Source organism: Veillonella sp. CHU110 (genome assembly GCF_003992255.1).
Taxonomy (GTDB): domain Bacteria; phylum Bacillota; class Negativicutes; order Veillonellales; family Veillonellaceae; genus F0422.
Genome location: NZ_RQVA01000001.1, coordinates 57,672 through 115,342, shown reverse-complemented (window position 1 = coordinate 115,342; position 57,671 = coordinate 57,672). Strand labels below are relative to the sequence as shown.

Sequence of the window (57,671 nt, the reverse complement as noted above, 5' to 3'; positions counted from 1 at the left end):
ACATTCCGAGGTCTACGCAAGAAGAGTGAACCTACAAAAAAAGAGGTGAGTCCACAATCCTACAAAGGAGCTACAAAAGTGTTAGATACATCTGTTGTGATTGATGGTCGGATTATGGATATTGTAAAAACTGGATTTCTGGAAGGACCTTTTGCAGTGCCTGTATTTGTACTAGAAGAGTTACAAAAGCTTTCAGATTCTTCTGATACATTAAAGCGGAATCGTGGTAGAAGAGGATTAGATTTGTTGCAATCCATGCGGGAAGAGTTAGAAAACTCGATGGAGATAGTGGACTTCGATTATGATGACATGCAAGAAGTAGATTTAAAGTTAATCCGATTAAGTATAGATAAAGGTTGGAAACTGATTACGAATGACTTTAATTTGAATAAAATAGCTACTTTGCAAGGCGTATCTGTATTGAATTTAAATGATCTTGCCAATGCCATAAAACCTAGAATGATGTCGGGTGAAACATTATCCGTCCATATAATTAAAGCAGGTAAAGAGCCACATCAGGGGATTGCTTACTTAGACGATGGTACTATGATTGTAGTAGAAAATGGTGTGGACTATGTGGATCAAGTCGTAGATGCTACTGTTACATCTGTACTACAAACGAGTGCTGGGCGGATGATCTTTGCTCGTGTAGAGGAACCAGAAGAATAGAGAGGGTCAAAATGATTAGTTGTATCTTATTGGCTGCAGGTGCAGGCCGTAGAATGGGATATACAGACAATAAAGTAAGTATGCCTTTGGGACACTACACCGTGTTACAATGGAACTTACATCATATGAAACGCTGGAATGGTTTAGATGAAGTGATTGTGGTTGTATCGAAGGATGAAATGACACATATTCGTGAACAAGTAGAAGCGATGGATGCTCCATGGACAGTACGCTATATCCTAGGCGGTGCTGAGCGTCAAGATTCTGTAGCTTCTGGACTTTCACAAGTGTCGCCTGCAGCAGATATTGTTCTTGTACATGATGGAGCTAGACCATTGGCGAACACAGCATTAGCACATCGGGTGATTGAAGGAACTAAGAAACATGGTGCTGTGGTACCAGCTGTTCCAGTAGTCGATACGATTAAGCGCGTGGATACGAAGGGAATTGTACAAGAAACATTGATCCGATCTGAATTATATGCGATGCAAACGCCCCAAGGGTTTCAAAAAAAGATTTTAGTTGAAGCGCATGCATATGCGAAGGAACATGGCTACCAAGGTACTGATGATGTATCTTTGGTTGAGTTTCAAGGAAAGAAAGTTCACATTGTAGAAGGAGAACGGAGAAATATTAAACTGACTGTTCCAGAAGATGTGATGATAGCAAAAAAATATTTAGGAGTAGAACCGATGATGCGAATTGGTTATGGCTATGATATTCACCGTTTTAAAGAGGGACGTCCTTGTGTGCTAGGTGGTGTCTCTATCGATAGTCCTATCGGTCCTGATGGGCATTCTGATGCAGATGTGTTGATTCATGCCCTTATGGATGCTATGTTGGGAGCAGCAGGATTCCGAGATATTGGATACTATTTCCCACCAGAAGATGATGCTTTCAAAGGGATTTCTAGTAGGCTATTATTAGAAAAAGTGGTACAATTATTAAAGGACTCAAATTTTGGAATCTACAATGCAGATATCATGGTCATTGCAGAGGCCCCAAAATTGAAGCCTCATATTGAACAAATGAAAGAAAATTTAAGCGTGGATTTAGGTATCCCCGTTACTAGAATTAGTATTAAAGCAACGACAAATGAAGGGTTAGGTGCCTTGGGAAGAACAGAAGGTATAGCCGCACAAGCTGTTGTTTCAATGTATGAAAGAGAGGAGTTATAACTCATGAAAGTTCGTTTTGCACCGAGTCCAACCGGTCCATTTCATATTGGTGGCGCTCGCTCCGCATTATTTAACTATTTATTAGCTCGTAAGGAGCAAGGTACATTCTTATTGCGTGTGGAAGATACGGACCAAGCTCGTTCCACTCGTGAAAGTGAAGAAAACATCAAAGCTGCTCTTAAATGGCTTGGTATGGATTGGGATGAAGGTGTTGACGTAGGTGGTGAAGCAGGGCCATACCGCCAAACAGAACGCTTAGATATTTATGAAAAAGTGACACAACAATTATTAGAATCTGGTCATGCTTATGAATGCTATTGTTCCCAAGAAGAACTAGATGCAGTTCGTGAAGAGCAATTAGGTCGTGGTGAAACTCCAAAGTATAATGGTCATTGCCATCACTTAACAGAAGAACAAAAAGCTGCCTACAAAGCAGAAGGTCGTAAACCGACTATTCGTTTACGTGTTCCATTGCATGAAACAGTAGCTTTTGACGATATGGTTCGTGGTCATGTATCCTTTGAATCAAATGGTATTGGTGACTTCGTTATCGTTAAATCTGATGGGATTCCAGTCTATAACTATGCCGTTGTGGTGGACGATCACACAATGGGTATTTCTCACGTAATCCGTGCAGAAGAACATTTATCGAATACACCGCGCCAAATCGTGATCTATAAAGCCTTAGGTTGGGACGTGCCAACATTTGGTCATATTTCCTTAATCATGGGCAAAGATGGCAAAAAAATGAGTAAACGTCATGGTGCTACCTCTGTAGAACAATACCGTGAATTGGGATACTTGCCAGAAGCAATTGTGAACTTCTTGGCCTTATTGGGTTGGGCTCCTGAAGGTGAGGAAGAACTATTCACTAAGGAAGAGTTATGTCAAAAATTCTCTATGGATCGCGTAGCGAAAAACCCTGCTGTTTTTGACATTGATAAATTGAACTACATCAACTTTAACTATATGAAACAATTGACACCAGAAGCATTGTATGAATTATGCTTGCCTCATTTGATGAAAGCTGGTTATGCCAGTGAAAGTCCATCTGCAGAAGAACAAGCATGGCTCACAATGCTTTGTACTTGCGTGAAAGACCACATTAGTTATGGTGCGCAAATCGTAGATGAAGTAGGTATGTTCTTCCAAGATGATATCTTAGAAGATGCGGAACATGCAGAAGAGATTGCAGCTGTGAAAGCAGAAGAATCCTATCCAATAGTAATTGGGGCTTTCAAAGAAAAAATTGAAGCTATGGATGAGATTACCCCAGATGCTGTAAAAGCAGCCATTAAAGCGATTATGAAAGAAACAGGATTAAAAGGCAAATTTGTATTTATGCCAATTCGTATCGCTACCACAGGTCAAATGCATGGTCCTGATTTGAATTATATTATTACCTTATTTGGCAAAGAAAAGGTACTTCGCCGCTTAGGCTAAGTGCATACAAGGAGGCTATTTCTAATGAGAGAACTGACAGTTTTCAATACGATGACCCGCGAAAAATCAGTGTTTCAACCTGTAAAAGAAGGGGAAGTTAGTATCTACGTATGCGGTGTGACGCCATATAATCATCCTCATATTGGTAATGCACGACCTTTCGTGACTTGGGATACCATTCGTCGCTATTTGAGCCATGTGGGCTACAAAGTGACATATATTCAAAACTTTACAGATGTGGATGATAAAATCATCAATACATCTAATGGTGAAGGTGTGGCATGGAATGTAATTTCCGATCGCTATATTGATGCCTACTATGATGTAATGGATGCTCTGCATGTGCGTCGTGCCGATGTATATCCTCGCGTATCTACGCATATGGAAGAAATTATTTCCATGATTACTACATTAATCGACAATGGCTATGCCTATGCAGTAGATGGCGATGTGTACTATCGTGTAGAAAAATTTGAACATTATGGCAAACTATCTGGACGTACTTTAGATGATATGGAAGCCGGTGCTCGTGTAGATGTAGATGACCGCAAGGAAAATCCTATGGATTTTGCTTTGTGGAAAGCGGCGAAACCAGGGGAACCATTCTGGGAAAGTCCATGGGGACAAGGCCGCCCAGGTTGGCATATTGAATGTTCTGCAATGAGTCAAAAATATTTAGGTGAAGAGTTTGATTTCCATGGTGGTGGATCTGACTTGATCTTCCCACACCATGAAAATGAAATTGCCCAATCTGAAGGATGCTCTGAACACCATCCAGCAGTACGCTATTGGGTACATAATGGTTTTATTACAATCAACCAAGAAAAAATGAGTAAATCTTTGAACAATTTCTTCTTGGTGAAAGATATTTTAGAACAATATAGTGCAGATGCATTGCGTTTCTTCTTGTTGAGCACACACTATCGTAGTCCATTGGACTTCAGTGATGAACGCTTAGATGAAGCAACTAAGGCTATTGAACGATTCCAAACCGTGATTGACAACTTACTGTACTTAGAAAGTCGTCCAGAAGGATTGTGTGAACTGGAAGCAGCAGAATTATTGAAAAATGCTCGTAACTATAAAGAAGAGTTTGAAGCAGCGATGAGCGATGATTTTAATACAGCGCTAGCAACAGCACCAATTTATGGTTTGGCAAAGGAAATTAACATCTATTACCAATCTGTTCAAAGCTGTGATGGCACTGTATGCCATAGCACTATTGGAGAAGTTAAAGAGATCTTTAAAATGATGCTAGATATTCTTGGATTGCTAGAAGATGGCTGGAAAGGTCAAGAAACTAGTAACGAAGAATATAATCAATTGATGGAAGTCATCTTGAATATTCGTCAATGTGCTCGTGAGCAAAAACAATGGGGTATTGCAGACTCCATTCGTGATGAATTAGTAAATATTGGCATCGTCATCGAAGATTCTCCGCAAGGGGCACGGTGGAAAAAACGTGAACTTTAATCGATATAAACAGCTACGATCGATGGCAATTGATAAATTAAAATCTGCTGTAAAAGTAGAAGTAAATGGAGAGGGTCCTTTAGAGGACTCTCTTATGCTTGCTTACATTGGTGACGGTGTCTATACTTTATTTATCAGAAATCGCGTAGTAGAAACGGGCATTACAAAAACACAAATACTTCATGATGTAGTGACATCATTTATTAATGCAAAAGCACAAGCGAAAGTATTACAGGCTTTAGAACCAAGTCTAACAGAGGAAGAGTTGTTAGTGGCAAAACGGGCTCGCAATAGTAATGTGCATGTTCCGAAAAGTGCTAGTGTACAAGAATACCGCATGAGTACGGCCTTTGAGGCCTTGTTAGGGTATACCTATCGCAAGGGAGATGAAGAGAGGCTTAGTACTCTCATGGAATTCGCTTTTGCTGAAACGTTGTCACGTATGTAGTGGGTCAAAAATCGCGACATATTCCGGTTTACTTTGTCACGTTCATAATCGGTCATTTAGAATAAGGGAAGAGCACGACATATTCCTCCACAAACTGATCCTACGGTAGGTTTGCTCCGGAACATGTCGTGCTCTTCTGTATTGTCTTGATTTAGATATAATGAACGTGACTTTCTCTGGAATATGTCGCGCTTTTTTCTATAGATTGGATATGACAACGTTTCAGGATGGCGCTCATGTGGAAAGGGAAGTGTTCGATATATTCCTCCACAAACTGATCCTACGGTAGGTTTGCTCCGGAACATGTGGCGTTCTTTTTGGTCTCTAGCTAATCATCAAAATACCACAGACTTCTTATAACAGATATAAATATATCTTTATGGAAGTTTATGGCGTATGTATCCGAAAGTATATAGGGTGACACCGTTTCAGCGGATGGTGCTCAGGTGGAAAGGGAAGAGCACGGCATACCCCCTCTCAAATGGTATTTCATAATGTTTGTTCGGGGGCACACCGTGCTCTTCTTGTATTTTCTTAATTAACGACAGATGAACGTGACATGGTATAGAATATGTTTTTTCGTTGTACTAGTGGGAGTGACACCGTTTCAGCGGGCTGCGCATGTGTTATATTGGGAGTTGTCTTGTTTTAGTGGTATAATAGTGTAATAGCTTAGTGCTCTCTAAGCTTTGGTATAGGTTTTACTGATATAAAAATATATTCTGTAATATTGATGCTTTGTAGTATTGATATGATTAGTATATGTATCACAATATATTTACTAATAAGTTACTACGTATAGGTAGATTTGCTTTTAAGAAAGTTTGAGGTTTTCATGGATACGTTTATTGTAGGTCGTAATGCTGTGCGTGAGGCGCTGAAGTCGGATCGTGGGATTCATCGTATTTTAGTGGCGGAAGGTAAGCAAGGTGGCTCTCTTTCAGAGATATTGGGTTTGGCAAAGTCTAAGGGTATTGAGGTTCGTCGTGTGAAGGAACGGGATTTACAGAAGTATCCTAGTGATGTGCCGAATCAAGGTGTGGTAGCACTTGTAAATGCTGTGAAGTTCCAAGAGTTACAAGATGTATTGCTGGCATGTACGAAAGAACATCCGTTATTGATTTTAACGGATGGTGTGGAAGATCCTCATAATATGGGAGCTATTATTCGTACAGCTGAGTGTGTAGGTGCTACGGCGGTGCTAATTCCAAAGCGACATAATGCGCCTATTAATGCAACGGTAAGTAAAACATCTGCAGGAGCTGTGGAATCGATTCCATTGGTACAAATTGGCAATGTAGCACAGACTATTGAGCAATTGAAAGCACAAGGCTTCTGGGTGATGGGGGCTCATATGGATGGGACTGTGATGTATGATGTGAATATGACAGGCCCTATTGTATTGGTCATTGGTAATGAGGGAAAAGGTCTAAGTCGGTTGACCAAGGAATTATGTGATGTGTTGGTAACGATTCCGATGTTTGGGACAATTAACTCATTAAATGCTTCTGTAGCGGCAGCGGTCCTTTTATATGAAGCGAGACGTCAACGATAATAGGTATACTATGAAAAAAGATATTTTAATTGTAGATGGGTATAATGTTATTTTTGATTGGGCTGACTTGAAATTACTCAGCAAGGAGTCTTTAGAACATGCCCGATTAGAGTTACGTCATAGATTACTCAATTATGGGACCTATAAGGGATATAAAATTATTCTTGTATTTGACGGTAAGCACGCACCTTTTACAGCAGATGAACAGCGTATATCTGCAGACTTTATTGAAGTTTTTACGGGTACTCATGAGACGGCAGATGCCTATATTGAACGTGAAGTCTTTAGTAAAAAGGGTCAATATAAAACAATCTACGTGGTAACAAGTGATGGGGAAGAACAAAGCCAAATTTTAGGATTTGGTGGTCTTCGTATATCTGCCCGTGAATTGCGTCATCAAATGGAATTGGCAAAACAGGATGAACGTAAACGATATACAGGTTATCATCAACGTGATGCTATGACATTACAACGTAATGAATTAGGTGCTCATATTGATGGGGATGTAGCCGAAAAGCTTGAACGAATGCGACGAGGGGAGCTATGAAAGTAGCTCCTTTTGTTATGCTTTGATAGATCTATAGGGCAGTACCAGAAGCAGTAGATATATGTGTGGTAATTGCCCATAGTAGATCCACATAGTGATACTAAATAAAAAAGAGGGTTAACTAAGAGAAAATACATTTCTCCTTGTTAACCCTCTTTTAGAGTTCATTATAGAGCATTTACTTTAGCTGCTAAATTGGATTTTTTGCGAGCTGCAGTATTTTTATGAAGAACGCCTTTGGAGGCTGCTTTATCAATTACGCTTGTAGCATGAACTAGTGCTTTTTTAGCTTCTTCTACAGCGCCTGCTTGAGCAGCTTCTACAGTCTTACGAGTAGCTGTACGAATTTGAGATTTTACAGCAAAGTTTTTCGCACGACGTTCAGCATCCGTTTTTACGCTTCTAATACTGGATTTAATATTTGGCAATTGAGTCACCTCCTTGTGATTTACTGTATTATTACTAAAGTAGTATATCATAGGGGGGATAGTTTTGCAACTTTTTTTTGTAGGTTCTCTTGTGAAAGTACTGTATGTACCTAGGGTTTGTAAGTTATATGTATAGATTTTATTCCCACGTAGTCAGGGGAAATATGATATAATGAAGGGTACATACATCAGTAAACAGGAGATATATCGATGAAAAAATTAATGATTATAGATGGCAGTAGTTTATTATATCGTGCATTTTTTGCACTACCACCATTGCAAAATGCATTAGGCGTTCCTACGAATGCAGTCTATGGTTTTTTAACTATGCTTACTAAGTTATATGAAGAGATTCAGCCAGATTATATTGCAGTGGCATTTGATAAAGGAAAACAAACATTTCGTATGGATATATACGAGGATTATAAAGGTACACGTCAAAGTGCACCCGATGAATTGCGACCTCAGTTTGCTTTAATCAGAGAAGTATTGGAATCTCTAGGTATTATCGTAATTGAAGAAGAAGGCTTTGAAGGTGATGATATCATTGGATCCTTAAGTAAGAAATGGGGATCTTCTGATGTACAAGTTCATATCATCACTGGAGATAGAGATAATTTACAATTAGTCGATCAGTATACAAGTGTATTCTTAACAAAAAAAGGCATTACAGATATGCTCCATGTAACGATGGATAATATGGAAGAACTCTATGGCTATGGTCCTCAAATGGTGATCGAAATGAAATCCTTGATGGGTGATTCTTCTGATAATATTCCGGGAGTGCCAGGTGTAGGTGAAAAAACAGCGCTTAAACTATTAAACCAGTATGGTACTTTAGTAGGTGTATACGAACATATTGAAGAGCAAAAGGGTAAGTTGAAAGAACGATTAGTCGACAATAAAGACTTAGCGTTTATTTCACATCAACTGGCTACCATCAAAACAGATATGGATATGCCTTACGCCTTAGAACAGTTTGTACCAGTAGTCCACCGTAGTGAAGTTACACCATTATTTGAGAAACTGGGCTTTCACGCAGTGACGCCACGATTATTGAAAGCTATGGGTGTGGAAGAAGAAGGTACTTTATTTGACCAATTTTTAGCACCACCAGCAGAAGAAATAGAATTAGAACATGTCGTTGAGGTACCCTTAGATTACTATCAAGATAAAACCCTTAGTGTTGTCGTAAAAGAGGCGGGCAAACATCCTTTTAGAACGATAGAAGCAATCTATATGTACAATGGTGAGAAGCAACTCGTTATTAATGGATTTGCAGATATTTCGCATATTGAACGTGTATTAGATGGAGCTAAAGAAGTTGTTACTGACAATGCAAAACTTTTATTTGAAGTGTTAGGAACAGAAAAAACAGGGCATATTTCTATCAAAAAGAATGGAGCCGTTCATATTAAAGATATTACTTTATTAGCCTATCTATTAGATCCTACACGAGCAAATTATGGTATGACTTATTTATGTGAACGATTTGGTCAACCATCGATTCCGGCTACAGAAAATGAAGCAGAATGGGCCTTGCAAAGTAAAGCATTGTGGAATATGAATGAAAATGCGGAAAAAGAAGCGCATGTAGCAGGTATTTGGGAGCTATATACAGAGATTGAATTGCCACTGCTCCGGACCTTATGTATATTGGAGAAGCATGGTATCTATATGGATGTAGCACAATTGCATTCCACGTTAGAACGCTTTAAAGTAGAAGTGGCAACATTGCAAAGTAATATCTATGATTTAGCAGGTGAAACATTTAATATTAACTCTCCTAAGCAATTAGGTGTGATTTTGTTTGAGAAATTACAATTACCGGTTATTAAAAAGACGAAGACCGGCTATTCTACTGATGCAGAAGTGTTAGATATGCTGCGCAATGAGCATGAAATTGTAGAGCAAATTTTAGCTTACCGGTCTATCGTTAAATTAGTGTCTACCTATTTAGAAGGTTTTGAAGGATTGGTGAATCCACATACGAATCGGATTCATACATCTTTCAATCAAATGGTTACTGCTACAGGACGTTTAAGTAGTTCTGATCCGAATTTACAAAATATTCCAGTGCGTAGTGAAAAAGGACGAGAAATTCGTGCCTTGTTTAAACCAAGTGATGGATATGATATGTTTGTGAGTGCCGATTACTCTCAAATTGAATTGCGGATTTTAGCACATTTATCCGAAGATCCAGCTTTGATTCAGGCTTTTAAAAATGGAGAGGATATTCATCGGTTTACAGCAGCCGAAGTATTGGATAAATCCTTAGAAGAGGTGACTCCATTGGAACGGTCTCATGCAAAAGCTATCAATTTTGGTATTATTTACGGGATTAGCGATTTTGGATTATCTCGTGATTTAGGAATTACTCGGGCAGAGGCAAAAGAATACATCGAGTTGTATTTCAGCCGGTATCCACAAATTAAATCCTATATGGATCGCATGGTACAAGAAGCTCATGAAACAGGTATGGTTCGTACTATGTTCGGACGGGTACGCCCATTGCCGGATATTAATAGTCGTAATTTTAACCGCCGGTCTTTTGCGGAACGTACAGCTATGAATACGCCAATTCAGGGGACTGCTGCTGATATCATCAAGAAAGCTATGAATGAGGTAGAGCGTGCATTGGAAACTCAAGGATTACAATCTCGCATTTTATTGCAAGTTCATGATGAGCTAGTATTGGAAGTTATCGAATCAGAGCAAGAAGTAGTGGAAACAATTTTGCGTGATTGCATGGAGCAAGTAGTAGTACTGCAGGTGCCACTACAAGTAGATGTACATAGTGCAAAGAACTGGGCAGATGTAAAATAATAGAATTTACATAGAATGTATATATTCTATATATGAAATATGATGTGTATGACTAGAATCAATTATGGGGAGTAGCTATGTATAAAATTGGACTCACAGGTGGCATTGCTTCTGGTAAAAGTACAGTGCTGCGATGGTTACAAAAAAAAGGTGTTCCTTTTATTGATGCCGATGTGGTAGCTAGAGAAGTAGTGGAGCCAGGGACACCTGGTTTGCAAGATTTAGTAAGGGCCTTTGGTCAAGATGTATTATTGCCAGATGGTACATTGAATCGCCCCTACGTAGGGTCTCTAGTGTTTTCAGATGCCACAGCACTAGAAACGATTAATAGCATTTTACAACCGCATATTCGACATCGTATGCAGGTATTAGAAGAAGAATGGCAGGCCAAAGGGGCTACAGCGATTATATATGACATTCCATTGTTGTTTGAAACTGATTGGTATACAAAAATGGATGAAATATGGCTTGTGTATGTCAATCAAGCGACTCAGTTAGAACGGTTGATGAAACGGAATACATACTCAGAAGAAGAAGCATTAGACCGGATCCACAGCCAAATGAGTTTAGATGAGAAACGTAGCCGTAGTCATGAAATTATCGATAATTCTGGTACTATGAAACAGTTAGAAAAACAGTTGCGAAAACTGTGGAAAGTTAAGAAGGAGTACTTTCATAAGGAGGAAGCATGAGAGTATCCACCGCATTTGCGTGGTTAGTAGTTATATTGACAGCCTATTATGTACAATATGGGCAGCCTTATTTAGCAAGACAATATGCATATCCTATTGCCTATGAAGATGCCTTGCGTAAAAATGCAGACACATATCATGTACGTGCTTCATTAGTAGCAGCTGTTATCTATACAGAAAGTAAATTTGATACGAATGCTAAGTCCTTGCCGGGGGCATTAGGTTTAATGCAGTTAATGCCAGAAACGGCACATTGGATTGGTGAAGAGTTAAATCAGCCAACTATGTCCGATCAAGATATTAAAGAGCCACAGGTAAATATACAGTTGGGCACCTGGTATTTATCCTATTTATTAGAAGAATTTAAAGGTAATGAAATCTTGGCTTTGGCTGCCTATAATGCAGGTCGTGGTCATGTGGAAGAATGGATGACAACCTATGGATGGAAGGATGATTTTTCAGATATTGATGCCATTCCATTTCAAGAAACAAGAGATTATGTAAAACGAGTGATGGCGAATGAAAAACAATATAGATCGCTATATAGTCAATTACGATAAGTGAGGACATTATGGAATCGATTATAAATGCCTGTCAAGCACTTGATATATCTTGGTTGAAACCATGTATAGGGAATTTTCGTTTGGTAGTAGACCAAGAGCTAATATCTTCTACGGTGTATAGAATATTCCATTATGAGAATGATAAGGGTTGGCATTGGTCTGCCTTATATGACAAAGAAGTAGAAGATTATATGGTTCGTATCTCAATCCCCTTGGTGGACTTTGTAGATATTGCATTCATACGTGAATCGTTAGAACCATTTATAGAAAACTTAAAAGAAACCTATGAACAATCTATTGAAAAACGATTTATACAGCCAGAGGCAGGGTTCTTATATGAGTATCGTAAAAAAGGGATTCCACAGTGGAAGTATGACCGAGTTTTGCCATCAAAGATAGGTGCGTTCCATAGAGATTTAACTCCTGATATGGGTCTTGCCATGATCAATGGGTCGTATCTTATTGGAACTTATGTGAAAGAAGCACAAGAAACTGGTGTGGTGCTATTTTATAATACATTTCGGGATGAGTTTTTTGGAGAAACACGTCAACAAGGGTATCCAGGCATCACTCATAAGTTAGATGCGACGACGATAGAACAGTTTGAACATGCCTTGGAAGAACATTTAGAAGAGGTTTTAGACAATTTATAATACGATGATGAGTACAGATAATAAGTAGGAGTAGAGTTTTGGAACAAATCCGAATAGAAAAATTAGGAAAGTCTTTTGGTGTGCGTGAAATCTTCTCCAATGTATCCTTTACGATTCGACAAGGGGAACGTCTTGCCCTCGTAGGACCCAATGGGGCGGGTAAGTCAACATTGATGAAGTGCATATTAGGAATCGAAGAGCACGATGAAGGTATTATTGTGAAAGACAGCAGTATCACCATCGGGTACTTGCAACAAGATGTCAATCTAGGAGATGCTAGTTTAGAAGAAGAAATTCAAACAGCTTGGGCTGACGTACAGCACCTAGAAGCACAGTTACATTCTTTATCAAAGGAATTAGAACAACGAGAAGCGACAGAGCAAGATTTGCGACGCTTGTCTTATTTGCAAGACCGATTGGAATGGCTTGGAGGCTATGATTATGAAAAGCAAAGCCAACGTATTGCCTATGGATTAGGGTTTACTGATGAAGATTTAAAAAAGAAAGCTAGTGAATTTTCTGGTGGACAAAAAACACGTATTAATTTAGCAAAGGCTTTGGTGCGTCGCCCAGATTTTCTGTTTTTAGACGAGCCTACCAACCATTTAGATATGCCGATGCTAGAATGGTTAGAAGGGTATTTAAAGTCCTACAAAGGTGGCATTGTCATCATCAGTCATGACCGCTATTTCTTGGATCAGGTTGCTACAGGAGTAGTAGAATTAGCGCATCATAAAGTACATGCCTATAAAGGGAATTATAGTCAATTCTTGAAGCAACGTGAACAACAACGTGTGGCATACCAACGGGCCTATGATAAACAGCAAGAACATATTCGTAAAACAGAAGAATACATTGATAAATACAGAGCTGGTATAAAGTCAAAAATGGCTCGTGGCCGTCAATCGCAGTTAGATCGATTGGAACGGTTAGAAGCACCTGATCAAGATCGAGAGTTTGCGTTTACGTTCCCGAAACCAGAAATGAGTGCTGATCGAGTGCTTATGATGGATGATGTAGCTATAGGTTACGATAGAAACGAGCCAGTAGCTACACATATCACCACAACCTTGCGTCGCGGTGATGTAGTTGGTTTAATTGGAACAAATGGAGCCGGTAAATCTACACTTGTGAAAACAATTATGGGGGAGCTTGATACAATTGATGGTTCTATCGCTACAGGCAATCGTGTGCAGACCGGATACTTTTCGCAAGAACATGAAGAGTTGCATCCTACATGGTCCGTTTTACAAGAAGTGATGTCACCCTATGATATGTCAGAAGAATCTGCTCGTAGCGTACTAGGGGCATTCCAATTTAGAGGTGATGATGTATTTAAGTTGGTAGGGGACTTATCTGGTGGAGAACGTGCTAGGGTAGCTCTTTTAAAGTTATTTTTAGAAGGCCGTAATTTTTTAATCCTTGACGAACCTACAAACCATTTAGATATACCTACAAGAGAAACGGTAGAGCAAGCGTTACAACAATTTGAAGGAACATTGCTGATTATCTCTCATGACCGTTACTTATTAGATGCTGTAGCGAAGCGAATTATTGTATTAGAAGCTGGCGGCATTGAAGAGTTTCATGGAAACTATTCATACTATAAAGAAAAATTGGTGGAACGATCTGTATTGGCGGCGCAGAAGTTAGAAGAGCAGCGAATGAGTGGTGACCCCCAATCTAGAAAATTACAACCTTCAGATACTTACGTAGCATTGGAGAAGGAAAACAATAGATCCACGGGTCAAGCACCATCTTCTGTGGAAACAAATCAGGCTGATGTAGTAGCTACCCCAAAAAAGAAAACCAATGCATATATGTTAGAAAAAGAGCTGGCTAAGGTGGAGTCGGATATTGCGCGGTATGAAGCGACAGTGAAGATGTACACCGTACAATTACAGGATCCATCAATACAAGGCAGTATGTCTGACTATGAACGTCTATCTGAGGAGCTAGCACTTACGACAAACAAATTAGAAGCTTTGTATGAACGTTGGGAAACACTTAGCGAAGAGGCTTAGGAGGCGATTATGAAAGGCCGTTTTGCACCGAGTCCTACGGGACATATGCATGTAGGGAATATATGGGTAGCATTTCTATCCTATTGGTCTGCACGGCGACAAGGTGGGGAATACATCGTTCGCATCGAAGATGTAGATACACAACGATCCAAGCCTATATATGCGGAACATATACTAGAAGACTTAGCCTGGCTAGGGTTCACTTGGGATGAAGAGCCGACGTATCAATCGCAGCGATTACCTGTGTATGAACAATATGTAATGGAATTGCAACAGCAACAACGCTTGTATCCATGCTATTGCAATCGAGCTCGGTTACAAGAAATTAGTAGCGCTCCCCACCAAGGAGAGTCACATCATGTGTATGATGGGTATTGCTTTACGAATACACCAACTGTTGGAGAGAGACCTCCTTCCTGGCGATTTCATATGCCGAATGAAGAAAATAGTTTTATAGATATATACAGAGGTCGTGTCCAGTATGAGGTACAATCCTTAGTCGATGATATTATATTGAAGCGGTGGGATGGCATGATAGCCTATCATTTAGCGGTAGTCATTGATGATTATGATATGGGAGTTACGGAAGTCATTCGAGGCAATGATTTACTACCTGTTACAGGACATCAAATTACTTTGGCTCATGCCTTTGAACTCTCTGGGTTACAATATGGACATGTCCCAATGCTAGTCGATGAAGAAGGATATCGTTTATCCAAACGACAACAAAGTATTACTATACGTGACTTGCAAGGTCAGGGAGCATCTCCTGAGCACATATGGGGGTGGTTGGCGTTATCCACAGGAATTTTAGAGCCTGGTGATGTACCTAGGTGTAGAAAAATATCTCTTGATGAATTACTAGGCATAAAGATTTCTCCCCAAGTGTTAGCTCAAGATATAATTAAATTGACAAATTTCGATATTATGGTATGATAGTACAGTAATGAGGTGATACGTATGTCAATGGAAACAGCGATCCAAGAAAAAACGTGGGCTGTTTTAGGCGCCACAACAAGAACCGATAAGTTCGGATATAAGATTTTCAAACATCTTGTCAATAAAGGGTATACAGTGTATCCAGTGAATCCTAATATTACATCCATCGATGGTGTACCATGTTATCCAAGCTTACAGGACTTGCCTGTAGTGCCTACTGTGGTAGACTTTGTGGTACCAGAAAAAGTGGGTTTAGAAGCCCTCGATAGTTGTAAAGCGTTAGGAGTTAAGACGGTTTGGTTACAACCAGGTGCGGATAAACCAGCAGTAGTCAAAAAAGCAACGGATTTAGGTCTTGAAGTGATTCAAGATTGTGTATTGATTCAAATCTAATAGGAGGCTTTCATGAGCGCAATTATTGATGTAACAACAGCAAATTTTAAAGAAGTAGTGTCAACGAACGACAAAGTAACAGTAGTGGACTTTTGGGCACCATGGTGCGGATACTGTGTTCGCATGATGCCTGTATACGATGAATTAGCGGCTGCTTTGGGTGATAAAGTGACATTGACAAAAGTAAACACTGATGAACAACCTGAATTAGCTCAATTCTTCAAAATCGAAATTTTACCTACATTTGCTATCTTTAAAAATGGTGAAATCGTAGATCGTAAAATTGGTTTCATTCCATTAGAAGAATTAAAAGCAGCTGTAGAAGCTCATCTATAATACATACTATCAAATAAAAAGCATGTATCTCATTGACAGTGCGTCATAAGATACATGCTTTTCTTATGTATATCGTTTATCTAATAAACTTTCTAGTTTTTCCTCTTTTCTAGCATCTAATATTTTGCCAGCTAGAATAGAAGGAATAGCAACGCCTACACCGATGGATATGATGATTAGGATGGCGGTGACTCCACTTTGAATGGCTTCGACTAAGGTTGCAGATGTGAGCGAATTAATATGTAACATGGCATATAAAAATCGATAGATAAATACGCCAGGTACAAGAGGAATCGCTGATGGAATCGCTAGTACTTTGGAAGATGTTTTACCATGACGAGCAGCTTTTAATGAGAATAAACTCACCATAGCGGCAGCGATGAACGTAGCGCCGAATACAGAAAATCCTAAATGAAGTATTAACGTATTTTTCACTAAAATAGCAATAAGGCCACCTATACCAATAAGAGGTAATAAACGCTTCGGTGTGTAAAACATGACAGCATAGCCAGCAGCGCCGACCACGGCAGCTCCTAATAGGACGGGAGAAATACTGTCTGGTACAATGCTCAGATGAGTAAAATCATAGGTATGGTTAAAATATTGTGCCATACTAATCCCTACAGTCATACTGCCCACAATGAGTAACGTATGTACAGCTCGAGATATTCCTGCCAAAATGTAGTTGTTTAGCAAATCATCGACGGTATTAATGAGAGGAATGCCAGGAACCATAAACAATGTGCAAGCAATCATAGCATAGATCACATCGGAGGAATCAAATACACAGCCAGATATAAAGGCGAGTCCAGAGGAAACCATGGCTGCACAAGCAATGCCAATATAGCCATTGATTTGAAAGCGTTTAAATATGAGTTGCACAATGAATCCTAATAAAGCGCAAACGGTTGTAATCCATGCAGAGATAATAGTACCCCCAAATAAGATGGGAAAAGCTCCACAGGCAAATCCTGCAAAGATGGCAGATGTAGCATCCGAATAGAGAGGATCTTTTTTAGCAATCTCTTCCAGTTCTTGGGAAAACTCATCAAGAGTATACTCATTACGTAATGCAGTCCAAGTTAAGACACTAATGGCGGAAATAATATCCATATTAGCTCCTAAATATTGGACTTTTCTAAAGGATGTAAAGCAATCTTCTGGACTATGAATATTAATTAAAATATTAGAGTAGGCAATATGGATATGAAGATAATCTGCTGGAATTCCCATATATGCGGCCGCGCGACGCATATCTCGAACAATTTGGTTCGCATTGGCTCCATTTTCAGATAATAAACAGCCCATACGGAGTAGAATTTTCACCTTTTTTCTGATTTCCACAAAGGGTTTTTCTAAAATATGCAAATCCTTTTCTGTGTATTGAGACATATTAATGCTTCTTCCGTAAGTATTTCGTATCTAAATCTACATCAACTTCCACAGTATCTGCTTCAGGTTCAGCATCTACAAACTCAATAGATTCCAGATGTTGTACCACTTGGGCACGGATAAAACCTAAATACACTTCATATAAATCTTTCTTTTCTGCTAACTCTTCTTCTGTTAAGTTTTGGCCAGATTTTTTTTTCGCTGCCAACGCATTAATGCGTGTTAATGCTTCTTCCATGGTCATTTCTTTTTTTTCTTGTTCTGTCATATATAATCTCCTTATTTGTTACTAGACTTTCTTTATGGTATGATACTCTATATACTAGGTTAGATAAAAGTATATAACCGATGATATTCATTGTAGATTTATATTATAACACAATTTATATAGTTTTTTCATCTTAGAGGAGAAGGCTCCGATGCGAATCACAAAAGCCATTAAGGCAGAGCAAATACGAATATTGGGAGAAGTCTACCATGATGCAAAACCAGCCTTAGAGTACACAACACCTTTTGAATTACTAGTGGCGGTGGCGCTGTCTGCACAATGTACGGACGACCGAGTCAATATTGTAACAAAACGACTCTTTCCTAAATACAGCGACCCAAAAGATATGTATGAATTGGGGATTCCAGGGTTAGAGGCATTAATTAAAGACTGTGGCCTATATCGTTCCAAGGCAAAACATATTCACGAAACATGCAAGATTCTAGTGGAACAATACAATAGTGAGGTACCTCAAGATTTTGATACCTTAGTCACATTGCCAGGGGTAGGGCGTAAGACTGCTAATGTATTAGTGTCTATTCTATTTGATACGCCAGCCATTGCTGTAGATACTCATGTGTTCCGAGTGTCCAATCGGTTAGGTATAGCCAAGGGGAAAACACCAGACGAAGTAGAAAAGAAACTGAAAAAAGCAATTCCTATGGAACACTGGAGTGCCGCACATCATTGGATGATCTGGCATGGCCGAAAGATTTGCAAAGCACGAAAACCATTATGTGACGAATGCCCTTTATATGATGTATGCCAATCGGCGGGGAAGGTATAATATGACAGAACAAATGAGACGTCTCATAGAGACTTTTACAAAAGTAGGTGTTACAGGACCAGCTATTGTACAAGAAATAGCAAGATTTAGAGTATTAGATCAAATCATTACCCAAAGTGGTGAAGTTCGTGAGTGGGGCATTATACCGAAAGAATTATTTGAGCTTGCTCAAACATCTACAGTAGATATGTTTGGACCCTTGCCATATGATGAAGCAGGGTTTAAGGAAATTTACGGCATTTCCTTTAGTGTAGAATTGATGGACTTCATCAGTGCTACTGGCTATTACGAAGGTGTGTCTGCCGGTCGCCAGTGGTCTGTACCGATGCAAGAAGTTATCGACTTCCATAAGAATACAGAGGGAATCATTCTCTTTGCTTATTTTGAGGAATACGCAGCTATCGCAGAAGAAATTATGCAAACCCTTCCAACAGATCGGTTGCTCTTCTATACAGCTTCTGAAAGTTGCTATGATTTATTTCGCAGTTTATACCCACTAGCACCTGTTATCAATGAATGGCCAGAAGATGTTATCTTTGACCACATTGTGGCAGCTACTTCCGGTATGTTTACGGCGCCAGTAACAACGATGGAACAAATGGCAGCTCGTGTCAATAATGTTAGTGAAAAAGGTACTGTGCGGTACTTCATTCCAGTGTCTGCTGTGCAAGATCAATTAAATATGAATCGAGTAGCCTTACAGTTTATGATTCTACAAAATCATTTAGAAGCGGTTCGAGAATGGGCTCCTTTACAAACCTATGAGTTCCGTTATGGATTAGGACCTGTGAAAAAAGTAGACTTGTCCATTTGTGAAGTCGTTGAAGATGGGTATAAACAAACCAACTTTATTCCATTGCCTCACGAAATTTTGGCATCCATGGAAACATTTAGTTTGGCTCATTATGGACTTTCACTATATGGTGTACAAGTGAGCATGAATCCGAAACATCCAACCATGGGTGAAGATGGATATATGCATGGTGATTATCGCATTCCAACTTATATGCAACGCATGTTTGAAGCCTTGGAAGGATACTATTTACAAGTATCTATGAAAGGCATCGATGTATCTGTTACATTAGAACAAAAAGGTGGTATCCCATTAGGAGCATCTCCAGAAGATACAGCTGTACAAGAGGCTATGGAACAATCTATTTTACAAGATGATACAGTAGAATACCATTGGTACTTTAACCATCCAAGTGCGCCATTTTTGTGGTATACATATTTCAATAGTGAAGAAGGAAAACAAGTGGTCCGTACCTTAGCATCTATGGTGACCACAACACCTGCTTTATTACAATTAATGGGTAGTTGCCGTCGTCAAGTGGTGAAAGAAGAGGCGTTAGCTACATTTGCCACAACGTTTACCACATCATTAGAACAATATGAAGCAGAAAAAGCACAAGCCGAAACAAACTGGGCCAATGCATTAGCAGGATTGGCTGCTGCTATTGTACCAGAACCAACAGAAGTTAATACGGAAGTAGAGGAGGACTAATCATGGGAGTTGTAAATTATTCGATCTATAAAGTACTAGGTACATTGTCTGAAAATAAAGACGGTATGAAAAAACAATTAACATGCACAAGCTGGGGACGTTATAATCCTAAATTCGATATCCGTGCTTGGGATGAAGATTACGTACAAATGACAAAAGGAGTCACATTAAGCCTAGAAGAAATCTTAGAATTAAAAGAAATCTTAAATTCTGTGGATTTAGAAGAAGCTTTAGAAGAAGCAAAACAAGAACGAGCGGAGGCTAAAAAATTAGAAGCAGAAAAATCTGAATAAGTCATAGCCCCTAGTGTTGCATAGATACGAGTATTCGTGATATAATCTATAGGAAAAGTTTAGACGTTGAAAAGAGGTGTATATACATGAAAGAAGGAATTCATCCTAATTATGCGGAAGCAACTGTAACTTGCGGTTGTGGAAACACATTCAAAACTGGTTCTGTTAAAGGTGATCTTCGCGTGGACGTTTGCTCCAACTGCCATCCATTCTTCACAGGCCAACAACGTGCGGCTAAAGCTCGCGGTCGTATCGAACAATTTAACAAACGTTACGGCAAATAATTGCGTACACAAACTATACAAATTAATTGGCAGAGCTAAGGCTCTGCCTATATTTGTTTTACAGGAGAATCTATGACTCAACAACGAGTAAAGAAATTTGTCGGTGGTCAAGCAGTGATTGAAGGGGTTATGATGCGTGGTCCTAAAATTATGGCCACAGCTTGCCGTAAGCCGGATGGAACTATAACGGTAAAAGAAGAACCTACAACATCTATCCAGGACAAGTATCCTGTGTTGAAACTGCCTTTCTTACGTGGAACTGTAGCTTTGTTTGAATCCTTAGTGATCGGTATGAAAGCCTTATCCTTTTCCGCACAAGCTTCTGGAGAAGAAGAGGAGGAAGTAACGAATAAGGAAATCGCCATCACTATGGCTGTATCTGTGTTGATCGCAGCGGCATTATTTATTGCCTTACCGACATGGTTGGCAAAATTCATGCTAGGTGCCGGCTCAGATCATATGATATTGAATCTATATGAAGGAACCATTCGATTAGTTCTTTTTTTACTATATATTTTTGCGATTGGACTCACTCCAGATATTAAGCGTGTCTTTCAGTATCATGGGGCAGAGCATAAAACCATTCACACTTATGAAAATGATAGACCATTAACAGTAGAAGAAGTGCGAAAGCATTCGAGATTACATGCTCGTTGTGGTACAAACTTCTTGCTATTTGTCATGGTCGTGAGTATATTTGTATTTGCTTTTCTAGGTTGGCCAAACTTAGTGGAACGCATCGTTTCCAGATTAGCCCTTATGCCTGTAGTAGCAGGTATTTCTTATGAGTTAATCCGTTTTGCTGGACGCTCTCAAAACTCACTGGTAAAAGCTATGATCGCTCCAGGCCTTGTGTTACAATACATGACAACACGAGAACCAGATGACGATCAAATTGAAGTGGCCATTCGTGCCTTACAATCGGTGCGACCTAGTGAAGAAGACGCATACGAAGATGAGTAGAAAGGAGTCACCGTGTTAGTAGAGAAACTACAAGTGATTGAAGATAAATTTTTAGACTTGGAACAGCGTATTTCTGACCCAGATGTGATTGCTCGCCAAGAAGAATGGCGTAAATTGACGCGTCAACATGCATCCTTAACAGATACGGTAAATACATTCCGTCAATATAAACAAGTCTTAGCCGGTATTGAAGAAGCGTTGGAAGTGTTAGGCGACAAAAGCCTTGATGAAGACTTCCGTGCTATGGCTCAAGAAGAATTGAATGAGTTAAAAGTTCGCCGAGATGAATTAGAGGCAGAATTACATATTTTGCTATTACCAAAAGATCCGAATGATGATAAAAATATTATCGTCGAAATTCGTGGCGGTGCTGGTGGTGATGAAGCAGCTTTGTTCGCAGGGGATTTATTCCGTATGTTCACAAAGTATGCAGAAACACAAGGCTGGAGATGTACCATCATCGATGCGAACGAGCCTGAATTAGGGGGCTTTAAAGAGGTCGTGTTCTCCATCGAAGGCGACAGTGTATATTCTAAGTTAAAATTTGAAAGTGGCGTACATCGTGTGCAACGTGTGCCAGATACAGAATCTTCCGGACGTATCCATACGTCTACTGTAACGGTAGCGGTATTACCAGAAGCAGAAGATATCGACATCGAAATCAATGAAAAAGATTTGGAAATCGATACATACCGCGCATCTGGTGCAGGTGGACAGCACATTAATAAAACGGAGTCAGCTGTCCGTATTACACACAAACCATCTGGTATTGTGGTAGCTTGTCAGGATGAGCGTTCTCAGCTCAAAAACCGTGAAAAAGCAATGCGCGTATTGCGTGCTAAATTACAAGATAAAGCAGAGCAAGAGGCGACATCAGCTATGGCAGCAGACCGTAAAAGCCAAGTGGGTACAGGGGATCGCTCCGAGCGTATTCGTACGTACAACTATCCACAAGGTCGTGTTACAGACCATCGAATTAACTTAACTTTATACAAATTAAATGCTGTATTAAATGGAGATATGGATGAATTAATCCAAGCCTTAATCACAGCAGAACAAGCCGCTAAAATGCAAGAGGCAAATCAACATGGATAATGAGTTATGGACTATTAGTCGCATGCTCCAATGGACAGAGCAGTATTTTCGCTCCAAAGGCATAGAATCAAGCCGCTTGGATGGGGAAGTACTGCTTTCTCATAGTTTGGGCTGTGACCGCATGTACTTATATGTCAATTTTGATCGACCTTTGGACAAAGCTGAATTAGATGCCTATCGACCTCTAGTGGTACAACGTGCGAAGGGATATAGTGTAGCAGCTATTACAGGGCATAAAGAATTTATGGGATTAGACTTTCATGTCAATGAGCATGTATTGATTCCCCGTCCTGATACGGAAACATTAATTGAAGATATTTTGGATCTATATGACGTAGAATCTGCGCCGCGGATTTTAGATTTATGTACCGGCCCAGGCACTATATTGCTAAGTTTACTGCACTATTTACCGAACGCCATTGGTATAGGAGTAGATATTTCCAATACAGCCTTAGCAGTCGCTGAGGACAATCGCATATCTTTAGAATTAGCCGATGTTTCAAGGTTCTGTGAAAGTGATATAAAACAGCTGTTAGAACAGGTGAACATAGGCAAAGGTAATGAATATAATGCGTTAATGGATGCTTGTAAGTCTTTATTTGGAGAACAAATCACATCCTTAGAAGGAGTATTTGATGTACTTGTGTCGAACCCACCATATATTACAACAGCGGAGATGAAAGCATTATCTCAAGAGGTATTACACGAGCCTCATATTGCATTACATGGGGGAACTACGGGATTAGAGTTTTATATTCCTATCATTCGTGAAGGCTGGCGTCTTGTTAAAGACCATGGTTACCTTGCCATCGAAATTGGACAAGGCCAAGAAGAGGCAGTAGCAAAGCTAGCTGGAGAAACAGGATGCTATGGAGAACCAGTGTATCAACGAGATATCGCTGGTATAATACGTGAAGTGCGTTGGGAAGTACGACGCTCTTCTATATAAAATTTTGTCCGGTACATGTGATAGCGGAGATAGAGCGCCATATACTTCTCCACAAATTTACGTTCCACTGAGATTTGCTCCGAAGTATATGGCACTCTATCTGTAGTAATCAACAATATCCTGTACAAACAAAAGTTTATATACGGCTCGCTTTGTGGAGGAAGGATGAGAGTTGAAAATTACTGTCTCATATAGTTTAAAATAAGTTTGTTATAAGTGATATAATAGTAAATAGGAAACAGTACATAGGAAAGGAGGTATGATATGGAAGTAGTAGATCATATTGAGACACAGTTATTAACTGCAAATGATGTGGAGTTAGCCGGTACTTTGCTTCGTGTAGGGGAGTTGGTAGCTATACCTACGGAGACGGTCTACGGTTTAGGAGCTAATGGACTGGCAGCAGATGCGATGGATCGTATTTATGAAGCAAAAGGGCGACCTTCGGACAATCCTTTGATTTTACATGTATGTGACCAATCTATGGTACATCGTTTAGTACAACATATCACTCCTTTAGAACAAACCTTAATGGATACCTTTTGGCCTGGCCCATTAACGATTACCTTTGAAAAGTCAGCACTTGTGCCAGAACGAGCGACCGGTGGACTTTCACGGGTAGCATTACGATGTCCAGATCATGACGTATGCCGTGAAATCATACGTATTGCAGGTGTGCCTATCGCAGCGCCTAGTGCTAATCGGTCAGGGCGACCAAGTCCAACCACCGCAGAAGCAGTTCTGCATGATATGAAAGGACGTATTCATGCAATAGTGGATGCAGGTCCCTGTGAAATAGGTGTAGAATCTACAGTCGTACAAGTCGAAGATGATGCGGTGATTATCTTGCGTCCAGGTGGTGTTACAAAAGAGATGCTAGAAATGGTGGCGGACCATGTGGTATATGATACGGCATTGCATGACCCTACAGAAGCGCCGAAAGCGCCAGGGATGAAATATCGCCATTATGCACCAGACATGCCTGTTCAAGTACTCGTGGGACAGTCATTAATAGTAGCAGAACATATGAAAGACATCATAGATGCGATAGTTCAGCAGGAACCTATGTTACAGGAAGATTGTAAGGGAAAGCCGAGAATTGGGTTATTACTTTCAGAGGAAACTTTAGAAAATTTAAATGCAGTGCTTCCTAATTTTACACTTTCAGTAGATATCATTGTATATGGTGAACAAGCAGAGCCTATTGCATTGGCCAATCGTTTATACGATAGTTTATTACAGTTTAACGACATTGGTGTGGATACATTGATTGTGGAAGGATGTACACCAGTAGGACTTGGCGTGGCCGTTATGAATCGCTTAGAGAAGGCCAGTGGTGGTCATGTAACATTGCTTTAAAGTATAGTAGAGGTAATTATGAATTTATTATTTGTATGTACAGGAAATACGTGTCGTAGTCCCATGGCAGAAGGGATTGCACGCGCAGTTGGACGTGAACAACATGTGGATGTAGTTACGCTGTCTACTGGTCTATTTTGTGTACCAGGGGCTAAGGTCAGTGAAGAATCAGTAGTAGCAGTTCAAGAATTAGTAGGCGAAGATATTAGCGAACATAGCTCTCGTCCGTTAAAAATAGATTTTGTGAAAGCTGCAGATTATGTACTAGCTATGACAGAAGGCCATAAAAAAATATTACTTCGTCAATTTCCTTTTGACAGTAAAAAAATTATGACTCTTGCTGAATTTGGTGGAGAAGACGGAGATGTGGTAGATCCTTTTGGACAATCTCAAGAGGTATATAGTAAAACTGCCAAACAAATTGTGGAGTATCTACGAAAAGGAATTGAACTGCATAAGTAGTAAAATTGATACAAAATATGTGTTAGCTATATATAAAAATATAGTATTCATAGGTAACTTGAGAATACAACGGATACTACGTGTATTTAAAGTTATGTAGTAAGGATACAATTAGAGATATATTTTTCACACAATACTACCTGGAAGAAGTATTGTAGTAAGGAGGATAAAATGAAAGTAGCAGTTGGTTGTGATCATGGTGGATTTCATTTAAAAGAAGCGATTAAAGGATTACTAGAAAAACAAGGTATTGAGTACAAAGATTTTGGTACGTATTCCACAGATTCCATGGACTATCCAGATGTGGCGAAGCCATTGGCAGAAGCTGTGGCAGCGGGTGAATTTGATCGCGGTATTTTGACATGTGGTACAGGTATCGGAATCGGCATTGCAGCGAATAAAGTAAAAGGGATTCGTGCTGCATTATGTCACGATACTTTTTCTGCTCATGCTAGCCGTGAACATAACAATGCTAACGTACTGACTATGGGAGAACGAGTGATTGGTCAAGGCTTAGCATTAGATATCGTCGACATTTGGTTACATACTGAATTTGAAGGCGGTCGCCATGAAAAACGGGTGGAAAAAATCTCGGCTATAGAAGGATAATGATACGAATATGCATATTTTAGTAACAAATGATGACGGCCTATGGGCTCCAGGGATACAAGGGTTAGCACAAGAGTTAGCTAAGCATCACCGTGTGACGGTAGTGGCACCTAAAGTCGAGCAAAGTGCAAAATCTAGTGCATTAACGGTACAAGTACCAATTCGTGCTAAGGAAATGAGCGAAGATGATGAGAACCCTAGAATGGTGTTTGTAGAAGGTACACCTGTAGACTGCGTGAAGTTTTCTCTATCCTATTTATTACAAGAGGACAAGCCAGATTTAGTGGTTTCAGGAATTAACCATGGATTTAATTTAGGGTCTGATGCGATTTATTCAGGTACAGTTGGAGCGGCTATGGAAGGATTGATATATGGTATCCCATCCTTAGCATTATCCCTAGAGCGATATAGTCCAAAACGAATGGATGAAATTCTACCTTTTATTACAGACTTTATCAAAGTGATGTATGAAGATGGACAATACAAAGGATTGCTGAATGTAAACTTTTTGAAAGAAGGACCAATAGGGTGGGACCAAGTGAAAGTGTTCCATCAAGGGTTCCAAGAATATACAAATGTCATTGATGTTCGCCAAGATGCAAAAGGTAGAGAATATTACTGGATTGTGGGGGACCAAGGCTTTCAAAAAGAAGAACGACCAACCGATGTAGGACATATTAAAGAGGGATATATTTCTGTGGTTCCATTAACATGGAAACAAGAAGATACAGTGCAGATAGCAAATGTGGAAAAGTTGGTTAAGTCTTACTAGCCCAAATCGATGGGAGGATTTTGGGGTATTTTTGCGATCTATATTTTGTTTAGATGTATTACGCATATTTAAATACTAAATATATTTTTTGGTTTGAAATATAATCATTAGTACCGATCACTTTGACACAATGGAAGATATTAAAGTGGTCGGTTCTTTTTATTGTAAACTCCTAGTAAATCAATTCGAGTTGACAATGAAAAATAATAGTGCTTTAATACTACTTGAAAGACATTTTTTATCATCATGTATTGTCGATCAAGGGAGGATCGTATCATGAAAGAAGAAGTAAATGTAAGAGGAACGATGAGTGCTAGACAAATTACGATGACGGCTTTATTTGTAGCCTTGGTAGCGGTAGGGGCATTTATTAAAATTCCGATTCCGTATTTGCCATTTACGTTGCAGTTATTGTTTACTACACTGGCAGGATTAATTTTAGGTAGTCGACTGGGCGGAATGAGTGTTGTCATGTATTTAATTCTTGGGCTGGCAGGAGTTCCAATTTTTACTGAAGGTGGCGGACTTATGTATGTTGTAAAACCTACATTTGGATATCTTCTAGGGTTTGCTATTGGAGCTTTTGTGGCGGGTCGCATGGTAGAAACTTCAGTGACGTTAACATTTAAACGATTATTAGCCGCATCCTTTGTAAACCTAGCAATCGTTTATGGAGTGGGGATGCTCTACTTATATGAAATTAAAGATTTATATTTAGGAAAACCAATTGGGCTTGATGCGCTGTTTATCTATTGCTTTGCTTTGCCGGTGATCCCAGATATTTTCCTTTGTATTTTGGCAGCAGTCATTGCAAAACGTTTGATTCCAATTTTGAAGTAAAAAATGAGTGAACGTATATAAGGTGCGTATATAATGATTATATGCACCTTATATGGATTTTACAGAGGAAAATAGCAAGATATACAACGTAAGAAAGGATATGAATCATGACAACTATACAAAAACCAAAGGGGTTATATATCTTAGGAACAGGAACCGATGTTGGTAAAACATATATTACAGCATTGTGGTTGAAACGTCTTCGTGAGGCTGGGCATGATGTAGCCTATTACAAAGCAGCTGTCAGTGGTGCACCTAGTATTACTGAAAGTGATGCAGGGTACGTGAAACAAGTGGCAGGGCTTTCACAGGCAGATGACACATTGCTATCCTATGTATTTGATGAAGCAGTATCGCCCCATTTGGCAGCGCGTCATGAAGGGAAAGTCATCGATAGAACTGTGGTGAATAAAAACTTCTGTCATGTAGCGAGAGCTCATGCATATACAACGGTAGAAGGTAGTGGTGGTATCATATGCCCTTTGCATGTAACAGATACAGAACTGTATATGCTAGAAGATGTGGTAAAAGATTTAAACTTACCCACTATAATAGTAGCCACAGCGGCATTAGGGACGATTAATAGCACAGTATTAACAATTCATTATTTGCAATCCAAAGGTATTCCTGTAAAAGGAATTATTGTAAATCACTACACAGGAAACCCTATGGAAGAAGACAATTGTGTGATGATAGAACGATTAACAGGCATTCCTGTATTAGATCGAGTAGGACCAGGTGAAACATCGTTGCATATGGATGTAGATGCTATGTTAAGTTGTTACGAGGAGATTGTGAATCCCCAGGCGTAATTAGATAATTATAAGAGAGGTATAGGTATACACATGAAAGATTGGGCGAAAAAGGATTTGGAATTAATTTGGCATCCATGTTCTCAAATGAAAGATTATGAAACATTGCCACCGATTGTGATCGACCATGCAAAAGGTTGTTATTTATATGATGTAGAGGGAAAAGAATATATAGATATCATCAGTTCTTGGTGGTGTAATTTATTGGGTCACTGTCATCCAAAGGTAAATGAGGCTATTAAACAACAACTAGATACATTGGAGCATGTTATCTTTGCTAACTTTAGTCATCGCCCTGCCATCACTTTGGCGGAACGTTTGAAAGAAGTAGTACCAGAAGGATTAACACGCTTTCACTTTAGTGATAATGGATCTGGTGCTGTAGAATGTGCTTTGAAAATGGCCTTCCAATATCATTATCAAACAGGTCATCCAGAGCGTCAAAAATTCTTGTGCCTTAGTGAAAGTTACCATGGTGAAACAATCGGTGCTTTATCGGTAGGCAGTATGGATTTATTTGCTGAAATTTATAAACCAATGCTGATGGATCAAACTGTTCATACACAAGGACCAGATTGCTATCGTTGTCCTTATGATACAACGAGAGATAACTGTTCTTGTGAATGCTTTGAGCATATGGAGAAAGATTTTGCAGATCATGGTTCCACGTTGGCGGCTGTCATAGTAGAGCCTTTGATTCAAGGTTGTGCAGGTATGAAAATGTATCCGCCAGAGTACTTACGTAAGTTGCGTGAACTTTGCGATCGTTATGGAGTGCTACTGATTGCTGATGAAATTGCCACAGGTTTTGGTCGTACAGGCAAGTTATTCGCCTTTGACCATGCAGGAGTATCTCCAGATATCATGGCCGTATCCAAAGCATTGACTGGTGGCTATATGCCGATGTCTATTACAGTAGTGGCTGAAAAGATTTACCAAGCTTTCTACGATGACTATCATACGATGAAAGCGTTCATGCATAGCCATACCTATAGTGGTAACCCATTGGGATGTGCTGCTGCATTGGCGGTCCTAGATATATTGCGTGATGAGCATATTTTAGAACAAGCTGAAGATATGGGGAATTATTTACACGATGCCTTAGTGAAAGTCTTAGGCAACCATCCAAATGTAGGTGAAATCCGCCGTATGGGACTAATCAATGCTATCGAACTTGTAAAAGATAAGGATACAAAAGAAGGCTTTGAGGGCTCCTTGCGCATGGGCTATCAAATCTATAAAAAGGCCTTGAATAGAGGTTTATTATTACGTCCATTAGGAAATGTAATCTATTTCAACCCACCTTTAACAATTGATAAAGAGACTATCGATATCGCCATTGAACGAACAGTACAAGCCATGGCAGATGTATTGGGATAAGCTTTAGTCATTAAATATAACTCGTTAAACTATCATCTTTGTGCTATAATCTGGATACAATCTAAACCGCTAAAATATTTTTTAGATTATATAGATGGAAAAGAACCGGAAGATGCTTTGATGTATGAGATTGATAGTGAAGTTCATACGATTAAACAATGTGATGAATGGAGGCGAGATTATATGACGTTAGCATTTGAAATGGAGAATAAACTAAAAGAAGGAATAGAAATAGGTAGAGAAGAAGGTAGGGAAGAAGGGAAAGTTGAAACGGTAATTGGTATGTTAAAAGAAAAGTTGTCTATAGAGATGATTTCTCGTATTACAAAATTAACAGTAGAGCAAATTACTGAAATTGGTAAAATGAATGCATTGTTATAGTAGTGCTATACATAAAAAATGATAAAAAGGCTGTAAGCAAATGGTTTGAATGCTTACAGCCTTTTTGTGTAGTGTATATGCTTTTAATTACATTAACAAATATATTACATATCAGAATGAAGATCAGTATGTGAAACCGGCATAGAACTAGTTAACTGATTTGATTATTTTCTACATATCCTTCAGGTGCTTTAGGTTCTACTACGATGTCGTTATGGGTATTAAAGATGACATACCCCAATGGTGATCCAGGTGGCTTTTTAATATGTTTCACTAAGGTGTAGTCCACGGTTACTTTAGATGTATCTTTCCCTTTGCTAAAGTATGCAGCGATTTGTGCAGCGGCTTCAATCATTTTAATATCTGGCTCAATGTCAGACCGCAAGATCACGTGGGAACCTTGTATATGCTGTGTGTGTAGCCATAGGTCAGTTGGTTTAGCCCAACGGTTGGTGAGATATTCATTTTGTTGGTTATTTTGCCCTACATATACATCGCCTCCAGGGATGGTAAAATGCAAGAAGTTATCCTTTTTAATTTTGAAAGGAATCGGCTTTTTAGATTGACGCAAGATGCCTGCACTTTCACATTCACTGCGGATTTCTTGGACAGCCTGTTTTGTTGTAGCTAGGGATAAACTGTATTGAATGGACTCCAAATAGGCAAGACGCATTGTACTTTGTTCTAATTGGTATTGACCATTCTTAGTACGATTTTTCATTTTCCGATATAGCTTATAATAGGCCTGCGCATTTTCTGTAATGGACAAAGGTGGGTCTAAAGGAATGGTAATGTTTTCACCTTCATCAGACAGGACATTTTGTACCGTTACTTCAGGCTCGTAGTGATGCGGTAAGTAGCTATAAATCATGAGCAAGTCCCCATAGGATTTATACATATCAGTTTTGGATGTATCATCTAATTCGGCTTTAATTTTTTCATGGCGACCTTCTTCTTTTTTGATAGCTGCGGCGATAATTTTTTCTAACTCTTTTCCGGCAGTATGAATGGCTCCTAGCTTTGCCACATCCTGTGAAAGGGCCTCGGAAATTGTTGTGTACTGTATGGTGTCAACAATGGTGTGAGGAGAACTTTCAGAAATAGGAATAGGAGTTAATAAACGTTTGCCGGTTGCTGTAGTATATTGCAATAATCCTTGAGCACTAAGAAGTTGAGATTGCAAATTGGTCAGTCCATCTGTAACTGTATGAATCAGGTCTGATGTCATGGGTGTAGTAGACAGTAAACCCATACGATAACATAGATCATCTAATAGAACAGGACCGAAGCCGTTAAAGATATGACGAATGGTATTACCTATTGTATCTTGTGAAAAGGATTGTAGTAATTGTGTTATCTCTGTACTAGAGAATTGCATGAGATCGACACGAGATGTATTAGGTGGCAAGTCATAAGGTAACTTAGGTGCCACAGAGCGTACACGGTTCATCAGTGGAGTGACGTGAACGAGAGATTCCAAGATGGTTCCGTTTTGTACGAAAATACAATTGGAATATTTGCCCATTAGCTCTACATAGATTTCATTTACAACGATGGAACCGTCTAACCCTAACTTGTCGGCTGTAATTCGGATGATACGGTCCCCGTGAAGTTGCTCGATATTTGTGATGCGAGCCCCTTCAATATGTTTTCGTAAATACATAATAAGAGACGTAGGCTCTTTTGGAGCATCTACTATTTTATCTGTTACATAGATAGACGGAGCGCTTCCTACAGTAATCACTAAGTATGGACTTGTGGTAGGGGTATTAATTTTTAAAAGTATACTTGTTTTGTCAATCTGCTGAATACGTTGAATCTGACCATTTCCTATTTGTTCGTTCAGCTCTCGTATTAACACAGATAATGTTAAGCCATCTAAATTCATGGGATTCCTTTCTGTATAGGTAAATTATTTTGCTATAATATGACAAAATAAATATTGAGTGTACGTGTTAGTAATAAAACTGAGCATGTATTTTCACGAAGTTGCAGAAAATGATTGCCAGTATATTTTGACTTACTAGAGATACAATGTTTATATCGTATTAATAAATAGATTTAAGTTGAATTAGTAAATAGTTTTTAATACCATTCCTATACTAGTATACACTAATCTAGCAGTAGTAGGTATAGATAGTGGAAGAATTACATATAAGACACACAAGACGGTGGCTCCAATTATAAATTTACAGACCATAAAAGAAAAGATATATAGTTCGTTGCGAACAATATGTAGAGATATTGTAATGGACCTCTAGGATATAGTAAATAAAATAAGTAAGCTTGATGATGCTGGTAGATATAGATTAAAGTAAAGAAAACGTTTTATTTTTACGCCTACCGTGCTATACTGAAAGGTAAGAAATAGAACGGAAACGCGAGGTAAATCCATGAACAGTATGACAGGCTTTGGTCGCGGCATAGTGACTACGGAAACAGGAAGTTTCCAAGTAGAGATTAAAACAGTAAATACACGCTATTGTGATATTACTATAAAAAGTCCAAAACAATTTAATGTGTTTGAAGACAAAGTGAGACGGTTGATTCAATCTGCCTTTCAACGTGGTAAGGTAGAGGTGTCCATTTTGTATAAAGAATCAGGAGAGCAAGAAAAAGATTTGCGTATGAACCGAGCCTTATGTGGACAAATTAAACAATTTTTAGTAGATGAAGACTTTTATGCAGATGTGAAAGAGGTTCCTTTATCGGCTATTATGTCCATTTCTTCTGATTGGGTTACTGTAGAAGAACCATCTACTGATGAAGGGACGATTGGTAAAGCCTTAGAAGAAGCAACCCAAATCGCTATAGAAGGTGTTCTTGCAATGCGCGCTAAAGAAGGCGTGGCGATGAAAGAAGATATTACTTCACGTTTACAAGGGATTGAAAAGTTATTTGCCTATATGGAAAGCCGTAGAGATGTGGCTTTGGCACATCATGAAGAACGTTTGTTACAGCGGATTCATACGATGTTAGATAAAGTAGGTGCGGATTTTCAAGAAGAACGCTTTGTTCAAGAAGTGGCTATACTTTCAGATAAAGTAGATATTTCAGAAGAGATTGCTCGATTTGCCTCACATATGGTACAATTAAAGGAAATCCTCGAAGAAGAGGGACCTATTGGACGGAAGCTAGATTTCTTATTACAAGAAATGAATCGTGAAGTCAATACAATGGGGTCTAAGGGGAATGAAATTACAATTGTAGATACAGTTGTACAATTAAAAGTAGAATTAGAAAAAGTAAGAGAGCAAATTCAGAATATAGAATAATGCGTAAGTAGTACTGGAGTTATCATGTCTGACAAAGGAATATTAATCGTCATTTCTGGACCATCTGGTGCGGGGAAGGGTACAATTTGTGCAGAACTTCGCAAGCAAATGCCGAATTTGGTCTATTCTGTATCTATGACCACACGTCAACCACGGGTGGGTGAAGAAGAGGGCATTAGCTATTTCTTCCGCGATGTAGATACATTTGAAAGTTTAATCAAAGAAGATGCATTCTTAGAATATGCGAAAGTGTACGATAACTATTATGGTACACCAAAAGAACACGTGATGAACTTATTAGAAGAAGGCAAAAGCGTGATCTTGGAAATCGATATTCAAGGGGCTATGAAAGTAAAAGAGTCCTATAGTGATGCTGTCTTTATTTATGTAGTGCCTCCTTCATTAGATGTACTCACATCACGTTTGCATGGACGTGGTACAGATGATAAAGAAGTCATCCACAAGCGATTATCCTTGGCTTGCTCGGAATTAGCCTTAGCACATCGCTATGACTATATTGTAGTCAATGATGATTTAGAAGATGCCATTGAAAGAACGGCTTCTATTTTAAGAGCTGAGACCTGCAAGATTAGTCGAAACAAAGAAAAAATTCAATACATTTATAAACGATATAGCAATGAGCAACAAGAAAATCATTAAGTTGCTATTGTTATGTCAAAATACTAGTGTTTAATACAGAGGAGACTTTCATTATGATGGTAGAACCGCATTTAAAAGATTTGGAAAAACAAGTGGATAGTAAATACACATTGGTGACATTAGCAGCTAAGCGTGCTCGTGAATTAACAGATGGAGATCCATCTCTTGTAGGTGAAGTAGGAACAGAAAATCCTGTATCCATTGCTTTGTATGAAATCGCTGCAGAGCAAGTAGGTTTTGAACGCACAAAAGATGGCGTAAAATAATTTGATATATTGATAATAGACACCTAATGAATAGAGGAATTAACACTGTATTCATTAGGTATTTTTTTAACGTATACTACATTCCTAAAAGCTATAATTAAAGCGCACTATAAAGGTAGAAAATATAAGGCAAGTAGGGTATAATTGAACTGTTCATGTAAATATGTATTGGAGGTTTATATGGCTAAAGATTGTTCATTTGACGTTGTATCCGAAGTGGATATGCAAGAAGTAGATAATGCAGTAAATCAAGCGAAGAAAGAGATTGGTACACGCTACGATTTCCGTAATAGTAAAGCAGATATAGAGCATGATGGTGATACGATTAAAATTCATTGTGATGATGAATATAAATTAGGTGCAATCATTGATGTATTAAAAGGTAAAATGGTAAAACGTAATGTAGCTATTAAAAATTTAGAGTATGGTAAAATTGAACCAGCATCTGGCGGTACTGTACGCCAAGTTGTGACCATTAAAAATGGTATCTCTAAAGAGGTGGCTAAGGATGTTGTCAAATTAATCAAAAACATGAAAATAAAAGTGACAGCTCAAATTATGGAAGACCAAGTACGTGTGGCAGGAAAAGATAAAGATCAATTGCAAGCAGTGATTACCATGCTTCGTGAACAAGATTTACCTGTGGAATTACAATTTGTGAATTTCCGTTCTTAATCAAATAGAGGAGCATCGCCCATTGGATGCTCCTATTTTATCATGTGAGGGACTATGAACGTAGAAGATATGCGTGGTGGGTACACCACTGGTTCCTGTGCAACCGCAGGGGTGAAAGCTGGACTCTTAGCCCTAATCGAAGAAGAAATAGTGGACCAAGTGTCTATACGAAATCCTCAAGATGCTTTCATTGTTGTGCCTATTGCGAAGGTAGAAGTACTATCACCTACTGAGGCTATGGTAACTGTTGTGAAAGACGGTGGTGATGATCCGGATGTCACGCATGGTACAGATATTGTGACTACGGTGACATTAAATCAGTCGGGAACAATTACCTATGAAGCAGGATTTGGAGTAGGAACCATAACGAAGCCAGGGTTGGCTTTACCTGTAGGAGAACCTGCTATCAATCCGGGCCCTAGAACAATGATTTCCTATGTATTCGATGAATTAGTGCCTAAGGGCATGGGTATCCATGTAAAAGTCTCTGTTCCAGCCGGGGAAACCTTAGCTAGAAAGACCTTGAATGGCACTCTTGGGATTGAAGGTGGTATTTCTATCATTGGCACTACAGGTATTGTAAAACCAATGAGTGAAGAAGGATTCAAAAACTCCTTGGTACCTCAATTACGAGTGATGAAGGAAGCTGGTTACACCACTGCGATTTTAGTGCCTGGCCGTATTGGACAGGAAATTGCCAAAGAGCAGCTAGGTATTTCTATCAATCAAATGGCAGAAACTAGTAATTTTATCGGTTTTATGTTAGAACAATGCGTGAAGATTGGCTTCAAAAATATTCTTATCATAGGTCATATTGGTAAAATTATTAAATTGGCTAGCGGTAGCTTTCACACGCATAACCGCATGAGTGATGGACGTATGGAAACAATTGTTGCCTATGCAGCCTTAGAAGGGGCATCCCAACAAGTGTGTGAAGAATTGATGGAATGTCGTACTACAGAGGCGGCTATGCCAATTATTGAACGGGAGCATCTAGAGGGCATTTATCAGCGTGTTGCGGATCGAGCCTCCTTGCGCTCTATGCGCTATATTGCGCAAGATGCAAAGGTTGGTATTATCATATCTACCTTAGATGGTACTATATTGGCCGTCGATGAGGTAGCGAAGGAAATAGGAGAAGAAGAATCATGGCACATACCTTGTATGTCGTAGGTATTGGCCCTGGGAATCCAGAGTATGTAGTACCTAGAGGATTACATCTTATCAAAGAGGCTAAGGTTCTGGTAGGAAGTGAGCGAGCATTAGAAGATTTTGCTCAGCCTGGTCAGGCAACCTTTCCTATTGCGAAATTAGCACCTATGGCTGAATGGATGGGACAGCAACTACAATCTAATGACATTGTAGTCTTAGTCAGCGGCGATACGGGATATTATTCCTTATTGCCATACTTAAAAACTAAATTCCCTAACAATCCAATCGATGTGACGCCGGGAATAAGTTCCATGACATTTGCCTTTGCTAGACTTGGAGAAGTGTGGCACAATGCAGATTTAATGAGCTTTCACGGTCGTCGACCAGAGGAAAAAGATTTGTATTATGCGGAAGGACGTAAATTAGGATTCTTAACAGATCCTGAACAGAATCCAGCATATATTGCAAAATACTTAATCGAAGAACATGGTTGGCCGAAGGATACAAAAGCGGCTGCTTGCGAACGATTGAGTTATGAAGATGAGCGTATTGAACGCGGTACATTAGAAGAATTACAGACATTGGAGGGCTTTGGGCACTCCGTAATGGTGGTATTAGGATGAGACATTTTTTTGGAATTGAAGACGAGGAGTTTATTCGTGGCGATGTGCCGATGACGAAAAAAGAAATTCGCATGGTTGTCATGAATGAAGCTCGCATTGAAGAAGATAGTGTTGTCCTTGATGTAGGGGCCGGTACAGGTTCGATTTCTATCGAAGCTGCTTTAGGAGCTCCTAAAGGACATGTGTATGCGATTGAACGCTTTGAAAAAGCGACAGATTTAATTCGCCAAAATCAAGAAAAATTTGGCGTAAAAAACTTAACAATTATTGAGGCCAAAGCCCCAGAAGGCATGGAAGATTTGCCAGAATTAGATGCTGTTATTATCGGAGGTAGCGCTGGTGGTATGGGCACCATTATGGACGAAGCGACACGCTTGTTAAAGGTGGGTGGTCGTCTTGTGGTAACAGCCGTGACTATGGAAACAGGGTATACCATTTTGAAAGAATTAAAAGGTAGACCATATACCTATGAAGGATTCCAAATGCAAGTGAGCCGTTTCAGAAAAGCTGGCCCATACCATTTATTAAATCCATTGAGCCCTATTTTTATCGTAACTGCAGTGAAACAGGAGGCATAATATGGCACAAGTACATATCGTGGGCGCAGGCCCTGGAGATCCAGAATTAATTACCCGTAAGGGATATCGATTAGTGCAAGAAGCAGATGTAGTGATCTACGCTGGTTCTTTGGTAAATCCAGAGATTTTAGAAGCCTGCAAAGAAGGTTGTGAAATTCATAACTCTGCATCTATGAGCTTAGATGATGTATTAGCAGTGACAAAAGCAAGTGTAGCAGAAGGTAAAACAGTGGTGCGTTTGCACACAGGTGACCCTGCTATCTACGGAGCCATCCAAGAACAAATGGATGCGTTAAAAGAAATGGGCATTACTTATGATGTAACACCTGGGGTAAGCTCCTTCTTGGCAACGGCAGCAGCTTTGCAACAAGAGTATACATTGCCAAATGTAACGCAAACTGTGATCATCACTCGCATGGAAGGCAGAACGCCTATACCAGAGAAAGAGAAATTATCCATGTTGGCTAGCCATGGTGCAACAATGTGTATTTTCTTGTCTGTCCAAATGATTGATAAAGTAGCTGCAGAATTAATTGAAGGTGGTTATGATAAAACAACACCTGTGGCTATCGTTGTGAAAGCATCTTGGCCAGACCAACGCATCATTCGTGGCACATTAGAAACGATTGCTGATGTGGTGGCAGAAGAAGGTGTGATCCGCCAAGCTATGATCGTAGTAAGCCGTGTATTAGATACAGATTACGAATTATCTAAACTCTATGACAAAGGCTTTGCTCATATGTATCGAGATGCGAAGTAATGAAGATTGCTATCGTATCTGTTACAAAACGTGGGGCTAAGCTAGGCCAACAAGTACGCAGTGCCTATGTACAGGAACATGTGGTGGACTGTTATGAAAAAGTAGAACGTGAAAGTGGAGACACAGCCATATCCCTTTCTTCCTTGAAACCACATATAGAACAGTTGTGGAACGACTATGATCGCATCTTATTCATCATGGCCACAGGCATTGTAGTGCGTATGATTGCACCTTTTATCAAGCATAAATCGGAAGATCCAGCTATTTTAGTGATGGATGAAGGGGGCCACTTTGTGATTAGCCTTTTATCTGGACATCTAGGTGGTGCCAATGAATGGACTAGTGAGGTGGCAATGATTACAGGTGCTACGCCGGTGATTACAACGGCCACAGATGTAAATCAATTGCCCGCACCAGATGTATTGGCTAGAAAAATTGGCGCCAAGGTGGAAGACTTTTCCATGCTTATCAAGGTGAATGCAGCTATCGTCAATGGTGATGCTGTTAAATATTATTTGGATAGTACCTTGGCAGATGACTTTGAGACAGCTGTGCAAGTACATCAAGTGGACTATTCTCTTTTTCATCCAGAGGAACCGTTCCCATGGGGGGATGAGCCAAAGGTTGTGATTACAGATAGAACTATTGAGTGCGTAGGTGTCACACTGGTGTTGCGACCACCGACTATGACGGTGGGCATCGGATGCCGCCGTGATACACCGAAAGAATTGATACTTTCAGCGGTAGCAGAATCATTGCAAAACATAAAACGGTCCCCATTAAGTGTTAAGGGAGCTGCCTCGGTCATCGTGAAAGCTGATGAAGTAGGATTATTGGAAGCTATGAAAGAGCTCAAATGGCCTATCCAGTTTTATACACAAGAAGAAATGGCCCCTTGTATTGAAGAGGCACAAATTATTGAATCAAATTTTGTTAAACAAACCATAGGAGTAGGAAACGTATGCGAAACGACAGCACTATTACTAGCGCAGGGGCAGGAGCTACTGCAGCACAAAACAATATTTCCGAGAACAACCGTAGCCATTGCACGGGTACATTGCAAGTTATCGGAATAGGACCTGGTAACCCAGAATTTATGACACCAGAAGCGCGCACAGCTATTTTAGAAGCAGACCGTGTAGTAGGTTATATTACATACCTAGATCTAATTAAAGACCTAATTGCTGATAAAGTAACTGTAGGCACAGGCATGATGCAAGAAGTGGACCGTTGCCAACAAGCTGTGGATTTAGCGGTAGAAGGTTATAACGTGGTGGTGGTATCCAGTGGTGACCCTGGTGTATACGGCATGGCTGGCCTAGTGATTGAATTGGCCAATAAAGTGGCAGAGGAAAAACGTCCTCCTGTACACATCGTGCCAGGTTTAAGCGCTGTGAACATGGCAGCAGCTGTATTGGGTGCTCCATTGATGCATGACTTCGCTGTGATCAGCTTAAGTGATTTGATGACACCATGGGATTTAATCAAAAAACGTGCCGCACTATGTGCAGAAGGTGATATGGTTATTGCTTTGTATAACCCACGCAGTAAAAAACGTGTCACTCATTTAGATGAAGTACGTGAACTAGTATTGCAACATCGTGACCCTAAAACACCAGTAGGTATCGTACAAAAAGCAGGCCGTGCAGGTCAACATATCATTATTTCTGATTTAGAGCATTTCCACAAAGAAGAAATCGATATGCAAACATTAGTTATCATTGGTAATAGCCAAACTTATGTGGAAAATGGTAAAATCATTACGCCGCGAGGATATAAACTGTGATTTGGGTCATAGCGGGTACGCTAGATGGCCGTAATTTGGCGGTAGCAGTACAAGAGCATACAGAATTACCGGTGTTGGTGTCTGTGGTGAGCCAATATGGGGCACAATTAGCATCCCATCCAGGTATTGAAGTCCATGAAGGACGCTTGAATTTAGAGGAGATGAAAGCTCTGATTCAAAATAAAGGCATAACGATGCTCATCGATGCAAGTCATCCCTATGCGGCGATAGTGACAGCCACAGCTCGTGAGGCAGCAGCAGATATGGATATTCCTTTCATTCGTTTTGAACGAAAAGAAGTGCCATTGCCAGAGTATGATAAATTACATCATGTCAGCAATGAAGAAGAGGCGGCTACCTTAGCTGGTGAACTAGGTAAGATTATCTATCTGACCACAGGTAGTAAGACGATGCATGTTTTTGCCAAGTCAGAGGCTCTACAAGGTAAAGAAGTGTGGACCCGTGTATTACCGACGGCAGAAGTGCTACAAATGATGGAAGATTTGGACGTATCTCCTAAATATACTATTGCTATGCAAGGACCATTTTCTTATGACATGAATAAGGTCATGTTCCAAGATACAAAAGCAGAGGTAGTAGTGATGAAAAACTCTGGCCTTGTAGGAGGATCAGATACAAAGCTACAAGCTGCTATCGATTTAAACGTACATGTCATCGTCATCGATCGCCCAACACCGGCGAAAGGGGCAGTGACAATTTCAACAGTAGAAGAATTTAACACTCTATGGGAGGATTACGATGGATTACATTAAAAACCCGAAAGCAATTGAAGATAAAAGTATGGAAATTATTTACCCATATGTGAAAGACATGGGGTTTACTGAGGACGAAATTCGTGTGGTATCTCGTACTATCCATGCGTCTGGTGACGTAGAATATGCGAAATTATTCCGTACTAGTGAAGGTGCTGTAGCGGCAGGTATTGAAGCTGTGAACAATGGTGCTCATGTTTACACGGACGTGGAAATGGTGCGCACAGGTATTTCTAAACCAGCATTGAAACTTCATAATAGTGAAGCACATTGCTTAATTCGTGACGAAAAAGTGGCTGAAATGGCAAAAGAATTAGGCGTAACACGCTCTATTGCTGCGATGCGTACATTCGGTAAAGAATTAGAAGGCCAAATCGTGGCGATCGGTAATGCACCAACTGCTTTATACGAAGTATTACGCCTCGCGTTAGAAGAAGGTATTCGTCCTGCTTTGATCATCGGGATTCCAGTAGGCTTCGTAGGTGCTGCAGAATCTAAAGATTATTTGGCAGAAGTATCTCCAGTTCCTTATATTACAATTCAAGGTAACAAAGGTGGTAGCTCCATTGCTGCATCCGTTGTTAACGCATTGTTCTACACAGATGTAAAACGTAACGACATGTTGTTTGTAGAAGGAAAAGAAAAGAAATAATGAATAGAACGAGTCAAACACGCAATGCATGGCGTATGTTTCTCGTTCTAGTGTTTGGGGCAGCAGCGATTGCTGCCCTAATCTTATCATTAGTATTTGGGTCCGCCCAGACTACATTGGCTCAAATTTGGCACACATTGTGGTCTCCCACTTTATCTGATACGAACTCACTAGTTATATGGAACATTCGCTTACCGAGAAATATTGTAGCGGCTCTAGTAGGCTCAAATCTAGCAGTAGCAGGTGCTATTTTACAAGCAGTTATGAAAAATCCATTAGCAGATCCGCAAATTGTAGGGGTTTCCTCAGGCGCAGGATTAGCTGGTGTTATTGTATTAATTTTATTTCCTTACCTAGAATATGCAGTACCACTCATTGCCTTTATTGGGGCTTTGACGGCGGCCATACTAGTGTATGCCCTAGCCTGGAAACAAGGCATACGACCAAGCCGTATTATATTGGCTGGTGTAGCCGTAGCAGCATTCCTAGGGTCCATGATATCTGCCCTTCTCGTATTCTATGGCGATCGAGTGCAGGGGGCTCTATTATGGATGGTTGGCGGTCTTGCCGCTCGCAGTTGGCCACAAGTGTATGTCTTAATTCCGTATACGATAGGTGGCTTGTTATTTGCCTTCTTAGGGGCAAAACGATTGACCATACTCAGCTTAGGCGATGAAACAGCTCGTAGTTTAGGCTTAGCTGTAGAGAAAACAAGGTTTATGATGACAGCCGTGGCAGCATTATTAGCAGCTAGTGCTGTATCTGTAGCAGGATTGATTGGTTTCGTAGGGCTGATTATTCCTCACATTGCACGTATGATGCTAGGCACAGATTATCGTTTCCTATTGCCTGGGTCTGCCTTTTTAGGAGCTTTCGTTCTCGTCATAAGTGATACTGTAGGGCGTACTATATTTAGTCCTATTGAAATTCCAGTAGGCATTATTATGGCCTTCTTTGGGGCTCCATTCTTCTTGTATTTATTGAGGAGGGATGACTAATGAAACCAGTAATTTCTGTGAAAGATTGTTGTGTCTCCTTTGGTGAAAAAGAAGTTTTAAAAGGTATCGATTGGACTGTATACGAAGGTGAAATCGCCACATTAATTGGTCCTAATGGTTGTGGTAAAAGTACTTTATTACATGCCATTACCAGTGCTATTAAAAGTACGGGAACCATCCAAATTGCAGGGAAAGAGGCAAAGGGCTTTTCTAATAAAGAATTGGCTAGATATATGGCATTCTTACCACAAGTACCATCTATCCCGAAAGATATGTTAGTAGAAGAACTCGTTAACTGTGGTCGATTCCCTTACCAATCTTGGTGGAAGCAACAAGGAGCTCATGATAAAGAAGTGGTAGATGCTGCCCTAGAGGCCACACAAGTGAGTCATTTGCGGAATCAGTTAGTATCTTCCTTATCTGGTGGAGAACGGCAACGTGTATGGATTGCCATGGCATTGGCACAGGAGCCGAAGGTATTAATTTTAGATGAACCAACCACATATTTAGACATTAACCACCAATTGGAGATTATGGAACTATTACAGGACTTAAATCGCCGTGAAGGGTTAACAGTAGTGATGGTGTTACATGAATTGAACCAAGCGGCACAATATTCCCATCGGGTCGGTGTACTCTATCAAGGACAGATCTTGGCCGATGGATCACCAAAAGATGTGATGACAGAAGAATTACTAGAAACAGTATTTGCTGTTAGAACCGATGTAGAAGTAGGGGAGTTTCCTTACATACGGATACAGGGGTTGCTGTAGTACTTGAACAAAACTTAACAAGAAATCTATAATTCTTTATATTGGCATAGTCATAATCATGGGCTATGCCGATTTTTTATGACTTGGGAGATGTACTGATGGTGTTAGTATATAAATCAATAATTGTATGATACAATAACGGTATATTAATGAGTAAAATTGATAAAAAATTTAATTTGGTCGAATTCGACCGAATTAAATCGGGTTTTAGTGCTTTTACAAAAAATTAATACTCTTAAAATAAATAATCTATGTGTTGTTTAGAGTTATCTAATATTTAGATGATTGTAAACACCACATAGAACTAGAAAGGAGAAATAAGTTTTGTCAAAGATTAAAAAAGAAACGATTGAAGTAAAAGGATTTGAAATACAAATTTACACAGAAGATTTTAAAAATGATTATATTAGTCTTACAGATATCGCAAGATATAAAAACAAAGAAGAACCTAATGTTGTTGTTGCAAATTGGATGAGAAATTTTAATACTATCGAATATTTAGGGATTTGGGAGAAGTTAAATAATCCAGAATTTAAACCCCTCGAATTCGAGGGGTTTAAATAAGAAGCAGGTAGCAATGCCTTTACATTATCCCCACAGAAATGGGCAACGGCTACAAATGCCAAAGGCGTATTTGTAAAAGTTGGTAGAGGTGGTGGTACGTTCGCACATAAAGATATTGCTTTTAAATTCGCTTCTTGGATCTCAGCTGAATTTGAACTTTATATCATTAAAGATTACCAAAGACTAAAAGAAGATGAAACTTCAAAATTATCACTCACTTGGAATTTACATCGTGAAATATCAAAAATAAACTATAAAATTCATACTGATGCTATTCAAACATATTTACTAAATGATTTAACGGACAATCAGTTAGGTTTTAAATATGCTAGTGAAGCAGATATGTTAAATGTTTCCTTATTTGATAAAACGGCTAAACAGTGGCGAGATGAAAATAAAAATTTAAGAGGGAATATGAGAGATTATGCAACTTTAAATGAATTATTAGTTTTAGCTAATATGGAAAGCTACAATGCAATCCTCATTGAGAAAGGTTTAGAACAAAAAGAAAGAATGATAGAACTAAGAAAGCTTGCAAGAAATCAAATGTTATCACTAGAGAGATTAAATCAAAGAAATTTAAAGCGATTAGCAGATGATAAAAATAAATAAAGTAAAAAATTTTACACTGTCTAAATTTCAAAAGCAAGATATTTGATATGGATACTACTTTTAAAATACGTGGTGAAAGATTAGGAATAGGGTAGAACAATAAATTTTTAAAGGAGTATATATGAATACAACAAAAGAATGGATTGAAAAATATGAAACAGTAAAACATTTATTAGTTGCCCCTACGAACTATGCAGAAGTTTTTGAAAAAAATGAAATTCATGGAAAAAAATTATTTGTTTTAGAAATGGGAGAAATCATATTTCCTACGGGAGAACTTTTGGTAAGAGATCCTTTGGTTTGGCTGAGTAGAACAGAAAAACCTTACTTAACCAAAGTACCAAGAGGAAAGTATAGTATTGAAACTTTGGTAGCAGAAATCGAAGAAGAACACTATCGTTATGTACTTACAAGAGTAAAATTTAATGAATATAAGCCTGTGATTTATTACGAAGCTTTAAAAGGTGATGAAAACCTAGAAGGTGTAGATAATGAAAGTATTTTTGGATTTATGGTTGATGCAGGATTGGCAACTATAGTTGATGTAGAAACAAGAGATAAATATTGTGATTTTGTAGAGAAGTGGTATAAAGAAAATACTGAAAAAAATATTTATAATGATTTTTTTGCAAAGGAGTTTAAAGAAAATGCTATGAAATATCCAAAATTTCAAAGAGAAGATGGAGACTGGATAAACTTTAAAATTCCTAATACAGATTTATCAATTCCTATGATTCAGTCTGGTTTTGGAGATGGACAGTATCCTGTATATTTTGGGTATGATGAAAAGGGAAATCTTTGTGATATTGTTTTAGAGTATATACCGATAAATTAATTTCAAAGGGGGATATAAAGTCTAATTTAAATTAGATAGATGTAACAAGTGAATTTACAGAATAAATAAAAATTGTAATGAGGTAGAATATGGAAAGAATAAAACATGAATTTTTTGGAGAATTAGATTTAGTAAATGGATTAGACGATGGTATGGGATTTAGTAACGATGTTGTTGTATTGTGGGAAGAAGAGATAAATGGAATTAATACAACACTTTGGTATGGTAAACCAGCTAAAATCACAACAGAATTATTAGATAATTTTACGAAGTTTTTACAAAATTTTGGTGAATATAACAAAAAAGCTAGAAAAGTAATAGGAGAATATCTATTAGAAGATAATACATATATTACATTTCATAAAGAAGAATTAGAACTTGATTTACCAGAAGATGTAAATGAATTTGTACAATGTATGAAAGTTACGAATATTGGATTATGGGTAGATGGAGAGAATATAATGATTGTAGATTATATGATTTCTCCAGAAGAAAGTGATGAAATTTTAGCTGTTAAATTTGATGACAGTCTTGATATTATAGATATTTCTTGGGAAAGTTAAAATTTAAAATTAAAGGGTAACTATTAGAATATTTTGTGTAAATGTCAATATAAGAATGTACAATTTTGACGATATAAAATGTACTTAAATTGCAAGTAGAAGACGAAATAGGAAGTTTGAAGTAACATATAGGTGCGAAATAAATTCAAAAGAGATTAAAAGGAGAAGGAAGTGAACTGCTTACAATTTGTAAGCAGTTGAGAATGAAAGCAACAAGATAGCAAATTAAAATGCATGCTATACAGTATATAGATTGCTATATACGTTAGCATGCATTTTATCGTTTATAATTGTACTTTCACACCATAGATAATATTGGCTAACTCAGCCATAGCTTCTGGTGTTTCTAGTCCAGGGTTCAATAAGAACCATTGGGATGGTAAGAAGATGACTTTATCATTTTTAACAGCTTGTAATTGATTCCAAGCTGGGTTACTAGTCATTTCTTTGGCGAAGGTAGCATTGATTTCATCCTTTTTACCCATGGTAACGACAAGAATGATATCTGGATTATCTACTGCTAATGTTTCTAGAGAATAAGGAACTGTTTTAGAAGTTACATTGTCTTTCAAATGTTGTTCTACTACGTTGGTAATACCTAACTCACGAACCATAGAGGCGGTGATTGCTAGTGGTGTTTCTGCGGTTACCGATTTGCCAGTAGCTCGTAATACAGCAACTTTGACAGGTTTATCTTTTGGAATCGAGGCTTTCACAGTATCGATTTTTTTATTGTAATCTTCGATGACAGATTTGGCTTTATCTTCTGTATGGAAAATATTGCCCAATAATGTTAATAGTGGAATATTATCATTGATTCCATCATAGTTAATTAAAATAGATGGGATGTTATTGCTATCTAGTTGCCCTTTGAATTTTTCATGTTGGCTAGGTAAGCCTAATACTAAATCAGGATGTAGACCAACTAATTGTTCCATATTAGGACTGGCTGTATGGCCTACGCTTGGTAATGATTCAATTTCACTAGGTAATTTTTCGTTACTTTCAACACGAGCGATGGCTTTGCCACCAACAGCGTAAATCATTTTAGAGATGGAATTAGATAATGCTACAACTTTAGAAGGGTTAGCAGGAATTGTGTAGGACTGATCTTGGTAAGAGACAGTGCGAGTTGTTTCTGTTGTAGTAGGACCTGTTTTTGCACATCCACCTAGTAACAAAGAAGTGGAGAGTAGAACAGCACTACAAATTTTTAAATATGTTTTCATTGTTTATTTCTTTCAAATAAGGGGATACGAAACGTATCCCCCTAAATTTTAATACTATACTATTGTGATTGCGATTATTTTACTAATGCATCATATGCTTCAGAAGCACGTTCAGCAAAGATATCACGGATTTGTTGGTTTTCGCCAGCACCATGAAGATATGTATCTACAGTGAAGCCTTCTTTCATAAGGATGCTTTTGTGTGAATCAGGTTCGTCACCAGCCATGTCGTTGTTTGCATGGTCACCAGCAACCATCATTAATGGCATTAATGTAACATGTTTAATGCCTTTTTCTTTTAATTGAGGGATCACTGTTTCAAGATTTGGCCATCCTTCAACTGTGTAAAGGTATGTATTTTTAAGTCCCATAGAGTCAATGCGGTCTTGGATAACTGCGTAGTATGCATTAGAAGGATCTGGAGTACCATGAGCCATAATCAATACAGCAGAATCTTTTGTTTGAACCATAGGGAATTGAGAAGAGAATGCTTTCAATGCTTGTTCCACATCATCGCGTTGGTCTTCTTGACCCATCCAGTACATTAAAGGTACACCTAATGTCATTTTTTTGAAGTCTTGTTTATGATGGTTGAATACAGCGCCTGCATAGTTATATTCCATACCAGGAATCATGTTTAATGTTGTCAAAGCAACACGAGTGTATCCATCAGCTTTTAATTGGTCTAAGGCTTCTTCTGGAGTAGGGTATGTAATACCTTCTTTTTCTTTGATGCGATCAATGATGATATGGGATGTGAAAGCAGTGACTACTTTTACATTTGGATGCTGTGCTTTGATTTCATTGATTGTTGCATCAATTGTTTTAGCACGAGTATCTTTGAAAGTAGTGCCAAAGGACATAACTACAATGGCATCTTTGTTTTCAGCGTTTTGCATCATTGGATTTTCGTAGGAACGAACACCAATGGAAGCTGCTTCTTGTAATGCTGGAGTTGCATCTTTTACTTCAGAATTTAACATGTACGCTGCATCAGCAGATTGAGATACGCCAAATGCTGCAGTTACTGCTAATGCTGCAATCATAGCGCTTTTTGAAAGGGATTTCATAATAACTCTCCTTACCTAAAACTAGAATATACCCAAAAGCATGAATATTTATTGCCCTATTCATACTTACATTTATTATATTCTTATCTGTGACAAGTGTCAATGAATTATGGATATGTAATAATGAAAGTTAGCTATAATGATAAGGTGCAATCATATTGGCATAGGATTAATTAGATATCAGATATGAATAGTGATAGATATCACATAATTTTACAATTTGTGAATCAAATGGAGCATTTGAAAACCATATGGAGTAGATATGATTTGTTGGTAGTATTATAATAAAAACGATTAACGTTATCATTTATTTTCTGTTAGAAAAGGAAGATGGTGGATGCAATGCATTATCATAAACCGTATCAAAAACGCCTATTGACTGGTGCTGTCATGAGTTGGATGGCATGTTCATGGTATTTGTTGGGAGGGTTTGCACCTGTATATGGAGAGGGCTCTGTATATGTTACCGCAGATAGAGCACAAGAAGAAGCAAAATATACATCTCAACAAGTGCAAATCATTACCAAGAAAGATATTGAGCAAAAGCAGGCTAAGTCAGTAGAAGATATTGTATTTACTCAGGCTGGTGTGACTCGCACAGTGGATAGTATGGGCCGTGTCGGTGTATCGATTCGTGGATCTGAGCCACGTCATACGTTGATATTAGTGGATGGACAACCTGTGATGGGGGAATTTGCTAAGTACCAAGGTCAAGGTGATGAGTTACAACGGTTGGGTACAGAAAATGTAGAACGCATTGAGATTATTCAAGGTGCAGCGAGTGCCAAATATGGATCCGATGCGATTGGCGGTGTTATTAATGTCATTACTAACAAACCAAATAAGACCGCAAATATCCGAGTGAATGCGGAAAGCCTACGCTCTCGTGGTGACCAAACACCGTTCCCATATAGTAATTTCTTCATGCGTGCTGATTCTGGTCAACATGGAAACTTGCGTGTCAACATTCACGGCAGTAAACGAGATATCGTACCTGTATATGCCGCTAACGAACGAAAAGAAGTTCCTTTCGGCAATGCCGCTGTGAATGAGGTATTTCCTAAAAACTCTCTTCGTTATTATGGCAATAACTCCAATTTAGGAATGGCAGCTATTTACGATGTAAATGATCGAAACTCTTTCACATTCAGTGCTGATCGATACAATGAAAAGTTAGAGCGCTTTATTAAGAGGACAAACTCTGAAGATGAGCCACAAGTGCACTATAAACGCAACTTGGACAGAGATAAGAGTAATCTATCCTATACAGGACAAGATGAAAAAAGCAACTGGAAAGTTGAACTAAACTACACGCGCACAAAAGAAGATGATGTTACGTTGACTAGTGATTTTGGTCGCAGTAATTATGAAGGTAAAAACACATTAAATTATGTAGATAATGTGGACCATAAACAATGGAGTCTTGATATTACTGGAGATACGCAAGTCAATGATAACCATCTAGTTTCCTATGGCATCGGCTATACCTCTGAAAGTGGCGAAGGTAGCCGTCTAAAAAGTGCACCTCATACATGGGTTAGAAATATTGATCCATGGGACTATGATAAAAGTTTAGCTGTAAAACATGGTAAACCAGAAAGTACCATTTATCGTCATTCTTTCAAAGAAAATAGTGATGGCGTATTGCAATGGGATAAAGAAAAAGAATGGTATGGTTACGATCATACAGATAAAACGAGTGTACCAGAGTTTACTTATGAAGATTTCAAAAACTATTTAGACCCAGAGGCTAATCTAGACCCTGCTGCTTTCCATGGCCTTGTGTATAACTCTGGATATACACCAAACAATATGGAATCCCGTAATCCAGAAGCATTGAAACGATTCAAGGCATTTAACGATAAATTAAATGAAATTCCGTATAATAAAGAATTGATTGCTAAATTCGGACCAGGTCATCAAGGTACTGAAACCATTGATGGGGTCAAACCACCTGTAATTAATAAAGATTATTTAGCTTTATTCTATTACATGGAAGATCCGTCTTTCAAAATTGTACGACCTCAATTTAATGGCGGTCATTTCAAAGATGAATATAATAAACGTATCAACCAACAAACGGTAGGTAGCGCGAGTCTTAAAAAACAACATTTCTTCATCCAAGATACATGGCAACTCAACAAAAATACTATTTTACAACCAATTGTACGCTTAGATCATAGCGATTTGTTCGGATCTCATATGACATTTAATGTTGGGGTCACTCATAATGTGGGGGGCAATGCGCATCGTCGATTGAAAGCCAATATTGGTACTAGTTATACAGAGCCTGGCATGGGTGAACTATATTATAACTGGGAAATGTTTGGCCCTACTATCACCAATGTGGCTCCTTTGTCTGGCGGTCGTGCTCGTTTAGGTTGGTACTGGGTGGGCAATCCTAATCTACAACCAGAAACATCTAAAAACATTGATATCTCCTTTGAAGGGGAAAATAAAAATACCTATATGAAATTGACGGCGTTCCGCAATCAAATTCGTAACTATATGACTATAGCTAATACTGGGCATCTCATGGATTTCTATCCATACCTTGATGAAAGCACATTCTTTGGTGCAACGAAGTATGCCCATGCACCGGACTTGTTGTACACTTTCAAAAACATTGGTAAAGCCCGTATAAATGGTCTTGAATTAGAAGTAAAACAACGATTGGGTAACCATGCGAAATTGAAATTTGGTTATACTTATTTAGATGCGGTCAATAAATCCAATCCAGATATGCCAAAACGCTTGTTAGATAAACCAATGCATAAATTAGACTTAGGTCTAGAATTGGAAGATAAAGTGAGCGGTTGGAGCGGTAATATTTGGACAGATTACTACTACAATATGCTAGACAGTAACTCTGTATCTGGTGGCGGTAATTATATTACATCTCAAGTGAACCCAGAAAATAATGATAAATCCATCATTACCTATGAATTCAACCGCAAAAAAACGGCAGATATGTATAAAACAAAAACATATGGTATTTGGAATATGATTGTACAGAAAAAAATCGACAAGGATTCTCTTGTCTACTTTGGTGTGAACAATCTATTTGATCATCGTGACGATGACCGTGCCTTACAAGGCCGTCAATTCCGGTTCGGTATGAATTTAAAATTTGGTCCAGATGGTTCCACACATGCGGGTACTGACCATGGAAAGGTGATAGGTGGTCATGGTAAGGCTACTACAGAAAAAATGTTGCAGTCTGCACCATCTATGTCATCCGTTCCATCTGTGAAAGAATCTCTCTTGGAAACACCGTTTGATACACATGAAAAACAAGGTGCTCAACTAGTAGGAGATATTCGTGTAGGTGGGGATAGCCATTTAGGGTCTGATAGACCGGCTAACCGTGTGACAGCTGTCAGCTCGATTAGCGATGGGGCATTGAAAAACTTGCAGGATAAAAACGAACATGGGTTCCATAGTCGTTTACGTCTTGGTGTAGATGCTCGTATTAATGACAATACGAATGTGAAAGTGGTAGCATCTGCTCAAGGTCAATCTGGCGTAGATACAGCTCATGAAACAACAGGATCTAGAGGACTTAACCATACTCGGTTAGACACATTAGATGTAACACAACATCATTCTAATTGGGATTTCAGTGTTGGTCGTTTGACTGAAAAATTCGGTACCACAGGCTATTGGTTTAACAAAGAGTTCGATGGTATTAGAACTGTTTGGACTGGTGAAAAAGACCAAGTTCGTGTTGGTTATGGTGACTTCCGTCATAGCACAGGTATTGAAGATTCCGCATATACGCATGCGATTTATACGAACTTTAAACGACCTCCAACTGTAGATGAGTTTGTTGGTACAACCTTTGATTACTCAGATCTTTCCGAAGAAGATAAAAAATTAGTTGGTGGTGCAAAAGTCGAAAAAGTGGTGAAAGATGCACCTAATACAATTAACTTCTATCAACAGTTGAAAGCGCTACAAGGGGATTACAAATCATTAAGCGACAAGAAAGAAGAATTTGCTAGTGATATTGCTACATTGAAAGATGAAATGGACAATGAATACATTGCCGATACGCCTGAAAAGAAAGAGCAATATCGAAAAGATATTGAGGCAAAAACAAAAGAACTTGAAGAGGTTACTACTAAATTAGATGCCAATATCGAGGCCCAATATGGTGTTGTTGCTCGTATGCAAGAGATTGCTATAAAGGCGTATGGCAAGGATAAAGGCTTTAAGAAGTACAATGTGGCTAAAAAAGCGGATGAAGAAATTACGGTTCCGATTAAGTTGCCGGATATTGAATTTAGATATACTGGTACATCTATTCATCATGATGAAGATGAGGATGCAGACTATGAAGATCCAGTGGATTCCAACACATTTTATACAAAACCTAAGGCCAACCCAAGCGGTGCAAACCTAGATAATCCACTATTTAAATTGAAAATTTCTGATTCGGCTGTAATGGGTAAAGATAGAAAAGAATATCTCAAAAAATGGTTTGAATCCAATAAAGAAGAAATCATTAAGGCCTACAAAGAACGAGCAATGGAAATAGCTAAAAACTCTGTAGGTGAACATGGTACAGTGAAAGATATTACCTTTAAAGATGAAGATTTAGCTAAAGCTGGTGATGCATTATACGAAATGAACTATTTAAATGTAGGCACACCAGGTGAATCTACGATCTCGAAAACGTATCAATCAGGAATGTATCCATACCTTGTAGCACAGTATTTCAATGAAATAGTAAGTGCTTTAGAGGCTACAGATGGTCATAGTAAATTACCTAGGGAAGCATTTATTCCATATACAGGTGCTATCATTCCTGCGGAAGGTATTGTGTTACAACGTGATGTGATTCCTGCAGTGAAACGGGCTGGATATGTACAACTTCGCCACATGGTAGGTAAACAATTAGGCCTTACAGCTTGGTATTTAAAATCTACTGGCGATGACAGTACAACGGTACAATTTGCAAGTGGCCACGATACATCTTCGGCTACATTTAAAGGTCTTGCTAATGTGATTGGTATCGGTGCGAAATATACAATGGGTCAATCGTCTTTATCCATAGACTATGGACAAAATAGAACAGACTATGGTCGGTTTATGAATGGAAGCACTCAGTATAATTATGTACCTGGTAGCATTAATTTTATACCTACTGGACGTGCTATGGGAAATACACCATCCTTCTGGGTAGTGCGATTTGATATTGGTCATGTAGATTACAAACGACCAGGTAGTTGGAACGGATTCATCGATTACAAACGTTTTGATCATGGTTCCTTCTTTGGTGGTAATGGCACTGGCGCTGTACCAGATCGTTACTTAGATGGTATTCGTAGCTTTACAGTAGGTGGTGGATATGTGCCACATAAAGATCTATTGTTAGAAGCGTTCTATACATTTGATGCAAAAGCATTGGGACAGCGTGATACATTATATGGTGGTGAAAACTTTACCTTAGGTAATTACACACGTATCCAAGGAACATATAAATTCTAAGTATCATATCTTGATGTAACAGTAGTCTCTGGTATAGAGCACGAGAAAGAAATACATAGAAAAGCCTAATGAATACGATGAGAAAACCGTATCCATTAGGCTTTTTTTGTTATCTAACTCCGTATTTTTGAGAAATAATCGCAAAAAAATGATCGAAATGGGATATTTGAAACCGTTTTGGAGTAGATATGAATGTCATATTAATATAAAATTAAGAGAAAATGATATTTTTTGTCATTTGTATTATTTTTGTGTTTTAGTTTATTTGATTAAATTGGGAGTAGATTGCAATGACGACATCTCGTAGAAAGCAACAAAAATACTTTATGTTATCCTGTGCTATCGCTACATGGATAGCGTTACCAGGCCTGATGTACTCGAACGCAGTGCAAGCTGAGGGTTCTGTGTATGTAACAGCTGATAGAGCGCATGAAGAAGCAAAGTATAACTCACAACAAGTGAGTATAATTACTAAAAAAGATATTGAAGAGAAACAAGCTAAATCAGTAGAAGATATCATTTTCACTGAAAGTGGCGTCTCTAAAACTGTTGATTCCATGGGTCGTGTAGGTGTATCTATTCGTGGTGCAGAAGCTCGCCATACTTTAATTTTGGTAGATGGACAAGCTGTACTTGGTGACTTAGCTAAATTTAGTGGCGCTGCGGATGAAGTAATGCGTCTTGGTACAGAAAATGTAGAACGTATTGAAATTGTTCAAGGTTCTGCTAGTGCCAAATATGGTGCTGATGCAATTGGTGGTGTGGTGAACATCATCACTAAAAAAGCGGCGAAAAAACCAACGATCCAAATTAATGGTGAAGGCTCTCGTGCTAAAGGTGGGGAAACAGGGTTCAAAAACTCCAACTTCTTTTTGCGTGCTGACTCTGGTCAAATGGGTAAAGTGCGTGTAGCTATCTCTGGTAGTAAACGGGATATTTTACCTGTATATGCTACGCAAGAAAGAAGAGATACGGGAGATAAATTAGAAGGTGAATTCAAGCCCAATGTACTTCGTTTCTACGGTGACACATCTGATATTGGTTTGAATGCTGTCTATGATATTAACAAAGAAAATAATATTCAAGTACGTTTAAATCGATATACTGAAGATTTGCAACGTGATGTAAAGCACAGTACGTCTCCAATGGAACCTCAACGTCATTTTAAACGCGATAGTAATCGTAATACATTCAATATGATTTGGAATGGTCGAGGTGGTGCTAGTGATTGGAAATTAGAAGTTAACCATTCTCGTATCAATGAAAATGATATTTCCTTAATTAATTACAGCGGACGCTCCCAATACGAAGGTAAAAATGAGTTGAAATACATTGATGATGTAGACCATCGTCAAACAGATATCCGCTTCAATGCAAATTCCGCTATTGGAGAAAAGCATACATTGAGTTGGGGCGTGGCAAAAACTCATGAGACTGGATTTGGTAGTCGACTAAAAAGTTCTCCAAATGTAAAAACAAGATATATTGATCCATGGGATTATGATAAAAACTTGTTAGTTGCTGGCGTAGACCGTCTACAACGTCGACCAGGGGACAATAGTCTTCGTTTATATTCTCATATTCATGATTATAAATTTAAACCAAGCAAAGAAGGATTACCTATTTGGGATAAAGATTATGAATATTATGGAGCTGAGAAAGAAAGCGACATTCCACCGATTACATATGAATATTTGAGAGAACATAAGTTAGATGATCCTAATAAAACAACAGATCCATCCTCTTATTACAATAACTTATCTGATTTTGGTGTGGATGACGCACATTGGGAAAAAATTGTAAAATTTAATGATGCGTTGAAGAAAGAAAATAATTTAAATGCATCTTCTGTTTATGTAAAATACTTTACTCAAGGTGAATCCTTAGATCCAGCCGAAAGAGCAAAAGCACCAACATACAAAGGCGTCAAATTCTTAGAAAAATTTCGCGAACGTGAACAACGAATTACAGAAGGTGAAGGCACTATTAACAAGACAAATGTGTACTTGTCTGATGCATGGCAAGTGAATAAAGACTTGTTAGTACAACCTACGATTCGTATCGACAAGAGTAACTTGTTCGGCAGCCATTTATCTTGGAATTTAGGTGCTACCTATAATGTAAATTCTAATGCTCATCGTCGATTGAAAGTCAATGTGGGCACTGGTTACTCTGAACCAGGTATGGGTGAATTGTGGTATAACTGGCAAATGTTTGGCTCCAATCCAGTGGCACAAGGTGTTGCTAAAATGGGTTGGTACTGGGCAGGCAACCCTAATTTAAAACCTGAAACATCCAAAAATATCGACATTAGTTTTGAAGGGGAAGGGAAAAACGACTATGCCCGTTTCGGTATATTCCAAAACCGTATTACCAACTACATGTCTGTATATTACACAGGTAAGTTACAAGATTGGGCACCTCAGTTAGGCAACCAAGATAAATGGATGCAAGCACCAGATTTAATTTACAGCTTTAAAAATATTGGTAAAGCTCGAATCACAGGGGCTCAAATCGAATGGAAACATAAATTTGGCTCACATTGGAGTACACGATTTGGTTGGACTCATTTACAAGCGTTGAACCAATCTGATCCAACAATGCCAGCACATTTATTGGACCGTCCAACAAATAAATTTGATTTTGGTATTACTTATGAAACTAAAAAATGGAATGCACAACTTTGGGCAGACTATTATCATAAAATGTTGGATAGTAATACACAAAAAAATAGATCCAACTATTGGATTGGACGAATTGATGAAGATAGTGCTATTTACAATGTTTCTAATGAATATGAAGAAAAATCGTATGGCACATGGAATGCGATGGTTCAACGTAAGTTCAGTGACGATTCATTAGTATATTTTGGTGTAAATAATATCTTTGATCATCGTGACGATGATCGTGCTACACAAGCTCGTGTATATCGTTTTGGTGTGAACCTAAAATTCGGCCCTGGTGGTGCACATAAAGATACAAATGCGAAAGCACAAGCAACAGGTACAGCGAATAGTAATGCAGGATCTACAACCCCAATTTCTCAAACTCAAGTTGATACTGCGTTAGCTAGAGTCAATGGCGATGATATGGGACATGCGCATCAGTTCTTAGAACGTCCATTTGATGGCAATAAAGAAGTAGGCACTCAATTTATCGGAGATTACCGTGCACGCTTAATGGCTCATGGTGGTTCTGAACGACCTCAATCTTTATATACAAGTACTGCTTATGTAGGAGATGCAGAATACAACCTTAAAGATCAACGAGAACATGGTTTAGAACAACGTATTCGTTTTGGTGTAGATGCAAAAATCAATGACCATACGAATGTGAAAGTGTTAGCAAGTGCAAGTGGTACTCATTCCGTTGATACAGCAAGCACAACAGTTAACTCACAAGGACTTAATAAACAACGATTGGAAAACTTGGACGTAACAAATTCTAATGGACGTTGGGACTTCTCAATCGGACGTTTATCTGAATCTATGGGTACTACTGGTTATTGGTTTAATAAAACGTTTGATGGCATTCGTGCTGTTTGGACAGACCAACGCAATCAATTCCGTACAGGTATTGGATCTTTCAAAGCAAGTACTGGTATTACAGACTCTGCGTATAGCCATAGTACATACTCTACCTACTTCAGAGCTCCAACATTAGAAGAATTTATTGGTTTAAATCACTTATATCCATACGATGTAGATAAAGCGATGTATGCTGATAAATGGGGTGTTGTAGATGAAGTAGATGGTAAGAAGGTTCCTGGTGAAGGATCGCCGATGGAAACGTACTTGAAGGAATTCAAGGGTAAAAATGAAAACCTATATTTCTTAGAACAATTAGCGGATGTAGATGCATCTATGCCGAATGCGACGGATGCGGAAAAAGATGCTAAAAAAACTGAAATCATTCAACGTATGGCTAAGATTCTGAATGAGGCATATCCAGAACTCATTAAAGATAAATACATATCATACAGAATGGAAAAAGACTCTGAAAGTATGTTGATGTTCT

The 57,671-nt window shown here is 38.7% G+C and carries 55 protein-coding genes and 1 pseudogene (2 of these 56 cut by a window edge); 50 read left to right on the top strand and 6 right to left on the bottom strand.

The window, feature by feature from the left end; all coding sequences use genetic code 11:
- The 7 genes from EO122_RS00570 to EO122_RS00540 all read left to right on the top strand — a co-directional run.
- On the top strand, positions 1 to 669 hold the 3' portion of the coding sequence (locus EO122_RS00570) for a PIN/TRAM domain-containing protein (protein ID WP_127008909.1). Its footprint begins 465 nt before the window's first position; the window shows 669 of its 1,134 coding nt (coding positions 466-1,134); its start codon lies off the left edge, out of view; its stop codon occupies positions 667 to 669.
- A gap of 11 nt (positions 670 to 680) precedes the next feature.
- The gene (gene ispD, locus EO122_RS00565) at positions 681 to 1,847 is read left to right on the top strand and encodes a 2-C-methyl-D-erythritol 4-phosphate cytidylyltransferase (RefSeq protein WP_127008908.1); all 1,167 of its coding nucleotides are present in this window, start codon (positions 681 to 683) and stop codon (positions 1,845 to 1,847) included.
- A gap of 3 nt (positions 1,848 to 1,850) precedes the next feature.
- On the top strand, positions 1,851 to 3,290 hold the full coding sequence (gene gltX / locus EO122_RS00560; RefSeq protein ID WP_127008907.1) for a glutamate--tRNA ligase: 1,440 nt from the start codon (positions 1,851 to 1,853) through the stop codon (positions 3,288 to 3,290).
- A gap of 24 nt (positions 3,291 to 3,314) precedes the next feature.
- Positions 3,315 to 4,763: a cysteine--tRNA ligase gene (cysS, locus tag EO122_RS00555; protein ID WP_127008906.1), complete on the top strand. Its 1,449-nt coding sequence runs from the start codon at positions 3,315 to 3,317 to the stop codon at positions 4,761 to 4,763.
- Complete coding sequence (locus EO122_RS00550) at positions 4,753 to 5,211, top strand: Mini-ribonuclease 3 (RefSeq protein WP_164725917.1); 459 nt, start codon at positions 4,753 to 4,755, stop codon at positions 5,209 to 5,211. Before cysS ends, EO122_RS00550 begins: the two co-directional genes overlap by 11 nt.
- Before the next feature lie 835 nt (positions 5,212 to 6,046).
- The gene (gene rlmB / locus EO122_RS00545; RefSeq protein ID WP_127008905.1) at positions 6,047 to 6,766 is read left to right on the top strand and encodes a 23S rRNA (guanosine(2251)-2'-O)-methyltransferase RlmB; all 720 of its coding nucleotides are present in this window, start codon (positions 6,047 to 6,049) and stop codon (positions 6,764 to 6,766) included.
- A 10-nt stretch (positions 6,767 to 6,776) separates the two neighbouring features.
- Positions 6,777 to 7,313, top strand: a complete 537-nt coding sequence (locus tag EO122_RS00540; protein WP_127008904.1) for an NYN domain-containing protein — start codon at positions 6,777 to 6,779, stop codon at positions 7,311 to 7,313.
- Between the two features lie 167 nt (positions 7,314 to 7,480).
- On the opposite strand, the gene rpsT is transcribed toward EO122_RS00540, so the two are convergent.
- Complete coding sequence (gene rpsT, locus EO122_RS00535; protein WP_126937407.1) at positions 7,481 to 7,741, bottom strand: 30S ribosomal protein S20; 261 nt, start codon at positions 7,739 to 7,741, stop codon at positions 7,481 to 7,483.
- A 210-nt stretch (positions 7,742 to 7,951) separates the two neighbouring features.
- On the opposite strand from rpsT, the gene polA reads away from it, so the two are divergent.
- The 8 genes from polA (at position 7,952) to trxA (ending at position 16,167) form a co-directional block, all read left to right on the top strand.
- A complete protein-coding gene (polA, locus tag EO122_RS00530; RefSeq protein ID WP_127008903.1) occupies positions 7,952 to 10,567 on the top strand; it encodes a DNA polymerase I in 2,616 nt (871 codons plus the stop codon).
- 77 nt (positions 10,568 to 10,644) lie between these two features.
- Positions 10,645 to 11,259, top strand: coding sequence for a dephospho-CoA kinase (coaE, locus tag EO122_RS00525; protein ID WP_127008902.1), 615 nt, complete (start codon positions 10,645 to 10,647; stop codon positions 11,257 to 11,259).
- The gene (locus tag EO122_RS00520; RefSeq protein WP_127008901.1) at positions 11,256 to 11,819 is read left to right on the top strand and encodes a lytic transglycosylase domain-containing protein; all 564 of its coding nucleotides are present in this window, start codon (positions 11,256 to 11,258) and stop codon (positions 11,817 to 11,819) included. Before coaE ends, EO122_RS00520 begins: the two co-directional genes overlap by 4 nt.
- An 11-nt stretch (positions 11,820 to 11,830) precedes the next feature.
- A complete protein-coding gene (locus EO122_RS00515) occupies positions 11,831 to 12,475 on the top strand; it encodes a hypothetical protein (protein ID WP_127008900.1) in 645 nt (214 codons plus the stop codon).
- Positions 12,476 to 12,513: 38 nt separating this feature from the next.
- Complete coding sequence (locus tag EO122_RS00510) at positions 12,514 to 14,499, top strand: ABC-F family ATP-binding cassette domain-containing protein (RefSeq protein WP_127008899.1); 1,986 nt, start codon at positions 12,514 to 12,516, stop codon at positions 14,497 to 14,499.
- Positions 14,500 to 14,508: 9 nt separating this feature from the next.
- Positions 14,509 to 15,435, top strand: a complete 927-nt coding sequence (gluQRS, locus tag EO122_RS00505) for a tRNA glutamyl-Q(34) synthetase GluQRS (RefSeq protein ID WP_127008898.1) — start codon at positions 14,509 to 14,511, stop codon at positions 15,433 to 15,435.
- 24 nt (positions 15,436 to 15,459) lie between these two features.
- Positions 15,460 to 15,831, top strand: a complete 372-nt coding sequence (locus tag EO122_RS00500; RefSeq protein WP_127008897.1) for a CoA-binding protein — start codon at positions 15,460 to 15,462, stop codon at positions 15,829 to 15,831.
- A gap of 12 nt (positions 15,832 to 15,843) precedes the next feature.
- On the top strand, positions 15,844 to 16,167 hold the full coding sequence (gene trxA / locus EO122_RS00495) for a thioredoxin (RefSeq protein ID WP_127008896.1): 324 nt from the start codon (positions 15,844 to 15,846) through the stop codon (positions 16,165 to 16,167).
- A gap of 63 nt (positions 16,168 to 16,230) precedes the next feature.
- On the opposite strand, the gene EO122_RS00490 is transcribed toward trxA, so the two are convergent.
- Together EO122_RS00490 and EO122_RS00485 are read right to left on the bottom strand one after the other, a co-directional pair.
- Positions 16,231 to 17,559 (bottom strand): threonine/serine exporter ThrE family protein, encoded by a 1,329-nt coding sequence (locus EO122_RS00490; protein ID WP_127008895.1) that lies wholly within the window; start codon positions 17,557 to 17,559, stop codon positions 16,231 to 16,233.
- A 1-nt stretch (position 17,560) separates the two neighbouring features.
- A complete protein-coding gene (locus EO122_RS00485; RefSeq protein ID WP_240632618.1) occupies positions 17,561 to 17,827 on the bottom strand; it encodes a DUF896 domain-containing protein in 267 nt (88 codons plus the stop codon).
- Between the two features lie 151 nt (positions 17,828 to 17,978).
- Here EO122_RS00485 and nth point away from each other — a divergent pair, with 151 nt between their 5' ends.
- From nth to EO122_RS00410, 15 genes are all read left to right on the top strand, one after another.
- The gene (nth, locus tag EO122_RS00480) at positions 17,979 to 18,614 is read left to right on the top strand and encodes an endonuclease III (protein WP_127008894.1); all 636 of its coding nucleotides are present in this window, start codon (positions 17,979 to 17,981) and stop codon (positions 18,612 to 18,614) included.
- Position 18,615: 1 nt separating this feature from the next.
- Positions 18,616 to 20,118 carry a hypothetical protein gene (locus tag EO122_RS00475; protein WP_127008893.1) on the top strand — a complete coding sequence of 501 codons (1,503 nt, stop codon included), beginning with the start codon at positions 18,616 to 18,618 and terminating at the stop codon, positions 20,116 to 20,118.
- Between the two features lie 2 nt (positions 20,119 to 20,120).
- Entirely contained in the window at positions 20,121 to 20,411 is a 291-nt protein-coding gene (locus EO122_RS00470) for a YdbC family protein (RefSeq protein ID WP_126937419.1), read from the top strand.
- Between the two features lie 86 nt (positions 20,412 to 20,497).
- Positions 20,498 to 20,695 (top strand): 50S ribosomal protein L31, encoded by a 198-nt coding sequence (rpmE, locus tag EO122_RS00465; protein ID WP_009354094.1) that lies wholly within the window; start codon positions 20,498 to 20,500, stop codon positions 20,693 to 20,695.
- Between the two features lie 72 nt (positions 20,696 to 20,767).
- Positions 20,768 to 21,658 carry a DUF1385 domain-containing protein gene (locus EO122_RS00460; RefSeq protein WP_127008892.1) on the top strand — a complete coding sequence of 297 codons (891 nt, stop codon included), beginning with the start codon at positions 20,768 to 20,770 and terminating at the stop codon, positions 21,656 to 21,658.
- Positions 21,659 to 21,670: 12 nt separating this feature from the next.
- The gene (prfA, locus tag EO122_RS00455; protein WP_127008891.1) at positions 21,671 to 22,753 is read left to right on the top strand and encodes a peptide chain release factor 1; all 1,083 of its coding nucleotides are present in this window, start codon (positions 21,671 to 21,673) and stop codon (positions 22,751 to 22,753) included.
- A complete protein-coding gene (gene prmC / locus EO122_RS00450) occupies positions 22,746 to 23,702 on the top strand; it encodes a peptide chain release factor N(5)-glutamine methyltransferase (RefSeq protein WP_127008890.1) in 957 nt (318 codons plus the stop codon). Before prfA ends, prmC begins: the two co-directional genes overlap by 8 nt.
- A 264-nt stretch (positions 23,703 to 23,966) precedes the next feature.
- Positions 23,967 to 25,061, top strand: a complete 1,095-nt coding sequence (locus EO122_RS00445; RefSeq protein WP_127008889.1) for an L-threonylcarbamoyladenylate synthase — start codon at positions 23,967 to 23,969, stop codon at positions 25,059 to 25,061.
- Positions 25,062 to 25,079: 18 nt separating this feature from the next.
- Entirely contained in the window at positions 25,080 to 25,523 is a 444-nt protein-coding gene (locus EO122_RS00440; protein ID WP_127008888.1) for a low molecular weight protein arginine phosphatase, read from the top strand.
- Between the two features lie 171 nt (positions 25,524 to 25,694).
- The gene (gene rpiB, locus EO122_RS00435) at positions 25,695 to 26,132 is read left to right on the top strand and encodes a ribose 5-phosphate isomerase B (RefSeq protein WP_126937424.1); all 438 of its coding nucleotides are present in this window, start codon (positions 25,695 to 25,697) and stop codon (positions 26,130 to 26,132) included.
- A gap of 10 nt (positions 26,133 to 26,142) precedes the next feature.
- Complete coding sequence (surE, locus tag EO122_RS00430) at positions 26,143 to 26,904, top strand: 5'/3'-nucleotidase SurE (protein WP_127008887.1); 762 nt, start codon at positions 26,143 to 26,145, stop codon at positions 26,902 to 26,904.
- Between the two features lie 276 nt (positions 26,905 to 27,180).
- Complete coding sequence (locus EO122_RS00425) at positions 27,181 to 27,744, top strand: biotin transporter BioY (protein WP_126937426.1); 564 nt, start codon at positions 27,181 to 27,183, stop codon at positions 27,742 to 27,744.
- A 107-nt stretch (positions 27,745 to 27,851) separates the two neighbouring features.
- Complete coding sequence (gene bioD, locus EO122_RS00420) at positions 27,852 to 28,556, top strand: dethiobiotin synthase (protein ID WP_127008886.1); 705 nt, start codon at positions 27,852 to 27,854, stop codon at positions 28,554 to 28,556.
- Positions 28,557 to 28,589: 33 nt separating this feature from the next.
- A complete protein-coding gene (bioA, locus tag EO122_RS00415; protein ID WP_127008885.1) occupies positions 28,590 to 29,936 on the top strand; it encodes an adenosylmethionine--8-amino-7-oxononanoate transaminase in 1,347 nt (448 codons plus the stop codon).
- A gap of 120 nt (positions 29,937 to 30,056) precedes the next feature.
- A complete protein-coding gene (locus tag EO122_RS00410; protein WP_127008884.1) occupies positions 30,057 to 30,317 on the top strand; it encodes a hypothetical protein in 261 nt (86 codons plus the stop codon).
- 151 nt (positions 30,318 to 30,468) lie between these two features.
- On the opposite strand, the gene EO122_RS00405 is transcribed toward EO122_RS00410, so the two are convergent.
- Positions 30,469 to 32,205 (bottom strand): NFACT family protein, encoded by a 1,737-nt coding sequence (locus tag EO122_RS00405; protein WP_127008883.1) that lies wholly within the window; start codon positions 32,203 to 32,205, stop codon positions 30,469 to 30,471.
- Between the two features lie 505 nt (positions 32,206 to 32,710).
- Here EO122_RS00405 and EO122_RS00400 point away from each other — a divergent pair.
- From EO122_RS00400 to EO122_RS00320, 18 genes and pseudogenes are all read left to right on the top strand, one after another.
- The gene (locus EO122_RS00400) at positions 32,711 to 33,592 is read left to right on the top strand and encodes a YicC/YloC family endoribonuclease (protein WP_127008882.1); all 882 of its coding nucleotides are present in this window, start codon (positions 32,711 to 32,713) and stop codon (positions 33,590 to 33,592) included.
- 24 nt (positions 33,593 to 33,616) lie between these two features.
- The gene (gmk, locus tag EO122_RS00395) at positions 33,617 to 34,252 is read left to right on the top strand and encodes a guanylate kinase (protein ID WP_127008881.1); all 636 of its coding nucleotides are present in this window, start codon (positions 33,617 to 33,619) and stop codon (positions 34,250 to 34,252) included.
- Between the two features lie 53 nt (positions 34,253 to 34,305).
- Positions 34,306 to 34,518: a DNA-directed RNA polymerase subunit omega gene (gene rpoZ / locus EO122_RS00390; RefSeq protein WP_009354099.1), complete on the top strand. Its 213-nt coding sequence runs from the start codon at positions 34,306 to 34,308 to the stop codon at positions 34,516 to 34,518.
- Positions 34,519 to 34,698: 180 nt separating this feature from the next.
- Complete coding sequence (locus EO122_RS00385) at positions 34,699 to 35,193, top strand: YajQ family cyclic di-GMP-binding protein (RefSeq protein WP_127008880.1); 495 nt, start codon at positions 34,699 to 34,701, stop codon at positions 35,191 to 35,193.
- A 54-nt stretch (positions 35,194 to 35,247) separates the two neighbouring features.
- Positions 35,248 to 36,366 carry a cobalt-precorrin-5B (C(1))-methyltransferase CbiD gene (gene cbiD, locus EO122_RS00380; RefSeq protein ID WP_127008879.1) on the top strand — a complete coding sequence of 373 codons (1,119 nt, stop codon included), beginning with the start codon at positions 35,248 to 35,250 and terminating at the stop codon, positions 36,364 to 36,366.
- A complete protein-coding gene (cbiE, locus tag EO122_RS00375) occupies positions 36,342 to 36,968 on the top strand; it encodes a precorrin-6y C5,15-methyltransferase (decarboxylating) subunit CbiE (RefSeq protein ID WP_127008878.1) in 627 nt (208 codons plus the stop codon). Before cbiD ends, cbiE begins: the two co-directional genes overlap by 25 nt.
- Positions 36,965 to 37,546, top strand: coding sequence for a precorrin-6Y C5,15-methyltransferase (decarboxylating) subunit CbiT (cbiT, locus tag EO122_RS00370; RefSeq protein ID WP_126938775.1), 582 nt, complete (start codon positions 36,965 to 36,967; stop codon positions 37,544 to 37,546). Before cbiE ends, cbiT begins: the two co-directional genes overlap by 4 nt.
- A 1-nt stretch (position 37,547) precedes the next feature.
- Positions 37,548 to 38,306: a precorrin-4 C(11)-methyltransferase gene (gene cobM, locus EO122_RS00365; protein ID WP_127008877.1), complete on the top strand. Its 759-nt coding sequence runs from the start codon at positions 37,548 to 37,550 to the stop codon at positions 38,304 to 38,306.
- Positions 38,306 to 39,382: a cobalt-precorrin 5A hydrolase gene (locus EO122_RS00360; protein WP_127008876.1), complete on the top strand. Its 1,077-nt coding sequence runs from the start codon at positions 38,306 to 38,308 to the stop codon at positions 39,380 to 39,382. Before cobM ends, EO122_RS00360 begins: the two co-directional genes overlap by 1 nt.
- 20 nt (positions 39,383 to 39,402) lie before the next feature.
- Positions 39,403 to 40,092 carry a precorrin-3B C(17)-methyltransferase gene (gene cobJ / locus EO122_RS00355; protein WP_371413164.1) on the top strand — a complete coding sequence of 230 codons (690 nt, stop codon included), beginning with the start codon at positions 39,403 to 39,405 and terminating at the stop codon, positions 40,090 to 40,092.
- On the top strand, positions 40,089 to 40,865 hold the full coding sequence (gene cobK, locus EO122_RS00350; RefSeq protein WP_127008874.1) for a precorrin-6A reductase: 777 nt from the start codon (positions 40,089 to 40,091) through the stop codon (positions 40,863 to 40,865). Before cobJ ends, cobK begins: the two co-directional genes overlap by 4 nt.
- Positions 40,852 to 41,517: a precorrin-8X methylmutase gene (locus EO122_RS00345; protein ID WP_127008873.1), complete on the top strand. Its 666-nt coding sequence runs from the start codon at positions 40,852 to 40,854 to the stop codon at positions 41,515 to 41,517. The genes cobK and EO122_RS00345 overlap by 14 nt, the downstream gene beginning before the upstream one ends.
- 35 nt (positions 41,518 to 41,552) lie before the next feature.
- Entirely contained in the window at positions 41,553 to 42,515 is a 963-nt protein-coding gene (locus EO122_RS00340) for a FecCD family ABC transporter permease (RefSeq protein WP_371413163.1), read from the top strand.
- Positions 42,515 to 43,288: an ABC transporter ATP-binding protein gene (locus EO122_RS00335; protein WP_127008871.1), complete on the top strand. Its 774-nt coding sequence runs from the start codon at positions 42,515 to 42,517 to the stop codon at positions 43,286 to 43,288. Before EO122_RS00340 ends, EO122_RS00335 begins: the two co-directional genes overlap by 1 nt.
- A 324-nt stretch (positions 43,289 to 43,612) precedes the next feature.
- Positions 43,613 to 44,029: pseudogene (locus EO122_RS08275) on the top strand (KilA-N domain-containing protein); the annotation flags it as partial.
- Positions 44,030 to 44,194: 165 nt separating this feature from the next.
- On the top strand, positions 44,195 to 44,464 hold the full coding sequence (locus EO122_RS08270; RefSeq protein WP_240632623.1) for a hypothetical protein: 270 nt from the start codon (positions 44,195 to 44,197) through the stop codon (positions 44,462 to 44,464).
- Positions 44,465 to 44,585: 121 nt separating this feature from the next.
- Positions 44,586 to 45,299, top strand: coding sequence for a DUF4241 domain-containing protein (locus tag EO122_RS00325; protein ID WP_127008870.1), 714 nt, complete (start codon positions 44,586 to 44,588; stop codon positions 45,297 to 45,299).
- Between the two features lie 89 nt (positions 45,300 to 45,388).
- Entirely contained in the window at positions 45,389 to 45,862 is a 474-nt protein-coding gene (locus EO122_RS00320) for a DUF2004 domain-containing protein (RefSeq protein ID WP_127008869.1), read from the top strand.
- 284 nt (positions 45,863 to 46,146) lie between these two features.
- Here the strand turns inward: EO122_RS00320 and EO122_RS00315 are convergent, their stop codons facing one another.
- Entirely contained in the window at positions 46,147 to 47,091 is a 945-nt protein-coding gene (locus EO122_RS00315) for an ABC transporter substrate-binding protein (RefSeq protein ID WP_127008868.1), read from the bottom strand.
- Positions 47,092 to 47,165: 74 nt separating this feature from the next.
- Complete coding sequence (locus tag EO122_RS00310; RefSeq protein WP_127008867.1) at positions 47,166 to 48,161, bottom strand: sirohydrochlorin cobaltochelatase; 996 nt, start codon at positions 48,159 to 48,161, stop codon at positions 47,166 to 47,168.
- Between the two features lie 399 nt (positions 48,162 to 48,560).
- On the opposite strand from EO122_RS00310, the gene EO122_RS00305 reads away from it, so the two are divergent.
- Together EO122_RS00305 and EO122_RS00300 are read left to right on the top strand one after the other, a co-directional pair.
- Complete coding sequence (locus EO122_RS00305) at positions 48,561 to 53,654, top strand: TonB-dependent receptor domain-containing protein (protein WP_371413162.1); 5,094 nt, start codon at positions 48,561 to 48,563, stop codon at positions 53,652 to 53,654.
- A 290-nt stretch (positions 53,655 to 53,944) separates the two neighbouring features.
- A protein-coding gene (locus tag EO122_RS00300) for a TonB-dependent siderophore receptor (protein WP_127008866.1) crosses the window boundary here: on the top strand, positions 53,945 to 57,671 show its 5' portion. 1,490 nt of this gene lie beyond the right edge of the window; only the first 3,727 of its 5,217 coding nucleotides appear in the window; it begins with the start codon at positions 53,945 to 53,947; its stop codon lies beyond the right edge, outside the window.

What these genes read in the sequence shown, in the direction of transcription:
- ispD (WP_127008908.1), top strand. Translation starts at nt 681, where the DNA reads ATGATTAGTTGTATCTTATTGGCTGCAGGTGCAGGCCGTAGAATGGGA.
- gltX (WP_127008907.1), top strand. Translation starts at nt 1,851, where the DNA reads ATGAAAGTTCGTTTTGCACCGAGTCCAACCGGTCCATTTCATATTGGT.
- cysS (WP_127008906.1), top strand. Translation starts at nt 3,315, where the DNA reads ATGAGAGAACTGACAGTTTTCAATACGATGACCCGCGAAAAATCAGTG.
- rlmB (WP_127008905.1), top strand. Translation starts at nt 6,047, where the DNA reads ATGGATACGTTTATTGTAGGTCGTAATGCTGTGCGTGAGGCGCTGAAG.
- EO122_RS00540 (WP_127008904.1), top strand. Translation starts at nt 6,777, where the DNA reads ATGAAAAAAGATATTTTAATTGTAGATGGGTATAATGTTATTTTTGAT.
- polA (WP_127008903.1), top strand. Translation starts at nt 7,952, where the DNA reads ATGAAAAAATTAATGATTATAGATGGCAGTAGTTTATTATATCGTGCA.
- coaE (WP_127008902.1), top strand. Translation starts at nt 10,645, where the DNA reads ATGTATAAAATTGGACTCACAGGTGGCATTGCTTCTGGTAAAAGTACA.
- EO122_RS00520 (WP_127008901.1), top strand. Translation starts at nt 11,256, where the DNA reads ATGAGAGTATCCACCGCATTTGCGTGGTTAGTAGTTATATTGACAGCC.
- EO122_RS00515 (WP_127008900.1), top strand. Translation starts at nt 11,831, where the DNA reads ATGGAATCGATTATAAATGCCTGTCAAGCACTTGATATATCTTGGTTG.
- gluQRS (WP_127008898.1), top strand. Translation starts at nt 14,509, where the DNA reads ATGAAAGGCCGTTTTGCACCGAGTCCTACGGGACATATGCATGTAGGG.
- EO122_RS00500 (WP_127008897.1), top strand. Translation starts at nt 15,460, where the DNA reads ATGTCAATGGAAACAGCGATCCAAGAAAAAACGTGGGCTGTTTTAGGC.
- trxA (WP_127008896.1), top strand. Translation starts at nt 15,844, where the DNA reads ATGAGCGCAATTATTGATGTAACAACAGCAAATTTTAAAGAAGTAGTG.
- EO122_RS00490 (WP_127008895.1), bottom strand. Translation starts at nt 17,559, where the DNA reads ATGTCTCAATACACAGAAAAGGATTTGCATATTTTAGAAAAACCCTTT.
- EO122_RS00485 (WP_240632618.1), bottom strand. Translation starts at nt 17,827, where the DNA reads ATGACAGAACAAGAAAAAAAAGAAATGACCATGGAAGAAGCATTAACA.
- nth (WP_127008894.1), top strand. Translation starts at nt 17,979, where the DNA reads ATGCGAATCACAAAAGCCATTAAGGCAGAGCAAATACGAATATTGGGA.
- EO122_RS00475 (WP_127008893.1), top strand. Translation starts at nt 18,616, where the DNA reads ATGACAGAACAAATGAGACGTCTCATAGAGACTTTTACAAAAGTAGGT.
- EO122_RS00470 (WP_126937419.1), top strand. Translation starts at nt 20,121, where the DNA reads ATGGGAGTTGTAAATTATTCGATCTATAAAGTACTAGGTACATTGTCT.
- rpmE (WP_009354094.1), top strand. Translation starts at nt 20,498, where the DNA reads ATGAAAGAAGGAATTCATCCTAATTATGCGGAAGCAACTGTAACTTGC.
- EO122_RS00460 (WP_127008892.1), top strand. Translation starts at nt 20,768, where the DNA reads ATGACTCAACAACGAGTAAAGAAATTTGTCGGTGGTCAAGCAGTGATT.
- prmC (WP_127008890.1), top strand. Translation starts at nt 22,746, where the DNA reads ATGGATAATGAGTTATGGACTATTAGTCGCATGCTCCAATGGACAGAG.
- EO122_RS00445 (WP_127008889.1), top strand. Translation starts at nt 23,967, where the DNA reads ATGGAAGTAGTAGATCATATTGAGACACAGTTATTAACTGCAAATGAT.
- EO122_RS00440 (WP_127008888.1), top strand. Translation starts at nt 25,080, where the DNA reads ATGAATTTATTATTTGTATGTACAGGAAATACGTGTCGTAGTCCCATG.
- rpiB (WP_126937424.1), top strand. Translation starts at nt 25,695, where the DNA reads ATGAAAGTAGCAGTTGGTTGTGATCATGGTGGATTTCATTTAAAAGAA.
- surE (WP_127008887.1), top strand. Translation starts at nt 26,143, where the DNA reads ATGCATATTTTAGTAACAAATGATGACGGCCTATGGGCTCCAGGGATA.
- EO122_RS00425 (WP_126937426.1), top strand. Translation starts at nt 27,181, where the DNA reads ATGAAAGAAGAAGTAAATGTAAGAGGAACGATGAGTGCTAGACAAATT.
- bioD (WP_127008886.1), top strand. Translation starts at nt 27,852, where the DNA reads ATGACAACTATACAAAAACCAAAGGGGTTATATATCTTAGGAACAGGA.
- bioA (WP_127008885.1), top strand. Translation starts at nt 28,590, where the DNA reads ATGAAAGATTGGGCGAAAAAGGATTTGGAATTAATTTGGCATCCATGT.
- EO122_RS00410 (WP_127008884.1), top strand. Translation starts at nt 30,057, where the DNA reads ATGTATGAGATTGATAGTGAAGTTCATACGATTAAACAATGTGATGAA.
- EO122_RS00405 (WP_127008883.1), bottom strand. Translation starts at nt 32,205, where the DNA reads ATGAATTTAGATGGCTTAACATTATCTGTGTTAATACGAGAGCTGAAC.
- EO122_RS00400 (WP_127008882.1), top strand. Translation starts at nt 32,711, where the DNA reads ATGAACAGTATGACAGGCTTTGGTCGCGGCATAGTGACTACGGAAACA.
- gmk (WP_127008881.1), top strand. Translation starts at nt 33,617, where the DNA reads ATGTCTGACAAAGGAATATTAATCGTCATTTCTGGACCATCTGGTGCG.
- rpoZ (WP_009354099.1), top strand. Translation starts at nt 34,306, where the DNA reads ATGATGGTAGAACCGCATTTAAAAGATTTGGAAAAACAAGTGGATAGT.
- EO122_RS00385 (WP_127008880.1), top strand. Translation starts at nt 34,699, where the DNA reads ATGGCTAAAGATTGTTCATTTGACGTTGTATCCGAAGTGGATATGCAA.
- cbiD (WP_127008879.1), top strand. Translation starts at nt 35,248, where the DNA reads ATGAACGTAGAAGATATGCGTGGTGGGTACACCACTGGTTCCTGTGCA.
- cbiE (WP_127008878.1), top strand. Translation starts at nt 36,342, where the DNA reads ATGGCACATACCTTGTATGTCGTAGGTATTGGCCCTGGGAATCCAGAG.
- cbiT (WP_126938775.1), top strand. Translation starts at nt 36,965, where the DNA reads ATGAGACATTTTTTTGGAATTGAAGACGAGGAGTTTATTCGTGGCGAT.
- cobM (WP_127008877.1), top strand. Translation starts at nt 37,548, where the DNA reads ATGGCACAAGTACATATCGTGGGCGCAGGCCCTGGAGATCCAGAATTA.
- EO122_RS00360 (WP_127008876.1), top strand. Translation starts at nt 38,306, where the DNA reads ATGAAGATTGCTATCGTATCTGTTACAAAACGTGGGGCTAAGCTAGGC.
- cobJ (WP_371413164.1), top strand. Translation starts at nt 39,403, where the DNA reads ATGACACCAGAAGCGCGCACAGCTATTTTAGAAGCAGACCGTGTAGTA.
- EO122_RS00345 (WP_127008873.1), top strand. Translation starts at nt 40,852, where the DNA reads ATGGATTACATTAAAAACCCGAAAGCAATTGAAGATAAAAGTATGGAA.
- EO122_RS00340 (WP_371413163.1), top strand. Translation starts at nt 41,553, where the DNA reads ATGTTTCTCGTTCTAGTGTTTGGGGCAGCAGCGATTGCTGCCCTAATC.
- EO122_RS00335 (WP_127008871.1), top strand. Translation starts at nt 42,515, where the DNA reads ATGAAACCAGTAATTTCTGTGAAAGATTGTTGTGTCTCCTTTGGTGAA.
- EO122_RS08270 (WP_240632623.1), top strand. Translation starts at nt 44,195, where the DNA reads ATGTTAAATGTTTCCTTATTTGATAAAACGGCTAAACAGTGGCGAGAT.
- EO122_RS00325 (WP_127008870.1), top strand. Translation starts at nt 44,586, where the DNA reads ATGAATACAACAAAAGAATGGATTGAAAAATATGAAACAGTAAAACAT.
- EO122_RS00320 (WP_127008869.1), top strand. Translation starts at nt 45,389, where the DNA reads ATGGAAAGAATAAAACATGAATTTTTTGGAGAATTAGATTTAGTAAAT.
- EO122_RS00315 (WP_127008868.1), bottom strand. Translation starts at nt 47,091, where the DNA reads ATGAAAACATATTTAAAAATTTGTAGTGCTGTTCTACTCTCCACTTCT.
- EO122_RS00310 (WP_127008867.1), bottom strand. Translation starts at nt 48,161, where the DNA reads ATGAAATCCCTTTCAAAAAGCGCTATGATTGCAGCATTAGCAGTAACT.
- EO122_RS00305 (WP_371413162.1), top strand. Translation starts at nt 48,561, where the DNA reads ATGGCATGTTCATGGTATTTGTTGGGAGGGTTTGCACCTGTATATGGA.